This is a genomic window from Nocardia pseudobrasiliensis NBRC 108224 (genome assembly GCF_001613105.1).
Taxonomy (GTDB): domain Bacteria; phylum Actinomycetota; class Actinomycetes; order Mycobacteriales; family Mycobacteriaceae; genus Nocardia; species Nocardia pseudobrasiliensis.
The window spans coordinates 111,662-167,721 of record NZ_BDBS01000031.1; the positions used below are offsets into that span (position 1 = coordinate 111,662).

At 68.0% G+C, this 56,060-nt stretch carries 51 protein-coding genes and 2 pseudogenes (1 of these 53 cut by a window edge); 29 read left to right on the top strand and 24 right to left on the bottom strand.

Features of this window, described 5'->3' with window-relative positions; all coding sequences use genetic code 11:
• Positions 1 to 720, top strand: partial view of an NADP-dependent oxidoreductase gene (locus NP4_RS24090; protein ID WP_068001980.1) — the 3' portion only. The gene continues 303 nt to the left of window position 1, outside the view; the window shows 720 of its 1,023 coding nt (coding positions 304–1,023); its start codon lies off the left edge, out of view; the stop codon is at positions 718 to 720.
• A 206-nt stretch (positions 721 to 926) separates the two neighbouring features.
• Here NP4_RS24090 and NP4_RS24095 read toward each other — a convergent pair whose 3' ends face one another.
• The 4 genes from NP4_RS24095 to NP4_RS24110 all read right to left on the bottom strand — a co-directional run bounded on the left by NP4_RS24095 (position 927) and on the right by NP4_RS24110 (position 3,421).
• Positions 927 to 1,238 (bottom strand): hypothetical protein, encoded by a 312-nt coding sequence (locus NP4_RS24095; protein ID WP_147287797.1) that lies wholly within the window; start codon positions 1,236 to 1,238, stop codon positions 927 to 929.
• Positions 1,239 to 1,415: 177 nt separating this feature from the next.
• Entirely contained in the window at positions 1,416 to 2,081 is a 666-nt protein-coding gene (locus tag NP4_RS24100; protein WP_082876176.1) for a DUF3558 domain-containing protein, read from the bottom strand.
• Between the two features lie 455 nt (positions 2,082 to 2,536).
• On the bottom strand, positions 2,537 to 2,917 hold the full coding sequence (locus NP4_RS24105) for a hypothetical protein (protein ID WP_068001986.1): 381 nt from the start codon (positions 2,915 to 2,917) through the stop codon (positions 2,537 to 2,539).
• A gap of 156 nt (positions 2,918 to 3,073) precedes the next feature.
• Positions 3,074 to 3,421: a VOC family protein gene (locus NP4_RS24110; protein ID WP_068002136.1), complete on the bottom strand. Its 348-nt coding sequence runs from the start codon at positions 3,419 to 3,421 to the stop codon at positions 3,074 to 3,076.
• A gap of 331 nt (positions 3,422 to 3,752) precedes the next feature.
• Between NP4_RS24110 and NP4_RS24115 the strand changes: the two genes are divergently transcribed.
• Positions 3,753 to 3,953, top strand: coding sequence for a hypothetical protein (locus NP4_RS24115; RefSeq protein ID WP_147288131.1), 201 nt, complete (start codon positions 3,753 to 3,755; stop codon positions 3,951 to 3,953).
• Between the two features lie 433 nt (positions 3,954 to 4,386).
• Positions 4,387 to 4,940: pseudogene (locus NP4_RS40180) on the top strand (GNAT family N-acetyltransferase).
• Between the two features lie 145 nt (positions 4,941 to 5,085).
• On the opposite strand, the gene ychF reads toward NP4_RS40180, so the two are convergent.
• The 5 genes from ychF to NP4_RS24145 all read right to left on the bottom strand — a co-directional run bounded on the left by ychF (position 5,086) and on the right by NP4_RS24145 (position 9,966).
• Positions 5,086 to 6,180, bottom strand: a complete 1,095-nt coding sequence (gene ychF / locus NP4_RS24125; RefSeq protein ID WP_068001996.1) for a redox-regulated ATPase YchF — start codon at positions 6,178 to 6,180, stop codon at positions 5,086 to 5,088.
• A 26-nt stretch (positions 6,181 to 6,206) separates the two neighbouring features.
• Positions 6,207 to 6,830, bottom strand: coding sequence for a TIGR03086 family metal-binding protein (locus NP4_RS24130; protein ID WP_068001999.1), 624 nt, complete (start codon positions 6,828 to 6,830; stop codon positions 6,207 to 6,209).
• Between the two features lie 129 nt (positions 6,831 to 6,959).
• Complete coding sequence (locus NP4_RS24135) at positions 6,960 to 7,784, bottom strand: carbohydrate ABC transporter permease (protein WP_068002139.1); 825 nt, start codon at positions 7,782 to 7,784, stop codon at positions 6,960 to 6,962.
• Positions 7,785 to 7,795: 11 nt separating this feature from the next.
• Positions 7,796 to 8,704, bottom strand: a complete 909-nt coding sequence (locus NP4_RS24140) for a carbohydrate ABC transporter permease (RefSeq protein WP_082876177.1) — start codon at positions 8,702 to 8,704, stop codon at positions 7,796 to 7,798.
• Positions 8,701 to 9,966, bottom strand: a complete 1,266-nt coding sequence (locus NP4_RS24145) for an ABC transporter substrate-binding protein (RefSeq protein WP_068002003.1) — start codon at positions 9,964 to 9,966, stop codon at positions 8,701 to 8,703. Before NP4_RS24145 ends, NP4_RS24140 begins: the two co-directional genes overlap by 4 nt.
• A gap of 338 nt (positions 9,967 to 10,304) precedes the next feature.
• Here NP4_RS24145 and NP4_RS24150 point away from each other — a divergent pair, with 338 nt between their 5' ends.
• The 6 genes from NP4_RS24150 to NP4_RS24175 all read left to right on the top strand — a co-directional run bounded on the left by NP4_RS24150 (position 10,305) and on the right by NP4_RS24175 (position 16,252).
• The gene (locus tag NP4_RS24150) at positions 10,305 to 12,599 is read left to right on the top strand and encodes a carbon starvation CstA family protein (protein ID WP_068002006.1); all 2,295 of its coding nucleotides are present in this window, start codon (positions 10,305 to 10,307) and stop codon (positions 12,597 to 12,599) included.
• Positions 12,596 to 12,787, top strand: a complete 192-nt coding sequence (locus NP4_RS24155) for a YbdD/YjiX family protein (RefSeq protein WP_068002009.1) — start codon at positions 12,596 to 12,598, stop codon at positions 12,785 to 12,787. The genes NP4_RS24150 and NP4_RS24155 overlap by 4 nt, the downstream gene beginning before the upstream one ends.
• A gap of 203 nt (positions 12,788 to 12,990) precedes the next feature.
• Complete coding sequence (locus tag NP4_RS24160; protein ID WP_068002014.1) at positions 12,991 to 14,502, top strand: AlkA N-terminal domain-containing protein; 1,512 nt, start codon at positions 12,991 to 12,993, stop codon at positions 14,500 to 14,502.
• Positions 14,499 to 15,008, top strand: coding sequence for a methylated-DNA--[protein]-cysteine S-methyltransferase (locus NP4_RS24165; RefSeq protein ID WP_068002017.1), 510 nt, complete (start codon positions 14,499 to 14,501; stop codon positions 15,006 to 15,008). The genes NP4_RS24160 and NP4_RS24165 overlap by 4 nt, the downstream gene beginning before the upstream one ends.
• An 80-nt stretch (positions 15,009 to 15,088) precedes the next feature.
• A complete protein-coding gene (locus NP4_RS24170; RefSeq protein ID WP_068002142.1) occupies positions 15,089 to 15,790 on the top strand; it encodes a helix-turn-helix transcriptional regulator in 702 nt (233 codons plus the stop codon).
• A gap of 90 nt (positions 15,791 to 15,880) precedes the next feature.
• Positions 15,881 to 16,252, top strand: coding sequence for a VOC family protein (locus tag NP4_RS24175; protein WP_068002020.1), 372 nt, complete (start codon positions 15,881 to 15,883; stop codon positions 16,250 to 16,252).
• Positions 16,253 to 16,261: 9 nt separating this feature from the next.
• Here the strand turns inward: NP4_RS24175 and NP4_RS24180 are convergent, their stop codons facing one another.
• Entirely contained in the window at positions 16,262 to 19,939 is a 3,678-nt protein-coding gene (locus NP4_RS24180) for an AAA family ATPase (protein ID WP_068002026.1), read from the bottom strand.
• Positions 19,936 to 21,102, bottom strand: a complete 1,167-nt coding sequence (locus tag NP4_RS24185; protein ID WP_068002029.1) for an exonuclease SbcCD subunit D — start codon at positions 21,100 to 21,102, stop codon at positions 19,936 to 19,938. Before NP4_RS24185 ends, NP4_RS24180 begins: the two co-directional genes overlap by 4 nt.
• A gap of 114 nt (positions 21,103 to 21,216) precedes the next feature.
• Between NP4_RS24185 and NP4_RS24190 the strand changes: the two genes are divergently transcribed.
• On the top strand, positions 21,217 to 22,353 hold the full coding sequence (locus tag NP4_RS24190; protein ID WP_068002032.1) for a DNA recombination protein RmuC: 1,137 nt from the start codon (positions 21,217 to 21,219) through the stop codon (positions 22,351 to 22,353).
• A 58-nt stretch (positions 22,354 to 22,411) separates the two neighbouring features.
• Positions 22,412 to 23,230 (top strand): DUF6542 domain-containing protein, encoded by an 819-nt coding sequence (locus NP4_RS24195; RefSeq protein WP_211336004.1) that lies wholly within the window; start codon positions 22,412 to 22,414, stop codon positions 23,228 to 23,230.
• A 159-nt stretch (positions 23,231 to 23,389) separates the two neighbouring features.
• Here NP4_RS24195 and NP4_RS24200 read toward each other — a convergent pair whose 3' ends face one another.
• The gene (locus NP4_RS24200; RefSeq protein ID WP_068002036.1) at positions 23,390 to 24,394 is read right to left on the bottom strand and encodes a 4-hydroxy-3-methylbut-2-enyl diphosphate reductase; all 1,005 of its coding nucleotides are present in this window, start codon (positions 24,392 to 24,394) and stop codon (positions 23,390 to 23,392) included.
• Positions 24,395 to 24,632: 238 nt separating this feature from the next.
• Between NP4_RS24200 and NP4_RS24205 the strand changes: the two genes are divergently transcribed.
• Genes NP4_RS24205 through NP4_RS24220 form a run of 4 tightly spaced genes read left to right on the top strand, consistent with a single transcriptional unit; the run spans position 24,633 to position 27,190 of the window.
• Positions 24,633 to 25,316 carry a lipid droplet-associated protein gene (locus NP4_RS24205; RefSeq protein WP_068002037.1) on the top strand — a complete coding sequence of 228 codons (684 nt, stop codon included), beginning with the start codon at positions 24,633 to 24,635 and terminating at the stop codon, positions 25,314 to 25,316.
• The gene (xseA, locus tag NP4_RS24210) at positions 25,313 to 26,635 is read left to right on the top strand and encodes an exodeoxyribonuclease VII large subunit (RefSeq protein ID WP_068002040.1); all 1,323 of its coding nucleotides are present in this window, start codon (positions 25,313 to 25,315) and stop codon (positions 26,633 to 26,635) included. Before NP4_RS24205 ends, xseA begins: the two co-directional genes overlap by 4 nt.
• Positions 26,622 to 26,852: an exodeoxyribonuclease VII small subunit gene (locus NP4_RS24215; protein ID WP_068002043.1), complete on the top strand. Its 231-nt coding sequence runs from the start codon at positions 26,622 to 26,624 to the stop codon at positions 26,850 to 26,852. The genes xseA and NP4_RS24215 overlap by 14 nt, the downstream gene beginning before the upstream one ends.
• Positions 26,849 to 27,190: a VOC family protein gene (locus NP4_RS24220; protein ID WP_068002048.1), complete on the top strand. Its 342-nt coding sequence runs from the start codon at positions 26,849 to 26,851 to the stop codon at positions 27,188 to 27,190. The genes NP4_RS24215 and NP4_RS24220 overlap by 4 nt, the downstream gene beginning before the upstream one ends.
• On the opposite strand, the gene NP4_RS24225 is transcribed toward NP4_RS24220, so the two are convergent.
• The 4 genes from NP4_RS24225 to NP4_RS24240 are packed head-to-tail and all read right to left on the bottom strand — an operon-like array spanning position 27,177 to position 31,164.
• Positions 27,177 to 28,079, bottom strand: coding sequence for an aminoglycoside phosphotransferase family protein (locus NP4_RS24225; protein ID WP_169813799.1), 903 nt, complete (start codon positions 28,077 to 28,079; stop codon positions 27,177 to 27,179). The two genes, NP4_RS24220 and NP4_RS24225, sit on opposite strands and share 14 nt — an antisense overlap.
• A 53-nt stretch (positions 28,080 to 28,132) precedes the next feature.
• Positions 28,133 to 28,699, bottom strand: a complete 567-nt coding sequence (locus NP4_RS24230; protein ID WP_068002054.1) for a DUF4245 domain-containing protein — start codon at positions 28,697 to 28,699, stop codon at positions 28,133 to 28,135.
• A gap of 54 nt (positions 28,700 to 28,753) precedes the next feature.
• A complete protein-coding gene (locus NP4_RS24235) occupies positions 28,754 to 30,289 on the bottom strand; it encodes an AMP-binding protein (protein WP_068002060.1) in 1,536 nt (511 codons plus the stop codon).
• Positions 30,286 to 31,164 (bottom strand): CE1 family esterase, encoded by an 879-nt coding sequence (locus NP4_RS24240; RefSeq protein WP_169813800.1) that lies wholly within the window; start codon positions 31,162 to 31,164, stop codon positions 30,286 to 30,288. Before NP4_RS24240 ends, NP4_RS24235 begins: the two co-directional genes overlap by 4 nt.
• A 174-nt stretch (positions 31,165 to 31,338) precedes the next feature.
• On the opposite strand from NP4_RS24240, the gene glpX reads away from it, so the two are divergent.
• The gene (gene glpX / locus NP4_RS24245) at positions 31,339 to 32,382 is read left to right on the top strand and encodes a class II fructose-bisphosphatase (RefSeq protein ID WP_062512594.1); all 1,044 of its coding nucleotides are present in this window, start codon (positions 31,339 to 31,341) and stop codon (positions 32,380 to 32,382) included.
• 190 nt (positions 32,383 to 32,572) lie between these two features.
• Positions 32,573 to 33,979 carry a class II fumarate hydratase gene (locus tag NP4_RS24250; RefSeq protein WP_068002061.1) on the top strand — a complete coding sequence of 469 codons (1,407 nt, stop codon included), beginning with the start codon at positions 32,573 to 32,575 and terminating at the stop codon, positions 33,977 to 33,979.
• A gap of 260 nt (positions 33,980 to 34,239) precedes the next feature.
• Here NP4_RS24250 and NP4_RS24255 read toward each other — a convergent pair whose 3' ends face one another.
• Entirely contained in the window at positions 34,240 to 35,424 is a 1,185-nt protein-coding gene (locus tag NP4_RS24255; protein WP_068002155.1) for an FAD-dependent monooxygenase, read from the bottom strand.
• Between the two features lie 99 nt (positions 35,425 to 35,523).
• Here NP4_RS24255 and NP4_RS24260 point away from each other — a divergent pair, with 99 nt between their 5' ends.
• Positions 35,524 to 36,240 carry a TetR/AcrR family transcriptional regulator gene (locus tag NP4_RS24260; RefSeq protein ID WP_068002157.1) on the top strand — a complete coding sequence of 239 codons (717 nt, stop codon included), beginning with the start codon at positions 35,524 to 35,526 and terminating at the stop codon, positions 36,238 to 36,240.
• A 49-nt stretch (positions 36,241 to 36,289) separates the two neighbouring features.
• Positions 36,290 to 36,739 (top strand): limonene-1,2-epoxide hydrolase family protein, encoded by a 450-nt coding sequence (locus NP4_RS24265; protein WP_068002064.1) that lies wholly within the window; start codon positions 36,290 to 36,292, stop codon positions 36,737 to 36,739.
• 10 nt (positions 36,740 to 36,749) lie between these two features.
• On the opposite strand, the gene NP4_RS24270 is transcribed toward NP4_RS24265, so the two are convergent.
• The 3 genes from NP4_RS24270 to phoH2 all read right to left on the bottom strand — a co-directional run bounded on the left by NP4_RS24270 (position 36,750) and on the right by phoH2 (position 39,810).
• Positions 36,750 to 37,607 carry an acyl-ACP desaturase gene (locus NP4_RS24270; RefSeq protein ID WP_068002066.1) on the bottom strand — a complete coding sequence of 286 codons (858 nt, stop codon included), beginning with the start codon at positions 37,605 to 37,607 and terminating at the stop codon, positions 36,750 to 36,752.
• Between the two features lie 81 nt (positions 37,608 to 37,688).
• The gene (locus NP4_RS24275) at positions 37,689 to 38,258 is read right to left on the bottom strand and encodes an LGFP repeat-containing protein (RefSeq protein ID WP_068002160.1); all 570 of its coding nucleotides are present in this window, start codon (positions 38,256 to 38,258) and stop codon (positions 37,689 to 37,691) included.
• 184 nt (positions 38,259 to 38,442) lie between these two features.
• Positions 38,443 to 39,810 (bottom strand): RNA 5'-3' helicase PhoH2, encoded by a 1,368-nt coding sequence (phoH2, locus tag NP4_RS24280; RefSeq protein WP_245998765.1) that lies wholly within the window; start codon positions 39,808 to 39,810, stop codon positions 38,443 to 38,445.
• 385 nt (positions 39,811 to 40,195) lie between these two features.
• Between phoH2 and NP4_RS24290 the strand changes: the two genes are divergently transcribed.
• Together NP4_RS24290 and NP4_RS24295 are read left to right on the top strand one after the other, a co-directional pair.
• On the top strand, positions 40,196 to 40,468 hold the full coding sequence (locus NP4_RS24290; protein WP_068002072.1) for a hypothetical protein: 273 nt from the start codon (positions 40,196 to 40,198) through the stop codon (positions 40,466 to 40,468).
• Between the two features lie 46 nt (positions 40,469 to 40,514).
• The gene (locus tag NP4_RS24295) at positions 40,515 to 41,513 is read left to right on the top strand and encodes an LLM class F420-dependent oxidoreductase (RefSeq protein ID WP_068002073.1); all 999 of its coding nucleotides are present in this window, start codon (positions 40,515 to 40,517) and stop codon (positions 41,511 to 41,513) included.
• Here the strand turns inward: NP4_RS24295 and NP4_RS24300 are convergent.
• Together NP4_RS24300 and NP4_RS24305 are read right to left on the bottom strand one after the other, a co-directional pair.
• Positions 41,504 to 41,704 (bottom strand): ferredoxin, encoded by a 201-nt coding sequence (locus tag NP4_RS24300; protein ID WP_068002074.1) that lies wholly within the window; start codon positions 41,702 to 41,704, stop codon positions 41,504 to 41,506. The genes NP4_RS24295 and NP4_RS24300 overlap by 10 nt on opposite strands.
• Before the next feature lie 14 nt (positions 41,705 to 41,718).
• Positions 41,719 to 42,903 carry a cytochrome P450 gene (locus tag NP4_RS24305; RefSeq protein WP_068002076.1) on the bottom strand — a complete coding sequence of 395 codons (1,185 nt, stop codon included), beginning with the start codon at positions 42,901 to 42,903 and terminating at the stop codon, positions 41,719 to 41,721.
• A 227-nt stretch (positions 42,904 to 43,130) separates the two neighbouring features.
• Here NP4_RS24305 and NP4_RS43430 point away from each other — a divergent pair, with 227 nt between their 5' ends.
• The 4 genes from NP4_RS43430 (at position 43,131) to NP4_RS24325 (ending at position 49,673) form a co-directional block, all read left to right on the top strand.
• The gene (locus NP4_RS43430) at positions 43,131 to 43,850 is read left to right on the top strand and encodes a GbsR/MarR family transcriptional regulator (RefSeq protein WP_068002078.1); all 720 of its coding nucleotides are present in this window, start codon (positions 43,131 to 43,133) and stop codon (positions 43,848 to 43,850) included.
• A gap of 239 nt (positions 43,851 to 44,089) precedes the next feature.
• Positions 44,090 to 44,341, top strand: coding sequence for a hypothetical protein (locus tag NP4_RS24315; RefSeq protein ID WP_068002081.1), 252 nt, complete (start codon positions 44,090 to 44,092; stop codon positions 44,339 to 44,341).
• Positions 44,342 to 44,508: 167 nt separating this feature from the next.
• A complete protein-coding gene (locus NP4_RS24320) occupies positions 44,509 to 49,392 on the top strand; it encodes a hypothetical protein (RefSeq protein WP_147288132.1) in 4,884 nt (1,627 codons plus the stop codon).
• A complete protein-coding gene (locus NP4_RS24325; RefSeq protein ID WP_068002087.1) occupies positions 49,389 to 49,673 on the top strand; it encodes a hypothetical protein in 285 nt (94 codons plus the stop codon). The genes NP4_RS24320 and NP4_RS24325 overlap by 4 nt, the downstream gene beginning before the upstream one ends.
• A gap of 238 nt (positions 49,674 to 49,911) precedes the next feature.
• Here NP4_RS24325 and NP4_RS24330 read toward each other — a convergent pair whose 3' ends face one another.
• Entirely contained in the window at positions 49,912 to 50,655 is a 744-nt protein-coding gene (locus NP4_RS24330; protein ID WP_068002089.1) for a DsbA family protein, read from the bottom strand.
• 617 nt (positions 50,656 to 51,272) lie between these two features.
• On the opposite strand from NP4_RS24330, the gene NP4_RS24335 reads away from it, so the two are divergent.
• Genes NP4_RS24335 through NP4_RS24350 form a run of 4 tightly spaced genes read left to right on the top strand, consistent with a single transcriptional unit; the run spans position 51,273 to position 55,897 of the window.
• On the top strand, positions 51,273 to 54,455 hold the full coding sequence (locus NP4_RS24335; RefSeq protein ID WP_068002091.1) for a hypothetical protein: 3,183 nt from the start codon (positions 51,273 to 51,275) through the stop codon (positions 54,453 to 54,455).
• On the top strand, positions 54,449 to 54,730 hold the full coding sequence (locus NP4_RS24340) for a hypothetical protein (RefSeq protein WP_068002095.1): 282 nt from the start codon (positions 54,449 to 54,451) through the stop codon (positions 54,728 to 54,730). Before NP4_RS24335 ends, NP4_RS24340 begins: the two co-directional genes overlap by 7 nt.
• 38 nt (positions 54,731 to 54,768) lie before the next feature.
• The gene (locus tag NP4_RS24345; protein ID WP_068002097.1) at positions 54,769 to 55,308 is read left to right on the top strand and encodes a hypothetical protein; all 540 of its coding nucleotides are present in this window, start codon (positions 54,769 to 54,771) and stop codon (positions 55,306 to 55,308) included.
• Positions 55,309 to 55,327: 19 nt separating this feature from the next.
• Positions 55,328 to 55,897 carry a hypothetical protein gene (locus NP4_RS24350; RefSeq protein WP_068002099.1) on the top strand — a complete coding sequence of 190 codons (570 nt, stop codon included), beginning with the start codon at positions 55,328 to 55,330 and terminating at the stop codon, positions 55,895 to 55,897.
• A gap of 3 nt (positions 55,898 to 55,900) precedes the next feature.
• On the opposite strand, the pseudogene NP4_RS42770 reads toward NP4_RS24350, so the two are convergent.
• Positions 55,901 to 56,060 (bottom strand): annotated as a pseudogene (locus NP4_RS42770) (serine hydroxymethyltransferase); the annotation flags it as partial.

The following is a 56,060-nucleotide window of genomic DNA, read 5'->3' on the forward strand; positions in this document are numbered from 1 at the left end:
GATTATGTCGTCGCTTCCGCGGGGGGATTGTTCGGGCTGAACGTGGTGCCCGACGGTGTACCCCCCACGATGATGTTGACCTTGTTCGGAGCTCCCGGTTTGACCGCGTACTTCGGCATGACCGATATCGGCCGGCCCGAGCCCGGCCGGACAGTGCTGGTGTCGGCTGCGGCCGGTGTGACCGGATCGATCGCGGGACAGATCGCGAAAGTCTTGGGCTGTACCGTTATCGGCATCGCGGGCGGTCCGGACAAGTGCGGGTGGATCACTGATCGTGCGGGCCTGCACGCCGCCATCGACTACAAACACGATGACATCGACGCTTGTTTGACCCGCATGGCCCCGGACGGTATCGACGTCTTCTTCGATGGTGTCGGCGGTCGAATTCTCGAGCACGGCCTGGCGCACCTTGCCCCCGGCGCCCGTGTTGTCCTGGCCGGTGCGATCTCTTCCGGGTACCACGGCTCGGACCCGCAGTACGGGCCGCGGAACTACATGCAGCTGGCCATGCGCCGAGCACGCATGGAGGGGTTCATCTTTCTCGACTACCTCGACCGCTTCCCCGAGGCGTTCACAGCGTTGCGCGAATGGCACGACCAGGGCGAACTCACCATCGCCGAAACCGTGAGCAGCGGATTGGAATTCGCACCGAGCGCACTGCGCGCTGTCTTCGAGGGCGGCAATCTCGGTAAGCAGCTGGTCGACATCGTGAAATCCTGAAACCCGCCGACCATCGAGGGCGGCAGACGCACGCCGTATGGCAAGTCAACCGGATGTCACGGTCCGACTGTCCGCTATTGCCGCTGGTCGCGGGGTGGTCGACTGCTCAGATCGATTGGCCGACAGAGCTTTCCAGCGCGGCTGCATACCGCGCTGATCTCTCCCGCCGGGCGCACAGTTCACCTCGTCTATAGCTGCGTCCCTGATCAAGCCGATGGAAGGGACAGCTCGCGGCCGTCGAGCACTTCGATCCCGGTCACAGCTCTCCCTGCAGGGTCGAAATTCAGCAAGGCGATAGTTTCGCCATCACGTTCCAGCTCAATGACGCCTGGGCTGGGCGAACCGACCGGTGCGGTCAACAGGACCAGACAGGCGGGTGTGCAGGTACACCGACCATAGAACCGCAGAGCCTGGATAGTCCGGGCAAGCCGCGCGTCCTCGTCTGTCAACAACTCGGCGACTTCGATGGCCAGGCCGGGAAAAACCTCGGCCAGGCGCGGGAACCGAACCGCCGTCATGTCCGAAGGGTACTCGCGGGGGTGCATAACGTCGCTGGCCGGGCGTTCGGCACGCGAGATCGATTGCGGGGCAGAACATCCGGTATTGCCGATGAGCGGGTGCTCGACCGGCCCCCGATCAAGCCGAGCAGCGTTTGTGCTGATACGCGAAGAGTTGCGTGCGGCCTGCTTGGCCGGTCAGTTCAGGTAGCTGGTCAGCCCCTCGACCACACGCTGGGTGACACTGCAGGGTTCGAGGGCGTCGGATTTGAGGTTCCTGGTCACGAACACTGTTTGCCCGCCCGCCACCGCGATGCTCACATAGCAGCCGATCTTGTTCGTGTCCTGGGCCGCACGGTATCGGGTGGCGTCGTGCCCGGCCGCGCGCACCGCGGTGAAATCGGCGTAGCGGCCGGACTGCTTGACCTCCTGCAAACTCTGGTGCGTGGAGGAGATGGTCACTTCGAAGGCGTCGGTGGCCGAGTGCCAGCGGCAGCCCGGCTCGCCGTCGGATCCGTCGACGACCTGCTTGCTCTCGGGTCGCAGCCCCTGATGCGCGATGTCGGCGTCGGCGATCCCGCACGGATTCCACATCGCCGGTGTCGAGGTCTGCGGCTGCGCCGTGGTCGGCGCGGTCCAGGGCGCTTGCGGTGCGGGCGCGGACTTTTCGGCGCTCGGGGTCGATTCTTGCTGTCCGCCAACGGAATTCGGGGCGTCGATAGTGGCTGCGGCGGAAACCGTCACCGATCCCGTCGTGGTTTTCGCACCCGCATCCTTGTCCTCGGCGGTGGTGCAGCCGGACAAGACGAGCGCCGCCCCGACGACACCGACCAGAACAGCCTTCGACTTCACGTTACTCGTCACGAGTCAAACCCCTTCTATCACTGCGCGTTTGCGCGCAGCCGACCCGTAGATTTCGCCGGGTCGTACCTCCCGTATTCGATCAGCGGGGACACGGCCTGCGGCCAGGACCCGAACGGTGTATCGCCACGCCGCCCACCACGTTACGTAAGGTAACGAAACTCTCCGGCTCGCTGACCTGACAAGTCACAGTCGATTCCTGCCGTATCGCTGCTCTCAGGCACCATCACGCCGACCGGACGACGACCGCACATCACCTCTGCGTCACCCCCGTCCATGCTGACTTCAGACAGGGCGAGTGAGCGATAATGGCTCCCCCGTGGCGGGCGGTATGCGCGGTGAGATCGACTGCCCCGCAGAATGTCCGCTTCTGCCGATGAGCGAATATTCCATTCACGAGTTCAACGGCAGGTACGGTCCGGCCGCCGCATGGCATGTCCAGCGCGATCGATCACGATCTACCAGATGAGAACCCCGCCACCGACTTCCAGCGCCCGTTCGGCGGCGGCCTGGATAGTCGCCAGCCGCCCCGAAATCTCCTCCACATGCCAGCCGTGGGAGTGCTGTGGGTCGGTGTGCGGCGCGATCTCCGCGAGGTGGGCCTCGACCGTCGCGCACTCGTGCAGGAAGTCGGCGACCTCCTCGGGCAGGACAGTGAGCATGTTCTCGCCGTTCAGGACAGGAAAATAGCGGGCGCCCAACGCGCGCATGGCATCCGAGCCCCACACTGTGGTGCGGAAGCTCTCGAACCCCGCAAAATCCGCACCCGGTGCAAGGTCGTCCAACAACGTCATTTCGCGGTCTTGATCGAAGAGGACCGTATGCACCCTCAGGGTCATACGCCCATGTCAACACGCTAATGCCACACCAGGCAACCGAATACCGCCGCCGACTCAGCGGCAGATATACGAGCGCACCATATTGCCGCTGGGCGCGCGTTGGTCAATGGGCCAAACTGGTTGACCGGCAGCGCATCCCAACGCACCGCATGTCGATTACCGGACTGGCGGTGCTTCGGCGAGCGACAGGCTGTTCCCGTCAGGATCGAGCACTTCGACGTGCCGCACCCCTTTGCTGTAGGTCTCGACCGACCCGTACGCAATGCCGTGTTCAGCGAATCGAGCCAGGAAGGCATCGAGGTCCGTGACGCCCAGTGTGATCATCGCCCCGCCCACCCGGGCGGCGCGAACCTCGCGGTCGTCGACAACGAGCCACGCGTTCGCGCCGGTCTGCCACAGGTATTCCTCGCCGATGACCTCATCCGCCGGACGTCCGAAGAACACCGCGTACCAGCCTATTGCCCGGGCCCGGTCACTCACGCACATCACGCTGTACAGGTCCATTTCAACCACTCCTGTTCGTTGCTACGCAAGGTTGGACTACGACCGCGGCCGGAAATCATCGGACTGAGCGAGGGCGCCCGATATTGCCGCGACCCGCGCGGTTCGAACGGGTCCGCGTGGCGTCCAGAACGTCAATGGGCCGAGATCATCTCGGCCCGCCGGACGCCTGAAGCCGCACCCGCATAACGCGCGTTCTACACGGCGAAATCGACTGCGGCGCTGAACGTCCCGTAAGTATCCGGTTGCCGCATCAGCTTTGGGTGCGCTACGACTTAGGTCCTTGTGACCCGGTGGGGGCGCGCCAGGTCGTGTGCTGCGGGTCGGGATCGCCATGGCCGACAGTCCGGGTAACCAGGACACGGTCCAGGCCGAAACGGAACAGGTGCGCGTCAGCGTCGGGAGCCGCGACATCGAACTTCGATCTTTCAGCGACGAACAGATCCGAGAGGGCTCGGCGGATGCCAGCATCGGCGACATCCTCGGCTCGTCCGGTGCAGTAGAACGCGTCCTCGTTGTCCTCGCACGGGAATGAGTGCAGGGAGTACCGGCCGTCACGATGGAGGTCGTCTTGTTTCGGTCCGGGCACGATGAACGCATACAGCTCTGTCCCGACGGGGTCGTCTGGGAGCAGCAGCGGGCATATCGGATGTACGCGGGGTCCTCCGTCGCGGCGAACGGTGGCCAGGAAGCCCAGTCCGACACCGACCTGGTACAACAACGCCCGGCCTGTGTCGGCAAGATCGGGACTACTTCGATGAAACTCACTCCAATTCGCCACGGATGCCAGTGTTTCAGAGACAACCGACACACCGAGATGCCGCGACCCGCGCGCTCGGGAGAGCGAGATCGGTTGTGCCGTTGTATGTCCGCTCATGCAGCCGCTCCGCGTGCATCAGATTGGGGCGTGACGACGGTGCGATGGAAAACCACTGGATGGTTTGATCTGCTCCATGTGAGCATCGCGTATGGCTGTCTATCTCGAGACCGACCGACTGACTCTGCGTCGCTTCACCGAGAACAATGCTCAGCTGCTCATTGAGCTCGACAGCGACCCCGACGTGATGCGCTATCTGTCCGGCGGAGTGCCGATGCCGCCGGAAAAGATTCACAACGGGATCATGCCCCGGATCGTGGGCCAATACGAAAAGCGGGATGCCTACGGCACGTTCGCCGCGCACGAGAAGAGTAGCGGCTGGTTCATCCTGCGCCCCAAAGCCGAAGGCCCGCTCGACGAGGTCGAGCTCGGTTATCGGTTCCGAAAGGCAGCCTGGGCAGAGGGTACGCGACCGAGGGATCGACGGCGTTGCCGCGTAAAGCGTTCACCGAGCTCGGGGTGCGCATGGTCTGGGCCGAAACGATGTTCGTCAACCGCGGCTCGCGCAACGTCATGGAGAAGCTCGGGATGACCCCTGTGGAGACCTATTGCCCGGACGGTCCCCGATCGAGGGCCCCGAACACGGAGAGCACAAGCTCAGCCCTGGTGATTCCCGAAAGGATGCGCTCAACCAGCAAGCCGTGAGTCCAAGCCGAGACCACGCGCTCACATGCCGCATATCGCGCCAACCGAACCGGCCAACGGGTCGCGCCGCCGGAAAGACAGAGCCCGCCCGGACACCGGACGGGGGGTGAGCAGAGTCTCCAACAGCAGCGATACCCGCGCTGCCTTACTTCTTCCCCGAGGCTAATCCGCTACGGAACTCCACGACATCCCCATCCACCATCACGTAATCCTTCCCTTCCATCCGCACCTTCCCCGCTGCCTTCGCCGCGGCCATCGAGCCCGCCTCGACCAGGTCGGTGAAGGCTACGATTTCCGCCTTGATGAAGCCTCGTTCGAAATCGGTGTGGATTACGCCGGCGGCCTTGGGGGCCGTGTCGCCCTGGTGGATGGTCCAGGCTCGGGATTCCTTCGGGCCCGCGGTGAGGTAGGTCTGGAGGCCGAGGGTGTGGAAACCGGCTCGGGCGAGGGCGTGCAGGCCGGGTTCGGCCTGGCCGATGGACTCGAGGAGTTCGGCGGCGGATTCGGCATCCAGTTCAAGGAGTTCGGCTTCCACCTTGGCGTCGAGGAAGACGGCGTCGGCGGGGGCCACGGCGGCCTTCAGTTCGGCGGTCTTGGACTCGTCGGTCAGGATCGACTCGTCCGCGTTGAAGACGTAGAGGAACGGCTTGATGGTCAGCAGCGACAGCTCGCGCAGGTTGTCGGTGTCGAGGCGGTCGCGAACCGAGAACAGGGTCTTGCCCTCGTCGAGGACGTCCTGGGCGGCCTTGGCGGCGTCGAAGACGGGCTTGCGGTCCTTCTTGACCTTGGCTTCCTTCTCCAGCCGGGGGACGGCCTTCTCCAAAGTCTGCATATCGGCGAGGATCAGCTCGGTCTCGATCACCTCGATATCGGCCAGCGGATCGACGCGGCCGTCGACGTGGATCACATCGTCGTCGGCGAAGACGCGGACCACCTGGCAGATGGCGTCGGCCTCACGAATATTGGCCAGGAATTTGTTGCCCAGCCCAGCGCCCTCGGAGGCGCCCTTGACGATGCCGGCGATATCGACGAACGACACCGTCGCGGGCACGATGCGCTCGGAGCCGAACAGCTCGGCCAGCTTGTCCAACCTCGGATCCGGCAGCGGCACCACGCCGACATTCGGCTCGATGGTGGCGAACGGGTAGTTCGCCGCCAGGACGTCGTTCTTGGTCAGCGCGTTGAACAGCGTCGACTTTCCGACATTGGGTAGGCCGACGATTCCGAGGGTGAGACTCACGAGAGCAAGAGTCTACGCGGCGGATCTCAGCGGCGAGGATTGCGACCCAGGTAGCGCAGCAGCCGGTCGACCGCGGTGTCCTCGGCCGTGCCGTCCACGACCGCGGCGAACGCACCCCACTGCCGCAGCGGCTCGACCAGACCGGTGGCCGCGGCGAGGAACGCCTCGGCCAGTTCCTCGGTGAGCGGGGAGCGCTGACCGGTCGCGACGGCGATATCCCAGGCGTGCACGGCCGCGTCGAGCCCGCACATCACGGCCGCGACGGGCGTGGGGAGTTCACCGTGCGGCAGCGGCGTGGGAACCGTGGCCACATCCTCACCCACGCGGCCCCAGGCGGCGGCCACCTCGTCGACGGCCGTGGCGACCAGAGTGGCGGCCGTGCCCTCGATGGCGCCGGAGGGGGCGAAGGGGTCGTAATCGGGGCCGGTGCCCACGCCCAGCGCCCGGGCGTAGGCGCGCTGATCGCCCGCGGCGTGCTGGATCACCTGGGTGACATTCCATTCCGCGCACGGCGTCGGCAGCTGCCACTGATCGCCGCCGATCCCGGAGACCACATCGACCAGCGCCCGATGCGAGGCGATCAGCACCTCGCGCCAGACGGGGGCCAGGGCGACGGCCGGGTCGGCGTCGGTCTGCGGGATGGTGCTCATGGGGTGGTGCCTTCCATCGTCTTGCGTTGTCCCGCACAGCTTATGCGCGTACACCGACAAAAACGATCATCGCCGTATCGCTGAGTGGATCGCTCACCGCCGTATCGCTGAGTGGATCGCTCACCGTACTCACCGCCCGCCCAGCCCCGACTGAGCGATTCCGCGCACGAAGGCCTGCTGCGCGCAGGCGTAGATCAGCAGCAGCGGAGCCAGCACGATCAGCGCCGCGGCCATCAGCAGCGGCCACTGGGTGTGGTACTGACCTTGCAGTCGAACCAAACCCAAAGTGACGGTGGCGATATCGTTGCGTTGGATCATCACCAGCGGCCACAGGAAATCGTTCCAGACCGAGATCCAGGTGAGTACTGCCAGCACCATGACGGCCGGACGGGCATGCGGCAGCAGCACCCGCCAGTACACCTGCCAGGTACCGCAGCCGTCGAGGATGGCCGCCTCCTCCAATTCGGCGGGCAGCGTGCGGAAGAACTGGCGCATGAGATAGGTCCCGAACGCCGACCCGAACAGGCCCGGCACGATCATCGCCCACGGGGTGTCCACCCAGCCGAAGGCTCGCATGAGCAGGAACTGCGGCAGCACGGTCACCGTCAGCGGCACCATCAGCGTCGCCAGATACGCCACGAACAGCAGTTCGCGGCCCGGGAACCGCAAGCGCGCGAAGGCGTATCCGGCCAGCGAGCAGAAGAACACCTGCCCCGCGGTGACACATGCGGCATACACCGCCGTATTGAGCAGCATCCGCCCCAGCGGCAGCAGTTCGAACACCCGCCCGTAATTGGACCACCGCGGCGCGGCCGGGACCGGAGCCGAATCGAGTACGTCCCCATCGCCTTTCAGCGAGGCGGACAGCGCCCACAGAATCGGACCGATCGCACACCACGCGATCACCACCAGTACGAGATAGATTCCCACCCCGCGCAGCGTCCGCCGCAGCATCGCCCGCTGGATCACCACGCCTCGGTCTCCCGCCGCGACAACCACAGCTGCACCAGCGTCGCCACCAGCAGCAGCGCGAAGATCACCCATGCCAGCGCGGCCGCGTACCCGACCTCGTAGAAGCGGAAGGCGTTCTGGAACAGCATGATTCCCAGCACATAGGTGCCGGTCTCGGGCCCGCCGTTGCCGTCGGTGAGCGCATACGCCTGATCGAAGGCCTGCACCGAATTGATGATGGTGATGACGAAGACGAACGACAGCGCGCCCCGGACCAGCGGTACGGTGATCGACCGGAAGCGTCGCCACGCGCCCGCCCCGTCGATCCGCGCCGCCTCGTACAGTGTCTGCGGAATACCCTGCATGGCGGCGAGCAGTACGACGGTCGCGAACGGCACACTCTTCCACACCGTGACCAGGCTCAGCGACACCAGCGCCCAGCCCGGATCGCTCAGCCAGGGTACGGGTTTCACCCCGAACCAGCCGAGCGCCAGATTCACCGCCCCGTAGTCGGTGGTGAGCAGGAATCGCCACACCACGGCCATGGCGACGGTCGAGGCCACCAGCGGCAGGAACGCCAGCGTACGAAACAGCCCGATCCCCCGTACCCTCCGATTCAACGCCGCCGCCACGCCCAGGCTGATCAAGACTGTCGGCGCCAGTGTCAGGACGGTGAATACCGCCGTATTGCGCAGGGCGATATAGAACAGCGGATCGCCGAGCAACTGCCGATAGTTGCCCAGCCCAGTGAATCGCATGGGCCGGAACAGATCCCAGTGCTGAAAGCTGAGATAGAGCGAAAATCCCAGCGGGAACAGCATGAACACCGCGACGGCCGCCAGATTCGGTGCCACGAAACCCATTCCGGCCCGAGCCCGACGCCGCGCCAGCGCCGAGGGTCGATGTCGGTGCCGCCCCCTCATACCCGCTCCCGCAGCAATGTATCGATGTCAGGGGCCGTATCGGCGAGCGAATCCGCCGTCGCCGCACCGCGGAGCACCCGATTGCAATGCCGCGACAGCAGTGCATCCACCTTCCCCCAGGCCGGGGTGATCGCGAGCGGCCGCGAATGTTCGGGCCCCTCGGTGAACACCGCGAGGTTGCGGATTCGCCGATGGGCCACGGCGAATCCCGGTGAGCGCATGGCCGAACGCAGCACCGGGACGAACAGTCCGGATTCGGCGATGATGGCCTGCCCGACCGGGCCGGTGGCGAATTTGACGAATTCCCAAGCCTGTTCGCGCCGCGGGCTGGCGGCGGCGATGGCCAGGCCGGTGCAGCCGACATCGGTGATCGCGGCGGGCCCGCCGTGCGGGCCGACCGGCAGCACGGTCACATCGAAGTCCAGCTCGTCATGGGCGGCGAACTCCGAATACAGCCAGTGCCCGCCGAGCAGCATCGCCGCGCGCCCGGCGGTGAACAGGTCGTAGGCCGAGACCGATTGCCGGTCACCGACATCCGGGGCCACCCGGTCGCGCACCGCGAGGTCGGCATAGAACTGCACACCGGCCGCGAAGCGCGGATCGCCGATATTGGTGCGCACCGGCGCCACCGGCGGGCTGAACCATTCGGCCCCATTGTTCATCCCGAAACACGCCGCCGAATAGCACGGCACCCAGCCGTCGACGAAACCCCACTGCCGCACCCGCCCGCCCGGTTCACGGCGGGTCAGCGCCTGTGCCGCGGCGCGAAATTCGACGAAGGTCCAGGCCCGCTCCCAACTGTCCGGAGCGCGAATCCCGGCCTGGTCGAACAGTTTCCGGTTGTAGTAGAGGAACACCCCGGACCACTGCTCGGGCAGCGCGTACTGACCGCCGCCGTAACCGAAGGTGTCGTAGAGCGAACCGTAGCTGTCGGCGCGCAGGGCTCCGGCGTACTCGGGCTCTCGGCCCAGCAGCGTGCGCAGATCGAGCAGCACACCCCGTTCGGCCAGGCCCGCGTACAGCAGTTCCCACGCCATCAGCACGTCGGGGCATTTACCTCCGGCGCAATAGGTCAGCATCTGCTGCAGCGGATCGGGTCCGGACAGGACGGTGCGAATCCTGATGTCCGGGTGACGTTTACCGAATTCCGCGATGATGCGCAGCCGGGCGCGCGCTTCCTCGGGCCGAGCCTGGAAGAAGAAGGTGAGCGCCTCGTCATCCGCAGCGCCACAATCGGCGGTCAGCAACGGCGCAGCGAGCATGGCCCCCAACAGGGTGCGGCGACGCACGACGACCTCCCTCCGCGATGATTACCAGGACAGCGGTGGGGCGCGGCGACAATGCCGCGTACCGGCACCGCAGCATACGCAGCGCACAATCGGAAGCGTGGCAATCAACGAGCATCGGCGATCCGTAGCGTCCGACCACCCCTCGGCATGTATCAAAATGTGAGATACAGATGTGCAATATGTGAGACGGGCATGTAACCATGCAGTCCGAATGTTCGGACTTGGTGAAGTCGCACCCGCGCGCGCGTCGGTTCGGCTACGTTGTGTCCGTTTCCGCAAGACCTAGTTAGAAACACGGGAGAGTAGCTCGCATGGCGACCATCGAATACCTCCGAACGGAACCCGACCTACCTCCCGTGGGCGTAGTGGACCGTTCTTCCCTCTCGCCTGCCAAGAAGGGCATCTTCCTGGTCATCGCGTTACTCGGCGCGGCCGCCTGGGTAGTCCTGGCCGTCGCGCGCGGCGAGAGCGTCAACGCCGTCTGGATCGTGATCGCGGCGGTGTGCACCTACATCCTCGCCTACCAGTTCTACGCCCGGCTGATCGAATATCGGATCACCAAGCCGCGTGACGACATCGCCACGCCCGCCGAGGAATTGGAGAACGGCAAGGATTACATGCCGATGGACCGGCGGGTCCTGTTCGGCCATCACTTCGCCGCCATCGCCGGCGCGGGTCCGCTCGTCGGTCCGGTCCTGGCCGCACAGATGGGTTATCTGCCGGGCACGATCTGGATCATCGTCGGCGTCGTGCTCGCCGGTGCGGTGCAGGACTATCTGGTGCTGTGGGCGTCGGTCAAGCGACGCGGACGCAGCCTGGGGCAGATGGCGCGTGAGGAACTCGGCGTGGTCGGCGGCATCGCGGCACTGCTGGCCGTGTTGGTGATCATGGTGATCCTGCTCGCGGTGCTGGGCATCGTCGTGGTCAACGCGCTGGCGGCGACCAAGGGGGCCGACGGCCAACTGCACGGCGGCAGCCCGTGGGGCGTGTTCTCGATTTCGCTGACCATCCCGATCGCGGTGCTGATGGGCCTGTACCTGCGCTATGTGCGGCCGGGCAAGGTCGGCGAGGTGTCGCTGGTCGGTTTCGCACTGCTGCTGCTGGCGATCGTCTCGGGCCGCTGGGTTTCCGAATCCGGTTGGGGCCGCGACCTGTTCACCCTCTCGGGTACGACCATCTCCTGGCTGCTGATCGTCTACGGCTTCATCGCCTCGGTGCTGCCGGTGTGGTTGCTGCTGGCGCCGCGCGACTATCTGTCGACCTTCATGAAGGTCGGCACCATCGTGCTGCTGGCGGTCGGCGTGGTGATCACGATGCCGGTGCTGAAGGCCCCGGCGGTGTCGCAATTCGCGGGCAACTCGAGCGGTCCGTCGTTCGCGGGCAGCCTGTTCCCGTTCCTGTTCATCACCATCGCCTGCGGCGCGCTGTCGGGCTTCCATTCGCTGGTGTCCTCGGGCACCACGCCGAAGCTGCTGCAGAAGCAGGCCCAGGCGCGGATGATCGGCTACGGCGGCATGCTGATGGAGTCGTTCGTCGCGGTCATGGCGATCATCGCCGCGAGCATCCTCGATCAGCACCTGTACTTCGCGATGAACGCGGGCGCGGGCCTGACCGGCGGCACGGCCGAGAAGGCCGCGGCCTACACCAACGGCCTCGGACTGGGCGGCACGCCGATCACCGCGGCCGAACTGAACCAGGCCGCAAGCGATGTCGGTGAGGCCAGCGTCGTCTCGCGCACCGGCGGCGCGCCCACGCTCGCCGTCGGTATGGCCGAGGTGATGCACAAGTTCATCGGCGGCACCGCGCTCAAATCGTTCTGGTACCACTTCGCGATCATGTTCGAGGCGCTGTTCATCCTCACCACGATCGATGCCGGAACCCGCGTCGCGCGGTTCATGCTGTCGGACACCCTGGGCAATCTGGGCGGCCCGGCGCGCAAGTTCAAGGATCCGTCGTGGCTGCCGGGCGCGTGGCTGTGCTCGTTCGTCGTGGTCGCGGCGTGGGGTTCGGTGCTGCTGATGGGCGTGACCGATCCGCTGGGCGGCATCTACACGCTGTATCCGCTGTTCGGCATCGCAAACCAGCTGCTGGCCGCGGTCGCGCTGACCGTGGTGCTGGTGATCGTGGTGAAGAAGGGCTATCTGAAGTGGGCGTGGATTCCCGCGCTACCGCTGGTGTGGGATCTGACCGTCACGATGACCGCGTCCTGGCAGAAGATCTTCTCCGCCGACAAGAACATCGGATACTGGAAGCAGCACAGCCTCTACAGCGACGCCCAGGCCGCCGGGAAGGTGCTGGCTCCGGCGAAGACCATGGCCGATATGGACAAGGTCGTGCGCAACACGTTCATCCAGGGCACGTTGTCGATCATCTTCGCGGCGCTGGTACTGATCGTGGCGCTGGTGGGCCTGATCGTCTGTATCCAGGCCGTGCGCAAGGGCGGCGGGCCGACCACCGAGACCCCGGAGGTCCCGTCGAAGCTGTTCGGCCCCAAGGGCTTCCTCGCCTCCAAGGCCGAGAAGGAGGTGCAGAGCGAATGGGACGAGCTGGCGAGAGCGGGCAGGGTCAAGATTCCGGGAGCCGCGCACGCGGTGGCGGCGGATTGAACACCGTCCTGCGGGCCGGGCGCGGCGTCGTCTGGTACATGAATTCGATACTCGGCGGCCAGGACTACGCGCGTTACGTGGAGCATCTGCGGCGCAACCATCCGGACCGCCCGGTACCGAGCGAGCGGGACTACTGGCGTGAGCGGCATGCGGCCGCGGCGCGCAATCCGGCCAACCGCTGCTGCTGACCGGAAGTATTGCTGATCGGCGGGTTTCCCTCGGGAACCCGCCGATCGTCCTGTGCGGGCGGGCGCGGTTCGGCGCGGGATCGCCCGGGCGGGTGGCAGCACACCGAGAGCAATCGATCAATAGCCGAAATGAATGACTAAGAAACGTTGTCTTGCGGGGGTAGCTGGCTGATTTCCGCTAGCGCGGATCCGCTCGGACTGACATGGTGGACTGCGTGAGTGCGAACGGTCTGGACTTCGAGCGTTGTTACCGTGCTGTGGCGACCCGCGATTCCCGTTTCGACGGGCACTTCTTCACCGCGGTGCGCACCACCGGAATCTATTGCCGCCCATCGTGTCCGGCTATCACTCCGAAACGCTCCAACGTCACCTTCATGCCGACCGCGGCGGCCGCTCAGCAGAGCGGGTTCCGGGCCTGTCGCCGCTGCCTACCCGATGCCGCGCCCGGCTCGCCGCTGTGGAACACGCGCGCGGATCTGGCGTCGCGGGCCATGCGACTGATCGCCGATGGCGTGATCGAGCGCGGCGGCGTACCCGCGCTGGCCGGGGCGCTGGGGTATTCGCAGCGGCAGCTGACCCGGGTGCTGACCTCCGAACTCGGCGCCGGACCGCTGGCGCTGGCCCGCGCCCATCGCGCGCATACCGCGCGGCTGCTGATCCAGACCACGCGAATGCCGATGTCCGACATCGCCTTCGCGGCCGGATTCGCGAGCATCCGGCAGTTCAACGACACCGTGCGCGAGGTGTTCGCGGTGAGCCCGACCGTACTGCGCGAGGAGTCGCGACGGCTGCGCGGTGACACCCTGCCCGCCACCAACGGCATGCTCACCCTGCGGCTGCCCTATCGCGAACCGCTGGACAAGCCGTGGCTGGAATGGTTCCTGTCCGCGCACGCGGTGCCCGGCATCGAACAGTGGGAGGACGGCACCTACACCCGCAGCCTGCACACCCCGCACGGGCATGCGACCGTGCGGCTGAGCGTCCAGCCCGGACATGTGCGGGCCGGGCTCGCGCTGCACGATATGCGCGATCTCGCCCCGACCGTGGCGCGGTTGCGGCATCTGCTGGATCTGGATGCCGATCCCATGGGTATCGACGAGGCGCTCACGGGCGGATTCGGGGCCGGGGCCGGGGTCAGTCCCGGAATCCGGGTGCCCGGCTGCCTGGACGCGTCGGAGTTGTTGCTGCGCACCATGATCGGCCAGCAGATCTCCGTCTCCGCGGCGGCGACCCACACCGCGCGGCTGGTGGAGGCGCTGGGCGAGACCGTCAGCGGGCCGGTGCCGCGGCTGTTCCCGTCCGCGGAGACGATCGCCGAGCGCGGGGCCGAGGTGCTGACCGGGCCGACCCGGCGGACCACCTCGATCCTGTCGGCCGCCCGCGCGCTGGCCTCGGGCGAACTGTCGCTGCACGCCGGGCGTACGGCCGCGGATGTGCGGCGCGATCTGCTGGCCCTCGACGGCGTCGGGCCGTGGACCGCCGACTATGTGACCATGCGGCTGCTGGCCGACCCCGACATCCTGCTGCACACCGATCTGGTGGTACGGCGCGGGGCGACGCTGTTCGGCATCGACCTCGGCGAGACCGCGCGCTGGGCACCGTGGCGGTCGTATCTGTCCATGCACATGTGGAAGCGAGCGCTGGCCGAACGCACCAACGGCGCCGCGAACGGCTCCCCCATCCGAACCCCCGTGAAAGTGAGCGTCCAGCAATGAGTCTCGCCGATTACGCGACGACGAGCACCCCCATCGGCCCCTTCACCACCGTCGTCGACGCCGAGGGCGCCGTACTGGCCGCGGGCTGGACCACCGACGCCGAGGGCCTGCGACTGCTCATCCACCCCACCCTGCGCCCCGCCGAACTGCGCCACCGCGAGGCCCTCGGCCCGATCACCCGAGCCGTCGAGACCTACCACACCGGTGAACTCCACGCGATCGACGACATCACCGTCCGCCAGCTGTCGGGCCCGTTCCTGGTGCACGCCTGGGAAGTCCTGCGCAAGATCCCCGCCGGATCCCCCGTCACCTACACCGCATTCGCCGACCGCTCCGGCCGCCCCGAGGCCGTCCGCGCCGCCGCCAACGCCTGCGCCCGCAACGCGGCGGCCCTGTTCGTCCCTTGCCACAGGGTATTTCGCACCGACGGCTCCCTGGGCGGCTTCCGCTGGGGGTTGGAGGTCAAGAACTGGCTGCTGTCCCACGAGCAGACCCACAGCGCCTGACATCCATCGGCAAGCTCAGCTCTGGTTGTCGGTGGCTGTCGGTATTCTGCGCGCGCGGCTGATGGCGGGAGATGTGGGCGATGAATCGGACGGATCGGTTGTACGCGCTGGTCGAGGATTTGCGGGCGGTGGCGCCGGGGCGGCGGACCGCGCGGGAGTTGGCGGGGCGCTATGAGGTGAGTGTGCGGACCATCGAGCGGGATATCTCGGCATTGCAGCAGTCGGGGGTGCCGATCTACGCGGATGTGGGGCGCACGGGGGGCTATACGTTGGACAAGCGGATGTCGTTGCCGCCGTTGAACTTCTCGCCCGCCGAGGTGGTGGCCATGGGGGTCGCGCTGCGGCGGATGCGGGGCACTCCGTTCGACGCCGCGGGGGCCGCGGCGCTGGCCAAGATCGTGGCCGCGCTGTCGGATGCTTCGGCCGGGGCCGCGCGGGCGCTGGCCGAACGGGTTCGGGTGGTGGAGGCGGTGGCGGAACCGGATTCGGGTGCGTGCGCGGGGGTGGTGAACGAGGCCATTGTCGAGCGGCGGGTGATCCGGATGTCGTATGCCGACCGGTTCGGCGTTGTTACCGAGCGCTGCGTGGAACCCATGGCGTTGATGTGCGGCGGGGAGGGTTGGTATCTGGTCGGCTGGTGTCGGTTGCGCGGCGACGCAAGGGTTTTCCGGCTCGACCGGATCACCGGAGCCGAATTGGGCGAGCGGGCCGTCGTCGCCCGGCGGTGGCGGCAGTTCGACGACCTGCCCGCGGATCGCATCGTCCGGACCGTGGCGCTGTAGAAAACACCGACACAGGGTTGTCGCCACGGTGCTCGAAGCTCGACGAGTGCAGCCGCTCGGGCTGTATCGCGATCCGAGGAGGACCCTTCGATGACCCCAGCCTTCGACACCGTGGCCTGGTTCCAGATCGGCACGCCCGATCCCGCCGCCGCCCAACGGTTCTACGGCGAGCTGTTCGGCTGGAGCTTCCGCGCCGATCCCGGCAGCGGTGACGGTTACCAACTGATCAACTATGCCGATGCGACCGTTCCCTCCGGCGGTATGAACGACGAGCAGCCCGGGGCCGGATACGCGGTGTTCTGTGTCATGGTCCGCGATGTCGCGGCGACATGTGAGCGCGTGACGGAACTGGGCGGCAAGGTGCTCGCACCGCCCGCCACGACGCCCAACGGACTCGTCTCCGCCGATCTGCTCGATACCGACGGCAACCGGTTCATGGTGTTCACCCCCGCGCCTCGATAGGCGCGGGAATCAGGCCACGATCGTGCGCAGGCGCGAACCCGTGGGCTGGCGAATCACGTGCAGGCGGCTGGGGATTCGTTGGCGCATCTCGTCCACATGGGAGACGACGCCGACGACCCGGCCGCCCGAGCGCAGTTCGTCGAGGACGCCCATGACCGCGTCCAGGGTGTCGGCGTCGAGGCTGCCGAAGCCCTCGTCGATGAACAGGGTGTCGAGGACCAGGCCGCCGGATTCGGCGGCCACCACATCGGCCAAGCCCAGGGCCAGGGCCAGCGAGGCCATGAAGGTCTCACCGCCGGAGAGGGTTTTGGCGGGGCGGACGGCGCCGGTGTAGTCGTCGCGGATGTCCAAGCCCAGGCCGCCGCGGCGACCCCGGGGGCCCGCGGCGTCGGAGTGTACGAATTCGTAACGGCCGCCGGACATTCGGCGCAGGCGAACCGAACCGGCCAGGGCCACCTCTTCCAGGCGGGCGGCCAGGACGTAGGAGCGCAGCGACATCTTGCGATTGTTCGCGCCGCGACCGGCGACCACATCGGCCAGTTCGGCCAGTTCCTCGTGGGCGCTCTGGGCGGGGGCGATATGGTCCACCGCGGCCCAGAGCTGGCCGCCCAGTTCCTCCAGCTGCGCGACTCGGCGGGTGGCTTCGGCGTGGGCGGCCACCGCGGCGTCCAGGCGGGTACGGGACTGGGCGACAAGGGATTCCACGGTATCGAGGTCGCCGGGTTCCGAGGTCGCGGCGGTCTGGATATCCGGTTCGGCCAGGACCGCCTCGGCATGGGCGCGAGTGCGGTCGGCGGCGGTTAGTTCGGCGTCGATCTCGGCCTGCTGCTGCGGTGTGCGGGTGGCGGCGTCGACCACCTTCGCGTAGGTGGCCAGGGCGGCGTAGTCCGGTTCCGAAGCGCCCTCGGCCACAACCGTTTCCGCGTCGACGACCAGCCCGGCCGAGCGGGCGGATACCTCGACGCGGCGCGCTGCGGCGGTGAGATGCTCTCGGGCCGAGGCAGTTTCGGTGCGCGCGGCGCGCAGGGCGGTGGCGTCGGCGATGAGGGCGTCCAGGCGGGCGCGGCGGCGCTCCACGGTGCCGTCGGCGCCCGCGGCGATCCGCAGGCGGTCGGTGACCTCGGCGAGGCGACGATCGGCGGCCAGAATGCGTTCGGCGACCGCGCTGGCGTGGCTCTGCGCCTCGCGCAGTTCCTCCTGCAGGCCGGTGTCCTCGGTACGCAGGCGCGCCAATTCGACGGTCAGATCGTCGTGGCGGGTCGCGCTCGTGCTCGCGGATTCGTAACGCGCGGTGACGGTGTTCAGGGCGGCGGTCAATTCGGCCTTGTCGCCGTCGCCGCCGCGCTCGACGAGGATCTCGATCCGGCGTTGCAGGTCGGTGAGCTGGGCCAGCGCGCGATCGCGGGCGGTCTCGGCGAGGCGTTCGGCCGCGACCGCGCGCTCCTCGTCATCCTTCGAGGCCGCCGCGGCGACCGCCCGGGCCGGGGCCGGATGCTCGGTCGATCCGCAGACGCCGCACGGATCACCCTCGACCAGCGCGCCCGCCAATTCCGCTGCCATACCGGCCAATCGGCGCTCGCGAATATCGAGGGTGCGCTCACGGGCGTCGTTGTGCGCCGCGCGGGCGGATTCGTGCGCGGCCTCGGCGCGTGCCGAATCCTGGCGCACCCGCACCAATTCCACCGCGGCCGTGGCGGCGGCGCGCAACCGCTCGCAATCGGCGGCCAGCCCGGGAAGTTCGGCGACCGCATCGGCGGCCTCCCGCAGGCGAACCTCAGCGGATCGAATGGCATCGGGCAACTGCGCCCGCCGAGCGGAAACCTTGGCGATCCGCTCGGTAAGACGCCCCTGCTCCTTACGCATCTCCGCCAGTTCGGCGGCCAGACGACGGGAGGAGTCGGCGTCGATTCGCACCTCGTCCAACGCGCCCACCTGGGCGGTCCAACGTTGGATCGCGGTATCGATGCCGTTCGTCGCGTCGGACGGCCCGGCCGGCTGCGCACCCCCGCCGACAGAAAAAATACCCTGCGGTTCAGCGGCATTCGTCGTAGGCGCGAGACCCGGCCGCGATTGGGCCGTTGCGCCGGTATCGGCCACCGTGCGAAGCGGACGATTGTCGGCCACGGGACGCGTCGCGCGGCCGTCCTCGGCCGGCCGCTCAGGGGCATTCGACGTGGATGTGATACCCGGCTGCGGCTGGGCGGTTGTGTTGGCATCGGCCACCGCGCGAAGCGGGCGGTTGTCGGCCGGCCGGTCCAGCGGGACGAGAGCGAACAGGCCAGGCTCGGCATCGTCGCTGCAAGGTTCGGCGAGTTCGATGGTGAAGAGTCCGGGCTCGGCATTGGCATCGGCCGCGCCCTGCGAGTTGCCGGGTATCGAAAGCTCCTCGGGGGCGGCGGCTTCGGGCCGCTCACTCGTCTCGTCTGGCTCGACTACTTCGAAAGGCGCTGCCGTATCTCCCGATTCGCCTCGATCAGCCGCGTCGGCATGCCCGTAACCAGCCGCCGAACCGTCCTGCCGCGCGGTGTCGGCCGCGAGTGGCGGGATGGCTCGCAGTTCCTCGGCTCGGTTCGTATCGGACAGCTCGGTGTTGGCCAGATCCGTTGCGGCCCAGTATGTTCCCGACAGTTCGGCACTCGCCGGTTCGAGTAGACGGTCGGCGAGGCGTTCGGCCAGGCCGTGGGTTTCGTCGGCTCGGCGGCGAACCGTGACGGCCGCGTTGCGTGCCTCGGCCAGGCTGTCCGCGACCGGTTCGGCGCGACGCGCCCGGTCGAGTTCGGTGCGGCGGCGGGCGCGCTGGTCGGCGGTGGCGGTGAATTCGGCGAGCTGCGCGCGGGCCGTGGCCAATCGCCGATGCAGGTCGTGCAATCGGCGCTGGTGTTCGGCGGTGGTGTGCGCCTGGGCCGAATCCCGCTGGCAGCGTTGGAGTTCCGCGGTGGTCTCGGTGAGGTGCGTGCGCGCGTCGGCGAGCAGTCGCTGCGACCATTCCACGGCCTCCAGCGGACCGACGGCCTCGGTCGGGCCGACCCCGCCCGCCAGGCCGACCTGCGCGGTCAGGCGGTCGATATTCTGACGCTGGATCTCCAATTCCGCGGCGCTGTCGCGGCGGCGCTGGGCCAGCCACTGCTCGGCGACGCCGAAACGCTCGGTGTCGAAAAGCTTTTCCAGCAGTCTCTCGCGATCCTCGTTGTCCGCCCGCAGAAATCGCGCGAAATCGCCCTGCGGCAGCAGCACCACCTGGAAGAACTGATCGGCGCTCATGCCGAGCAGTCGAACCACCTCATCGCCGATATCCGGTATGCGAGAGAGGTTCTGGCCCCGTCCGTCCAGCCACTCGAGGGTGGCCGCGGCCTGTTCGGTCCGATATCCGGTCCCCCGCTTCTTGGGCCGCTCGAACTCCGGCGACCGGATCAACCGCAGGCGCCGCCCGCCCAGCGTCGCCTCCAGCAGCACCCGCGGCGGCGTCTGCGGATCGGCGTGATCGGAGTGCAGCCGCTTACTCTCCCCGCGCGCCCCGGGCACCCGCCCGTAGAGCGCGAAGGCGATGGCGTCGAGCACCGTCGTCTTACCGGCCCCGGTCTGCCCGTGCAGCAGAAACAGCCCGTCGGCCCCCAATTCGTCGAAATCGACCACCGCGGTTTCGGCGAACGGGCCGAAGGCGGTGACCTCCAGGCGATGCAGCCTCATGCGGTGAGCTCGTCCGGCCGGAGGACGGCTTCGGTGTGGGCGGTCGACGCCGCGAGCGCACGTTCGACCCATTGCATCTCACTCGCCGACGGCTCTCCGCGAACATCGGTCAGGAAGCTGTGGGCGACCTCGGTGTCGCGGCGACCGTGCACGCGCTCACGGTAGCGCAATTCCGGATTGCCTTCGGGGCGTGACCATTCCACGTGGACCGCATGCGGAAAGCGGGTCCGCAGACGGCGCAGGGCGTCGACGGGACGGGCGTGGTCGGTGAGGGTGGCCGAGACGTAGTGGTCCTCGCAGTCGGCATGGGCCGGGTCGGCGAGCAACTCGTCCAGGGGGCCGGTGAGTTGGGCCAGGCCGCGCACCCGGGGCAGATCGCGCCGCTCGACCGCGGTGAGACCGTCGGCCCCGAGGTCGAGCAGCCAGACCGCCTTGCTGTGCGAACGTTCGGCGAAGGAGTACGGCAGCGGGGAGCCGGAGTAGCGGATGGACTCGGTCAGGGTCTGGGGCGAATGCAGATGCCCGAGCGCCACATAGTCGATGCCGTCGAAGGCGCCCGCGGGGACCGTCTCCACCCCGCCGACCGAGATCGAGCGCTCCGAGCCGGTGGCCTCGCCGCCCACCACGAAGGCATGCGCCAGCACGACCGAGCGCGGATTGCCGCGTCGGGCGAGGTCGGCGCGGATCCGGGCCATCGCGGCATCGAGGATTTCGGCGTGCGAGCGGGCCTGCGGCACATCGAGTTCGACGCGGGTGATCTCCGGTTCCAGATACGGGATGCCGTAGCAGGCGATCTCGCCGTATGCGTCGGACAGCATTACCGGCCGGTCGGTATCGGCGACGGTGGTGCGCAGATGCAGGCCACCGGCCGCGGCGAAACTGCCCAGCGCACCGAGCCTGGTCGGCGAGTCGTGATTACCCGACGTGGCGACGATCACCGCGCCCGCGGCGCGAATCGCCTCGAAACCCCTGTTGCACACCGCGATCGCGTCGGCGCTCGGAATCGACCGGTCGTACACATCACCCGGCAGCAGTACGACCTCGACCCCCTCGGCCGCAACGACCTCGGCGATCAGCTCCAGCGAACGCGCCTGGTCGGCAAGCAGATCGACACCGTGGAAGGTGCGGCCGATATGCCAGTCCGAGGTGTGCAGCATCCGCATGCCGCGAAACCGTAGGCCATCGCACCGACAGAATCGAAACCGCCTGGCCGCGCGTGGCGCAGAAACGCCACGGTTGCGCCGACTTGTCGGTGGTATCGGGCACTATCTGCTTCCATGACCGCACCGATGCTGTTCGCGCTGCTGTTGGTGTTCTGTGCCGGATTCGGACTCGGCTGGCTGGGCCATACCGCGCGGGCGGGGCAACGCGCGATCACGGCCGAGGCCCGGCTGGCGGCACTGCACGACAACGAGCGGCTGCTGCGCCAATCGCTGAGCGCGGCGAGTGAGGATGCGGCACGGCGCAATTCCCATGCGATCGGGACGCTGGTGGAGCCGCTGCGTGATGCCGTCGGCGCGTTGGAGCAGCACATCCGCCAGGTCGAGCACAGTCGCATCAACGCCTATTCCGGCCTGCGCGAACAGGTCGCGGGCATGCAGCGGGTATCGCATCAGCTGTCCACCCAGACCGGACAGCTGGTATCGGCGCTGCGGGCGCCGCAGGTCCGCGGGCGGTGGGGTGAGATCCAATTGGAGCGCGTGGTGGAACTGGCCGGGATGTCGCGGCACTGCGATTTCGACACCCAGGTCAGCGCCGCCGGACGCGATGGCGGGGTGCGCCCGGATCTGGTGGTGCGCCTGGCCGGTGGACGCCAGATCGTGGTCGACGCCAAGGTGCCGCTCACCGCGTATCTGGACGCCGGTGGCGAGAGCGATCCGCGGCTGCGCACCGAACATCTGACCCGCCACGCCAAACATCTACGCGCCCACGTGGATCAGCTGGCGGACAAGGCCTACTGGGTGGCCTTCGATCCGTCGCCGGAATTCGTGGTGCTGTTCGTCCCCGGTGATCCGTTCCTGGACGCCGCGCTCACCGCCGATGCGGGTTTGCTGGAATATGCCTTCGGCCGGAACGTGATCTTGGCGACGCCGACCACCCTGATCGCATTGCTGCGCACCGTCGCATACGGCTGGCGGCAGGAGGCGCTGTCCCGCGATGTCGCAACCATTCAGCAATTGGGCCGCGAACTGTATACGCGGCTGAGCACGACCGGCACGCATCTGGATCGGCTGGGCGCTCAGCTGGGTAAATCGGTCGAGGCGTTCAATCAGACGGTCGCCACGGTGGAGTCGAGGGTCATGGTCACCGCGCGGCGGCTGCACGAGTTGGAGATCGGCGATCGCGATGTGCCCGAGATCCGCCGGGTGGACGCGTGGCCGCGGGCCGTGGGAGGCGCCGACACCAGCGACTGACCTGCCCATCCGCCCGGCCTCGGTACACGGTTCGGTCGCTACAGATAGTGTGCTTTACGTGGCAGCTATCCAACGCGACCGATCCGAGGTGCTCGCATCGCACCGATCGATCATCCCGTCGGTGCCCGGCGTCCCGGCCGGTGCGGCGGTTTTGATCGCGGTGGCGTGCACGTTCATCGGATTCTTCATCGATGCCGGAGGCAGCGGCCAGCAGCTGACGCATGTATTCGCTGCCTGTTACATCATCGGATGTGTGCTGGCGGCGCTCGTGGTGCGCTATCGCGGCCTGTTCACCGCGATGGTGACGCCGCCCTTATTGCTGTTCGTCGCGGTGCCCCTGGCCTATCAGCAGCTGACGGGCCACAGTTCGACCTCGCTCAAGGACATCCTGTTCAATCTGGCCATCCCGCTGGTGAATCGGTTCCCCCTGATGGCCATCGCGACGGTGCTGGTGCTGGCGATCGGCGGCGCGCGGGTGTTCCTGCAGCGGCAGGATCCCGGACCGCGCAAGGGCGGTGATCGTTCCCGCAAGGGCGATTCGCGCGGCCCGCGGCCGTCCGCCGGTAATCGTGCGCGTCGCGGCCTGTCCTCGTCGGCCTCCGAAACCACTCGTCGCCGTGGCCGTTCCGAGTCGCCGGCCGCGGGCAAGGCCGATCCCGAGGGCGGATCGCGGACCGCGCGTAGAACCACCGGAAAGGTCGCCGAACGCCCGCCGCGGGTCTCCCCCGGCTCCGGCTATCCCCGCGGCTCCGAGCGCGCCGCCGCGGGCGATTCCGCGCCGCGCCGCAATCGCGCGGCCTACGGCGGCGATGTGCCCCCGCATCCGCGTCCCAATGTCCGCTACCGCGAACGGGATTCGGGTCGTATCGATCGCTGACGCACCGCACCGGCACTGCCCGCCGGGCGGTACGCCGCGCCGGGTGCGCCCCTCTTCCCACACCCGGTCAACGGTGCCGTTCGGCCCACCGACGCGCGACACCGTCCCCACACGTGGTTACATCGTGGTAAACCGAAAGCCGTTACAGAACGCCCGGTTTCAGTGGCGGGCGGCGCGCAGTTCGCGGGGCAGGGAGAAGACGAGGGTTTCGTTGGCCGTGGTGACCGGCTGGACGTCGGCGTAGCCGTATTCGGCCAGCAGGTCCAGTACGCCGCGAACCAGGATCTCGGGAACCGAGGCGCCGGAGGTGACGCCGACCGTCCGAACGTCCTCGAACCACGCGGGCTCGATCTCACGGGCGAAGTCGACCAGATACGACGCCTTGGCGCCCGCGCCCAGGGCCACCTCGACGAGTCGCTTCGAATTGGAGGAGTTGCGGGAGCCGACCACGATGACCAGATCACAGGCCGGGGCCATCGCCTTGACCGCGGTCTGGCGGTTGGAGGTGGCGTAGCAGATGTCGTCGCTCGGCGGATCCTGCAGCTTCGGGAAGCGTTCGCGCAGCCGCTGCACGGTTTCCATGGTCTCGTCGACCGACAGGGTGGTCTGGGAGAGCCAGATCACCTTGTTCTCGTCGCGAACGGTGACGGCCTCGACCGACTCCGGACCGTCGACCAGCTGCACGTGATCGGGGGCCTCGCCCGCGGTGCCCTCGACCTCCTCGTGGCCCTCGTGGCCGATGAGCAGGATGTCGTAATCGTCGCGGGCGAAGCGCTTGGCCTCCTGATGCACCTTGGTCACCAGGGGGCAGGTGGCATCGATGGTGTGCAGATTGCGGGCGGCGGCGGCCTCATGCACCGCGGGCGAGACCCCGTGCGCGGAGAACACCACGACCGCGCCCGCGGGCACCTCGTCGGTTTCGTCGACGAATACCACCCCGCGCTCGCGCAGCGTCTCCACGACGTGGCGGTTGTGCACGATCTCCTTGCGCACGTAGACCGGGGCCCCGTGCTTTTCCAGCGTGCGCTCCACGGTCTCCACCGCGCGGTCCACGCCGGCACAGTAACCGCGGGGCTCGGCGAGCAGCACGCGCTTCGTGGCACCGGTCACAGCGGACTCGGCCGACCGCGCGATTCCGACGTTCAAGGGGATAGCCGACGACATGGCCCCCAGCTTACGTGCACCTGCGCGCTCGGCCATGTCGAGCGTGACGAGCCCCGCAGGACACGCCGGGCACCGGCACACTGCCCGAGCCGGTCCATATATCCTCGACAAACCGAACAACGGATTTCCCGAACGACCTGAGGGGCGCCTGACTCGTATGGCCGGAAACGCGACGCGGCGAGCCGGGAACGCATATCTTCCTCTTTGCATCGCACCGGCTTTCGGGCAGGCTGACAGCATGTTCCGCCCTCCGTTCATTGCCCGGGTCGCCGCCGGAGCCGCTGTTTACGCGATTGAGGAAACTCGTCGGCTACCCACCGCCGCAATCAATTTCCCGATCACCGCCATCAGCCAGCTGCTGCAGACGACCATGCATGCGCAACAGTTCGTGACCAGCCTCGCCCTCAAGGGCGACGAGGTATTCGACCGACTGGCCAATCGCCCCGTCGAACAGCCGGAATGGGCCACATTCGACGAAGACGACGCCGACGAGCAAACCTTCAGCTCCGCCCCGACGTCGACCCGGGTGAGCCGTTTCGATCTGTACGACGAGCCCGAACCCGGGTCGGTGGAAAGCACCTTCACCGCCCCGCAGCCGCCGGTCGTGGAAAACGAATCCCCCGCCCCGCGACCACTCGCGCCGGAAAGCGACTTCACCGCCCCGCAGCCGGTGGAGGAGCCCGAGGAAACCGCCGCTCCCGCAAAATCTTCGGGTAACGGCAAGTCCGAGCGCGTCGTCGAGCCCGAGGTCGCGGTGCGCTACGACTACGCCACCATGACCCTGGCCCAGCTGCGCGCGCGACTGCGCGTGCTCAGCCTCGACGACCTCGCCGCCCTGCTCGATTACGAGCTGAAGACCCGGGACCGGGCCCCGTTCGTGACCATGCTGACGAATCGGATCGCCACAGTGCAGGCCAAGTGACCGATCCCAGCACCCCGCCGCCGACCGGCCGGGCCGATGCGCCCGGCCGACCCGCGAATTCTCCCGAGAATCCGTGGCCGGTCCGCAGCATCGCGGTCAAGGTCGCGCAGTGGATCGATCGGCTGGGCAGCGTCTGGGTCGAGGGGCAGATCACCCAGATCAATCTGCGCCCGGGCGCGCGCACGGCGTTTCTGGTGTTGCGCGATCCGGCCGCCGATATGTCGCTGTCGCTGACGTGTGAGTCGGATCTGCTGCGCGCGTCGGCGGCGCCGCTGCAGGAGGGCAGCCGGGTCGTGGTGTACGGCAAGCTGTCCTATTTCACCGGGCGCGGCACGATCTCGCTGCGGGTCACCGAGATTCGGCCCGTCGGCATCGGTGAGCTGCTGGCCCGCATCGAGCGGTTGAAGGCGCTGCTGGCCGCCGAGGGTCTGTTCGATCCGCGGCTCAAGCGCCCGATTCCGTTCCTGCCCAAGGCGATCGGCCTGATCACCGGCCGGGCGAGCGCGGCCGAACGCGATGTGCTGACCGTGGCGCAGGGGCGCTGGCCCGCGGTGCGATTCGAGGTCCGCAATACCGCGGTACAGGGTCCGACAGCGGTACCCCAGATTCTCGAGGCGCTCGCCGAACTCGACCGCGACCCCGAGGTCGAGGTGATCGTGCTGGCCCGCGGCGGCGGCAGCGTGGAGGATCTGCTGCCGTTCTCCGATGAGACGCTGTGCCGCGCGATCGTGGCCGCGACCACTCCGATCGTGAGCGCGATCGGGCACGAGCCGGACAATCCGATCGCCGATTACGTCGCGGATCTGCGCGCGGCGACGCCGACCGACGCGGCCAAGCGCATCGTCCCCGACGCGGCGGCCGAACTGGCCCTGGTGCGCGAATTGCGGGACCGCTCGGCCGCGGCGCTGCGCGGGTGGGTCGATCGCGAGGCGCGCGCGCTGACCCAGGTCCGGTCGCGACCGGTGCTGGCCGAACCGCTGCGGTTACTGGATCAGCGCTACGACGAGGCCGAGCGGCTGCGCACGGCGGCCAGGCGCGCGGTCGACCAGATCGTCACCACCCAGTCCACCGCCACCCGGCATCTACGCGAGAAGCTCACCGCGGTCGGACCGGCCGCCACGCTGGCGCGCGGATACGCTGTCGTACAGCGGGTTTCGGGTAAGGAGCGGCATGTGATCCGCACGGTGGCCGATTCGCCGCCCGGTACGCAGCTGCGGATCCGGGTCGCCGACGGCGCGGTCAGCGCGGCCGCCCTCGGCAGCCAATCCCTGACCACCGACCGACCCCCGCAGAAGGAGTCCCCCGATGAGCGACGGTGACCTTGCCGAAATCGCGACCTTCGGTTACGAACGCGCCCGCGACGAGCTGGTCAATGTCGTGAAGATGCTCGAGCAGGGCGGTATGGATCTCGACGACTCGCTGGCGCTGTGGGAGCGTGGCGAGGCGCTGGCCACGCGGTGTGAGGAACATCTGGCGGGCGCGCGCAAGCGGGTCGAGGACGCGCTGTCGCGGCGCGATCGGGAAGCCGAGGGATGATCCGGCGCGTTGTTCCGGATCTGAGCAGTGCGGATCTGGAGCGGAGCCGGAACTTCTACCGGCAACTGGGTTTCGAGGAGGTCATGGATCTGGGCTGGGTGGTCACGATGGCCTCGCCCTCGAATCCGACCGCGCAGGTGATACTGGTGGGCCCGAATGCCGAAGGGCCGCAACCGGATATCAGCGTCGAAGTGGGCGACGTCGACGCGGTGCACGCGAATATGACCGAGGCCGGGGCGGAGATCGTCTACGCGCTGCGCGACGAGCCGTGGGGTGTGCGGCGATTCTTCGTGCGCGATCCCGACGGCACGATCGTCAACGTGGTCAGTCATCGTTGAAGTCGTGGCCGAGCGCCGTGAGGACGCGGGCGAGGCGCGCGTGTACGGTGCGCCATGCGTCGGGGGCCAGGTCGTGGTCGGCGAGCAGTTCGAGCATGCGGATCAGTTGCAGGTAGCGGACGCGTTCGGCCTGGGTGGGATCGTCGAAATCCATACCCGCGCCGAGTAGGAAGGCGGGCCAGGATTCGGCCAGCAGTTCGGGGTCGGCCGAACTCACCGTCCAGGCCCACCAGGCCGCATCGTAGAGCGGATCGGCCAGGCGCAGGGCGTCCGGATCCAGCAGACCCGTGATCTTCGTGCCCTCGACGAGGATATTGCCGGGGACGAAATTTCCGTGCGCGAGCACCGCGGGACGGCCCTCGAACAGTTCGGGCAGGTCGTCGAGGACGTCCTCGATCGTCGCGATCTGGGCCGGGGTCAGCGCGGGGGCCAGGCATTCGGCCCAGGCGTCGGCGCGGGCGGCCAGATAGCGGGGTCGGGCCCAGGCGTCGTCGAGTTCCAGGTCCGGGCAATGGATTCCGGCGAATGCGGCAAGTAGTTCGCCCATATCGTGGGCCAGGGCGGGAAATTGCGTACTGGTCGGTGTGACTTCCGCCGGGGCGCCGGGTAATTCGTCGAAGGCGATCCAGGGCGTCTGTGCGACGAGATCGCTGGCGCGCACGATCGGGAGCGGAATCCCCTTGGCGGCGGCAGGTTCTCGCAGGGCCTCCAGAATGCGCACCTGGCGTTCGACATCGGCGCGGCGGCGGTATCGCTGCACGATCGCGTGTGTGCCGTCGGCGAAGGTCACCAGCTCGGCGCGGTTTCGAGGCCCCCAGTCGGTGGCGGTCGCCTCGATGATCGGCTGCCCCAAAGCTTCCGCAAGCCAGCCGAAGTCCGAGCTATCCACCAGCTCACCCTAGCCGAATGGAGGGTGGTGGAGGTTTCGCTTGGTCAGTCCCGTCAGCGCGGGATGGGTTGGGCCTCGGCGGCCGCGGTGGCGAGGGTTGTGTAGGCGGGTTGGTTGCCCGCGCCCTTGATGAGTAGGCGTACCTGTCCGAGGTCGGTGATCCAGGCGGGTTCACTGCCCTGGACGTGGAAGACGGTCCAGATGTGGTCGCCGATCTTCTGGGTGCCGTTGGGGGTGCGGGTTTTCTCGATGTGGTTGGCGAGGGCGTCGACGGTCGCGTTGGATTGGGACAGCTGCATGTAGGTGCCCTGCGGGGTGATGAAGCCGACCGTGCTGATCGCCCCGCCCCCGGTGCCGGTGACCGTATCGCGGCTGCCCGAATTCGGATGCCAATCCGGTGGGAGGGCGGGCTCGCGGATCGGGAACGGCAGCGTGCGGGCGTCGTCGCGCAGGGCGTCGTGCAGTTGGAAGTTCGGGACATTGCCCGGCGTCGGCCCGTTCGTGGCGACGCTGCACTGCTGCGCGACCGCGGCGAGGACGACGCAGATCAATATCAGCGGAATCAGCGACCAGATCAGATCCCGATAGTCATTGAGGATCCGCGGCTTTGATGACGACACGATCCCAGTATCCAGACCACCGCGCTGTGGCCCGCCACACCCCCGCCGGTATCCCTATCCGAGATATCCCTCCCGGAGGCGGCGCTTGTAGATCTTGCCGGACTCGTCGCGCGGCAGTTCGGTGACCAGGCGCAGCTCGGTCGGAATCTTGTAGGCGGCCAGTTCACCGCTCAACGCGGCCCGAATATCGTCCGCGCTCAGGGTCGAATCGGGACGCGGCAGCACATGCGCGGCGACGGCCTCGCCGAGGTCGCCCGGATGCGGGATTCCAAACACCGCGACGTCCTCGACGCCGGGGAGGGCCATGAGGGCGTTCTCGATCTCGGCCGGATAGATGTTCACCCCGCCGGAGATGATCAGCTCCGAAGTACGTCCGGTGAGATAGAGGAAGCCGTCGGCATCGAGGTAGCCGGTGTCGCCGACGGAGATCAGGCCGGGTACGGGACTGCTCTGCGCCGCCCGATTGAGATAGGCGAATTGCGGCCAGTAGTCGGCCCCGCGCACATAGACCTGTCCGATCTCGCCCGGCGCGAGCGAATTGCCGTCGGCATCGGCAACGACCACCCGGGACCCGTCGACTGGACGGCCGACGCTGCCGGGATGCGCGAGCCATTCCGCGGCGCCGATCCAGGTGATGGTCCCGGCCTCGCTGCAGCCGTAGTACTCCCACAGCGCGTCGCCGAACCAGTCGACCGCCGCGCGCTTCACCGCGGGCGGGCAGGGCGCGGCGGAGTGGACGATATGGGTCAGGCTCGACACGTCGTAGCGGGCGCGCACCTGTTCCGGCAGCGACAGCAGCCGCGACAGCATGGTCGGCACCACCTTGGCCTGGGTGATGCGGCGCTCGTGCACGTGCCGCAGGAATCGTTCGCTGTGCCACCTCGGCATGATCGTGATGTCGACGCCGATGCGCAGGGCCAGGACGGCGATCGTATTGGGACTGGAGTGATACAGCGGTCCGGCGACGAGAGCGTGCCCGCCCGGGGCCAGGCCCATGCGCTGCGCGGCCCCACCGGCGATGGTCAGCAGCTGCTCGGGCGTCATGCGTTCGCGCAGTACGCCTTTCGGCGCGCCCGTGGTGCCGGAGGTGTAGATCAGACCCATCGCATCGGTGATCGCGCCCTCGAGGTGGCCCAGTGGTTCGGGGTGTTCGTCGATCCAGTCCTCGAGTAAGGGGTGCCGTCCGGTCGGCTCGGTGAGGGCGGCGTCGAGGCCCGCCTCGGTGATCAGCTCGCCCGGCATAGCCACCTCCACCACCCGCACCTCGACCCCGGCCCGCACTGCGGCGCGTTCGACGATCGGGACGAATTCGGTGTACGCGAACACGATTCGAATCCCGGCATCGGCCAGAATGTGCGCGACCTCCGGCGCCTGCCAGTGCGTATTGACCGGAACCGAATTCGCGCCGCAGGCCGCGATCGCGAGTGAGACCTCGAGGAATTCGATGTCGTTGCGCAGCATGAGCGCGATCCGGTCGCGCCGCGCGACCCCGGCCGCGACCAGTGCGGCGGCCAATCGCCCCGCGCGCCGATGCGCCTGTGCCTGTTCGCGAACTCGGGTGCCGCAGAGGATGGTTGGGCCGATACTCATGACTCGGAGTCTGGCACGCCGAAGAACTCGCCGACCGCCGCAGCCGCCGACAGCGGACTCGGTGAGGGGCCGAGCAGCCGCGGTGTCACGGCCGGTGCGCCGGGTATCTGATGTCCGCCGCCGATCACGCTGTACAGCCGCACCGGCGGACGGCCCGCCTGCCGATACTCCGTGCGGCGGACGCTGCCGATACTCGCCGGTGCGCCGTGCACCCACTCGACCTCCGGCTCATCGGTGATGCCATTGCCCGTCGCGAAATAGGCGGCGGTCGCCTCGGCAGACAGATGCTCGCCCTTGGGAAACAGTCCCAGCGGTCCGGTCATCGGGCCACCGGTATAGGACGCGACCGGGTCGGCGGTTCCGTGGATGAGCAGCACCGGCACGGCGGCCGGGGCATCGCCGTGGCAGGTCCGGTTGTCCGGCGCGGGGAGACATGCCCCGATGATCGCGGCTCCGGCCATGAGTTCCGGCGCGTCGTGCAGCAGTCGCATCGTCATCTGCCCGCCCAGACTGAAACCCGCCACGTACACCCGCTGCTGATCGAGGCCGAACTCGCCGACCAGTTCCGCGACCAGGGCGCGCAGAAAGCCGACGTCGTCGATATCCTTCGCACCCCGCCAGAACATCACCGCCTTGCGCGCGCCGTTCCACTCCCGCCGCACCGCGTCGGGATAGGCGATGACCGCCCGCCCGGTGGCGGCCAGTTCGTCGAACGATTTCGCGCTCGTGCGGGTGCGGACGGCCTCGCCGTTCTGCAAAGTGCCGTGCAGTATCAGGACCAGCGCGGCTCCCGCGGCGACGCCGGACGACGATCGGACCACGGTGTAGCCGCGACGACGATTCTGATACTCGAGCCTGCGCCTCTGGATGTCCACGCGGTCCAAGTGTGGTCCATCACAACACCTTCCGGTGGTCCCGCGCCCGAACCGTGCCGAGCTGTGACCAGCCGCACCCCCTCCATACGGAAATGGAACGGTGGTACCTGATTGGACGAGGCGGGCATTCTGCGACAATTTACCCAGCAGTAAACCGACCTAGGAGGGACCGTAATGACGGCATCCACGCCCGCATCCAGCCGCCGCGAGGCTCCCGATCGCAACCTCGCGATGGAGCTGGTCCGGGTGACCGAGGCGGGGGCGATGGCTGCCGGACGCTGGGTCGGCCGGGGCGACAAGGAGGGCGGCGACGGCGCGGCCGTGGACGCCATGCGCCAGCTGGTGGCGTCGGTGTCCATGCGCGGCGTCGTCGTGATCGGCGAGGGCGAGAAGGACGAGGCGCCGATGCTCTACAACGGCGAACTCGTCGGCGATGGCACCGGACCCGAGGTCGACTTCGCGGTCGATCCGATCGACGGCACCACGCTGATGTCGAAGGGCTCCCCCGGCGCCATCGCGGTGCTCGCGGTCGCCGAGCGCGGCGCGATGTTCGATCCGTCGGCGGTGTTCTACATGGAGAAGATCGCGGTCGGCCCGGAGGCCGCCGATGTGATCGATCTGTCCGCGCCGATCGCGGAGAATCTGCGCCGGGTCGCCAAGGCCAAGAACTCCTCGGTCTCCGATCTGACCGTCTGCATCCTGGACCGGCCCCGGCACGGCCGTCACATCCAGGAGGTCCGCGACGCGGGCGCGCGCATCCGGCTGATCTCCGACGGCGACGTGGCGGGTGCCATCGCCTGCGCCCGGCCCGAATCCGGCACCGATGTGCTGATCGGCGTCGGCGGCACGCCCGAGGGCATCATCGCCGCGGCGGCCATGCGCTGCCTGGGCGGTGCGCTGCAGGGCAAGCTGGCCCCCAAGGACGACGCCGAGCGGCAGAAGGCCATCGACGCCGGGCACGACCTGGATCGCATCCTGTCGACCGAGGATCTGGTCTCGGGCGACAACGTCTTCTTCAGCGCCACCGGCGTCACCGACGGTGAGCTGCTCAAGGGCGTGCGCTACTACGGCGGCGGCGCGTACACGCAGTCGATCGTCATGCGCTCCAAGTCCGGCACGGTCCGGATGATCGACTCCTACCACCGGCTGACCAAGCTGCGCGAATACTCATCGGTCGACTTCGTCGGCGACGAGCACGCGGTTCCGCCGCTGCCGTAATTTTGGCCTCCGCTTCGCTCCGGCGGATTTGCGGCCTCGTGACCCCGTCGTTCAGCGCTCGCTGAACGACGGGGCGGCCGCAAATCTCGAAGGTGCGGTCGCCACGCGGACGTTATTCCGTCGGCTCCTGTGCGAAAACCCTCAGAGGTAGCAGCCCATTTCGAACGCAGACGGGCATAGGGTCGAGGCCATGACCGAGGAACAACAATTCCGCGTCGAACGCGACACGATGGGTGAGGTCAAGGTGCCGGTGGATGCGCTGTGGCGGGCGCAGACCCAGCGGGCGGTGGAGAACTTCCCGATCAGCGGGCGGGGCCTGGAACGGGCGCAGATCCGCGCGCTGGGTCTGCTCAAGGCGGCCTGCGCGGTGGTGAACCGGGATCTGGGCCTGCTCGACGCCACCAAGGCCGATGCCATCGTCGCCGCGGCGACCGAGATCGCCGAAGGCCGCCACGACGACCAGTTCCCGATCGATGTGTTCCAGACCGGCTCGGGCACCAGCTCCAATATGAACGCCAACGAGGTGATCGCGAGCATCGCCGCGAACAACGGCGTCACCGTGCACCCCAACGACGACGTGAACATGTCCCAGTCGTCCAACGACACCTTCCCCACCGCGACCCATGTGGCCGCCACCGAGGCCGTGGTGCGCGAGCTGATCCCGGCCCTGGATCATCTGCGACTTCGCCTGCTGGACAAGTCGACCGAGTGGCGCACGGTCGTGAAGTCGGGCCGCACCCATCTGATGGACGCCGTGCCGGTGACCCTCGGCCAGGAGTTCGGCGGTTACACCCGGCAGGTATCGGCGGGTATCGAGCGGCTGATCGCGACGCTGCCCCGGCTGGGCGAACTGGCCATCGGCGGCACCGCCGTCGGCACCGGCCTCAACGCGCCCGAGGGATTCGGCGCGAAAGTGGTTGCCGAACTGCGCAGTTCGACCGGTTTGGACGAATTGTCCGAGGCCAAGGATCATTTCGAGGCCCAGGCCGCCCGCGACGGACTGGTCGAGGTGTCCGGCGCGCTGCGCACGGTCGCGATCTCGCTGACGAAGATCGCCAACGATATTCGCTGGATGGGTTCGGGTCCGCTGACCGGCCTGGCCGAAATTCAGCTTCCCGATCTGCAGCCGGGCTCGTCGATCATGCCGGGCAAGGTGAATCCGGTACTGCCGGAAGCGGTTACCCAGGTCGCCGCGCAGGTTATCGGCAATGACGCGGCCATCGCCTGGGGCGGCGGCAACGGCGCATTCGAATTGAATGTCTACATTCCGATGATGGCACGCAATGTCCTGGAATCGATCCGCCTGCTGGCCAACGTTTCCCGCCTGTTCGCCGATAAGTGCGTAACCGGTCTGGTCGCGAATGTCGATCATCTGCGACAGCTGGCCGAATCCTCGCCCTCGATCGTGACCCCGTTGAATTCGGCAATCGGTTACGAGGAGGCCGCGGCGGTGGCCAAGCAGGCCCTGAAGGATAAGAAGACGATCCGCCAGACCGTGATCGATCGGGGCCTGATCAGCGACAAGCTGTCCGAGAAGGAGCTGGATCGTCGACTCGACGTGCTTTCCATGGCGAAGGTCGAGGATCCGCAGAAGTAGCCTCCGAACCATTCCCCGGTCAGCCATCGATTTTCCTTTCTCGAAGCAGGATGTGAAACAGATCACCCATAGCCTGCGATTAGCTGAATGTCCGCAACACGCGGATGTTCCAAGAAAGGAAAGAACAATGTTGGTTGCACTCGCTTCTGGTTTCCTGGCCCTTCTCGGCGTGGGCCTCGGCGCCCTGGCAGCGGTCTTCGGAATCATTCTTTGACTCACGCGCTCGGTGGGTATGGCGGCGCGAGCCGCCATACCCACGTTCACTGCCCGACAACCAGTTCCGGATAATCCTTCAGCTCGATATTGTTGGCCGCGTCATCGCTGAACTTCAGCATGAGCCCGAAGGCCCGCGAGCCGACGAACCAGTTGCGGAACCGGATGCCCAGCTTGGTCTTCGGGGCCAGGAACCGTCCGGCATTGGTATTGCCCGCGATCTTGGCGTAGCGCCGCATGATCTCGTCATAGCGCTCGTAGGCGACGGTGTGATCACCGTTCGCGGCGGCCAGTTCCCCGGCCAGCACATAGGCCCCGACCACCGCCATGCCGGTACCGAAACCACCGAGTGTGTTGCCGTAAGCCGAATCTCCGACCAGCGCGACGCGTCCGCTGGTGTAGTTGCCGTCCAACCGCGCCTGACTGATCGAGTCGAGATAGAAATCGTCGAGACCCGGCAGTTCGGTGAGCATCTGCTCGACACCGCCGCCCATTCCGGCGAACCGGTCCAGCACGATCCGCCGCTGCGACTCGACATCGTGGCGGTCGTAATCCAATTCGGGCGCGGCGAACATGAACATCTGCGCCGCCTTCGAACCACCGGTTACGGCCAACCGGCCCGGAGCGTGGAAGGCCAGGCCGACATTGCGCTCCTTGCGCGACGGATCGTTCCCCCAGCCCGGCGCACCGGCCACGCAGTAGTAGTAGCCGAGATGCCTCACGTAGTTCTCCTCCGGCCCGAAGGCGAGCCGCCGCACCCGCGAGTGGATGCCGTCGCAGCCGATGACCAGATCGAAGGTGCGGGCGGGAGCGTGCTCGAATTCGACGTACACCCCTGAGGCGCTGTCCACGAGCGCGGTGATCGAATCACCGAACAGGTACTCGCATTTGCCCTCGGTCTGCCGGTAGAGGATCTGGGCGAGGTCACCGCGCAGGATCTCCACATCGCCGCCGAGGAATTCACCGGTCAACCGCGCCCGCTCGCGGCCCTGCCCGTCGATATAGGCCAGATCGGTCCGGCCGGTCTCGTGCTCGCGGATCTCGTCGAGGACGCCCATGCGTTCGAGGACGGTCAGATGGGTCTGCCCCTTGAAGTCGACGGCCTGTCCACCCGGCCGGACCGATTCCGCGCGCTCGACGACGGTGACGGTGAAGCCGTAGCGGGTGAGCCAGGAGGCCAGGGCGGGTCCGGCAATGCTGGCGCCGGAGATGAGAACGGTCTGGTTACGCATGGGATGCTCCATCGGATTTTAACTGCGTCTGTCGGACGCTTATTAGCGTATGTTGGACGCAGTTTGAACGTCAAGAGTTTCTTCGGAAGGATGGACACCATGTCGGGACCAACCGCACTCGAACTGCTCTGGGGCGACGGACAGCGCCCGCGCCGCGGCCCGAAACCGTCGCTGTCGCTGGAGCGCATCGTGGCCGCCGCCATCGACCTCGCCGATGCCGAAGGGCTGGCGAATCTGTCGATGCAGCGGCTGGCCGAGAAGCTGGGCTGCGCCAAGATGGCGCTGTACCGCTATGTGCCGGGCAAGGCGGAACTCATCGCGCTGATGATCGATACCGCGATGGGCCCGCCCCCCGAACTCGACAAGGTCGCGGCCGATCCGGGGGAACAGCCCTGGCGGACTCGGCTGCGGCTGTGGACGATCGGGTTGTACCGCAGCATGGCGCGGCACCCCTGGACCCTCGAGGTCGCCATCGGCGCCCGCCCGTTCGGACCGAACGAGATCGGCTGGAGCGAGGTCGCCGTGGGCGCGCTCATCGATACGGGCCTGATCGGCCCGGAACGGCTCGACGCCGTGGTGTTGCTGACCGGCCACGCGCGCAACCTCGCCCAGCAGGCCGCGCACGCGATCAGCGGAAATCTGGAATCGGAGCTGGCCGAGCAGATGTACGCGGCCCTGGCCGATCGGACCGAGCGATACCCGCACATGATCGCGGCCTTCGCCGAACCCGGCCCCCCGGGCAGTCAGAACAACGCCCTGCACTGGGGAATCGACCGCATTCTCGACGGCCTGGCCGCCCACGCCGCCGGGCGCTGATCCCGCCGCGACACTGTCCCGCGGGCCCGCGCCGGCCTAGAGTCAGCACATGTCCGAGACTCCGGAACTACAACAGAGCGCGATCACCACGGTGCGGGAATTCTTCGCCGCGCTCGAGATGGATGCGGCGGACGAGGCCATCGAGCTGCTCGATCCGGACATCGTCTGGAAGAACACCTCGCTGCCCGATGTGCGCGGCGTCAAGCGAGTCGGATCGCTACTGCGCGGGCTGAATCGCGACTCGCTGGGATTCCGCGTCGATATGCATCACATCGCCGCGGAATCCGAGGGGCATCCGCCCACCGAGGGCCAGACCATCCTCACCGAGCGCACCGACTACCTGCGCTTCGGCCCGATCGAATTCGGCTTCTGGGTGTGCGGCACCTTCGAACTCGTCGACGGCCGCATCACCCTCTGGCACGACCACTTCAGCTGGGAGAACCTGCTGCGCGGTCTGGGCGTGGGCGTGGTGCGCAGCCTGCGCCGCCCACGCCGGTAGGCCCGCCGATTCAGCGGCGATACCGCGCGAGCTCGGCGCGGGCGAGTTCGCCGTCCTCGCCGAAATCGGTGCGAGAGAAGATATTCCAGCGCTCCAGCAGCGGTGCGAAGACGAGTTCGCCCTCGCGCTCGGGATCGTAGATCCCTGCCGCGGCGAGGACGTCGGTGCTGTTGCGGCCGTCGGTCAGGGCGACGTCGGGGACGCGGAAATCGGCGATCCGATCGGCGATGGCGCGCACGCCCTGATCCGGCGCCAGATCCAGTCCGGCCGCGACGAGATTGGCGAAGAACTCCAGCTGCAGTTCGTCATCGGCGGCCAGCCGCTCGCCGATCGTGGTGACGATCGGATTCTCCCCGAGCGCCGCGGTATTGCGATGCCGAATCGCGGCGGCCGCTTCTTCGAAGGCACAGGTGGCCAGCACATCCAGCAGATGCAGTGCGGGACGGCGGAATCCGGTGGTCATATGGGCCATCCGCATCCGCTCCAGTTCCACCGGGTCGACCGCCCGGGTGACCATGAGGTAGTTGCGGATCATGATCTCGTGCCGATTCTCCTCGGCCGTCCACCGACCGACCCAGCGCCACCACGGACCGGTGCGCAGATATTTGCCGATCTCGCGGTGATACGAGGGCAGGTTGTCGGCGATCAGCACGCTCACGGTCAGCGCCAGCTTCGCGACCTCGCCGAGTTCGGATTGCCCCGGCTCCCAGTCGGTTCCGCCGAGGAAGCCGAAATTGCGGCCGTCGTCCCAGGGCACGTAGTCGTGCGGCTGCCAGCCGTCGGCCGCGGCGATGTGTCGCCGCAAATTTGTTTCCACCTCGTCCGCAAGCTTTTCCAGCAGCTCACGGTCGGTCAAGACACTCTGCACTCAGCCAACCTACCGATCGCGACGCAAAAATGTGGCAGCAACGGCCCGGACACGCCCCTCGTCTCCGGGCCGACGCCGGGATTATTTGGTGGTGATCGAGGTCTGGTTGTTCACCCAGCTGATGCTGCCGCCGGTGAAATCGCTCTGTTTACCACCGGCGATATCCTTCTCGTCGCTGGTGGGGTAGCCCAGCTTGCCGTTGACGCCCCCGTCGCCCTCCCAGGCCTTGCGGATCTCGCCCCACACCACATGCGGTCCGGTCTTGTCGCTGAAGCAGATCGCACCACCCACGAACTCCTGACACGAGCCGCCGTCGGGACCGCTGACCGAGGATCCGGTGGGCTGATTGAGCGCGCCCTCGGGGCCGCCCATTTCGGTGTATTTGGCCAGGATTCGGCCGGAGACCGTGATATCGCCGTTCTGCGTGGCGATCTTGGTTTCGGTGGCCGCCTCGGCCGCGCTGCTCATCGCCGAGCCCGCGCTCGCCATGGCCGAGCCCGCACTGCTCATCGCGGCCGAGGCGCTGTTCACGGCGTCGGAAGCCTTGGCGCCGGAATCCTTGTTGTCGTCGTTGCTGCAGCCGGTGAACAGCAGTGTTCCGGCGGCGAGGGTCATGGTGAAAACAGCCGAACGTCGAGCGAAGTGGTGCATGTCCATCCTCTCGAAGGTGACGAGCCGGTGGCATCGCCCGAGCGACACCACCGGCTGTGCAGGCCGTAGTCCGGCTAAGGTCCGGCGAACCTCAGAGCTTCATCGGAAACCGCGCCGAACACCCAACACGGCGGAATATACCCGCCACCTGTGAGGTGAAACACACTTTCAGCATTTGCTGGACTCAGGAATTCGGCCCGTATTCCTCCAGCATCTCGGTGACCAGGGCGGCGATCGGCGAGCGCTCGCTGCGGGTCAGGGTGATGTGCGCGAAAAGCGGGTGCCCCTTGAGCTTTTCGATCACCGCCGCGACGCCGTCGTGGCGACCGACGCGCAGATTGTCGCGCTGGGCGACATCGTGGGTGAGCACCACCCGCGAGCCGCTGCCCAGGCGGCTCAGCACCGTGAGCAGCACATTGCGCTCGAGCGACTGCGCCTCGTCGACGATCACGAACGAATCGTGCAGGGAGCGACCGCGGATGTGGGTCAGCGGCAGCACCTCGAGCATGCCGCGGCTGAGCACCTCCTCGAGCACCTCGGTGCTGGCCAACCCCTCGAGGGTGTCGAACACCGCCTGCGCCCACGGTCCCATCTTCTCGGCCTCGGTGCCCGGCAGGTAGCCCAGTTCCTGCCCGCCGACCGCGTACAGCGGCCGGAACACCACGACCTTGCGATGGGATCGCCGCTCCAACACCGCTTCCAGGCCGGCCATCAGCGCCAGCGCCGATTTACCGGTACCGGCCTTACCGCCCAGCGACACGATGCCCACACTCTCGTCGAGCAGCAGATCGAGTGCGATCCGCTGTTCGGCCGAGCGGCCGTGCAGCCCGAAGGCCTCCCGGTCGCCGCGCACCAGTTGCACCCGCTTGTCCGGTGTGACCCGCGCCAGGGCGCCACCGTTCGCGCCGAGCAGTCGAATCCCGGTATGGCAGGGCAGATCCCGCGCCTGGTCGAGATCGATATTCGATTCGGCGTAGAGCCGGTCGACAGTTTCGGCGCTGACATCGAGTTCGGTCATACCGGTCCAGCCGGAGGTGATGACGTCCTGCGCGTGGTACTCGTCGGCGTGCAGGCCCACCGCACTGGCTTTGACTCGCAGCGGAATGTCCTTGGAGACCAGCACCACCTCATTGCCCTCCGCCGCCAGGTTGAGGGCGCAGGCCAGGATGCGGGAATCGTTGGTGTCGGTGCGGAATCCGACCGGCAGCACATTCGGATCGGTGTGGTTGAGCTCGACCTGCAGGGTGCCGCCGACCGTGCCGATCGGGATCTGCTGGTCGAGTCGGCCGTGGGCGACGCGCAGGTCGTCCAGCATGCGCAGGGCCTCCCGCGCGAACCAGCCGAGCTCGTGGTGATGACGTTTGGCTTCGAGTTCGCTGATCACCACGAGGGGCAACACCACATGGTTCTCTCCGAAGCGCGTGACGGCCCACGGGTCCGACAGCAGTACGGAGGTATCGATCACGAAGGTTTTGGGAGCAGAACCAGTCTGCGAGGCGCGGGCTCCCTTTCCGGAGCCTCCGCTCTTGGTAGAGCGGGCGTTGGGAGCGATGACGGAGCGTGCATCAGTCACGGTGGGCTCCTTTGTTGCCCGTGCTACACCCGCACGGACGTTCTCGCTGGGCCGGTCCGCCCTGGGGTCAAGCGACCCAGGGGCCGGGTGCCGGCCCCCTCGCACTGAATCTCTCAGTCACGATCAGGACCTCCCGTACGGGCCACACCGACGCGGCCCGCACTCACGACGTTACTGCCGATTCGTGATTCCGGCCTCCGAGATAACGGGCGTGTCGGTGAAGATCCCGTTAACGCCCTGTTCGGCAGGGTCGTACCCGGAAATCCGTGATGTGACACAGATCTCGTTCACAGCGGCGCACCGGCCCGCTGCGCCGCCCGGCGTTTGCTGAGCCCACTCGCCCCGACCCGCTAGGGTCGATCCCATGGCCGATGTCGATCAACTCGAAAAGCTCTCGTCGAAGGAACTGCACGACCGCGCGGTGGATCACGCGGTCCGGCACGCCGACGTGAAATTCCTGTGGGGACTCCTGGAGCAGATCCCGGCCGCCGAGGCGGCCGCGGGTGATCTGGGCGAGAGCGAGGTCGACATCAAGAACGTGCTCTCGCTGCTGCACGACTACGCGCACGCGGGCGAGGGACCGGTCGCCGAGGCGCTGCGTCCGCTCTACATCGAATACCTGGCCGAGCACACCTGATCGCGACGGTTGACTTGGAGTGCGCTCCAGATCATACCGTTGCGATATGAGCGAATCTAAGACAGAGACCGGCGACTTCACCCGGCGCAACGGTATTCGCCTGGGCTACCAGATGCCGAGCTTCAGTCACGCCGCCTCGCCGCGCGAATTGTTCGGCTCGGTGATCGCGCAGGCGCGCGCGGCCGAGGCCGCCGGATTCGACGCCGCGTTCGTGATGGATCACTTCTATCAGCTGCCGGGGCTGGGCAGGCCGACCGATCCGATGCTGGAGGCCTACACCGCCCTCGGCGCGCTGGCCACCGCGACCGAGCGAATTCAGCTGTCCACCTTGGTAACCGGTAACACCTACCGCAATCCGGCCATGCTGGCCAAGACCGTCACCACCCTCGATGTGGTCAGCGGCGGCCGGGCGGTGCTCGGAATCGGCGCGGGCTGGTTCGAGCTCGAGCACGAGGGCTACGGCTACGAATTCGGTACCTTCACCGACCGCTTCGAGCGGTTGGAGGAGGCGCTGCAGATCATCCGCCCGATGCTGCACGGCGAACATCCGACCTACGCGGGCAAGTGGTATCACACCTCGAATGCGCTGAACGAGCCGCGCATTCGCGACGATCTGCCGATCATGCTCGGCGGCGGCGGGGAGAAGAAGACCTTCGGGCTGGCCGCCCGCTTCGCCGACCACATCAACATCATCTGCGACGCCTCGGAGCTGCCACGCAAACTCGATGCGCTGCACCAGCGTTGCGATGAGGTAGGCCGCGATCCGAAGACCCTGGAGACCAGCTTCCTGGCCTTCGCGTTCCTGGACGAGAGCGGCGATCGGGCCCGCGCATTGCAGCGCGCCTATCAGGAGCGCACCGATCTGAGCCCGACCTCGACCGACCGCCAATTCGTCGGCGACGCGGATGAGGTCGCCGAGCAGATCCAACGCCGCGTCCTCGAGCACGGTGTCGACGGCGTCATCGTCAATATGGTCGGCAACGGCCACGAGCCCGGTGTGCTGGAACTGGCCGGAAAGACATTGGGGCCCTTGGTTCAGGGCTGAGCCCGCAGCCGCAGAGCGCCCGACGGACACGCGTCCACCGCGCGGATCAGATCTTCCCGCTGCCGCGCGGTGACCGCCTCCGTCCGGCGAATCACCTTGGCGTCGTCGGGATCCTGATCGAACAGCTCCGGGGCCACCAGCGCGCAGACGCCCGCGCCGATGCAGATATCGCGATTCACCGTGAGTTCCATGATCTTTCCCTCTCCTACCAGGTCACCGACAGCCGGTGCACGCCGAACACGCTCGAATCCGTACGCAACGGCACCTCGGCGGCGGGCGTAGCGAGACGCAGATTCGGGAAGCGGGACAGCAAGGCCGGGAACGCGACTCGCAGTTCGACCCGGGCCAGCTGCTGACCCAGACACTGATGGATGCCGTGGCCGAAGGACAGATGTCCGGTCGCGGTGCGGCGGATGTCCAGGGCGTCGGGATCGTCGAAGCGCAGCGGGTCGCGATTGGCGGCCTGGACCGAAAGCGCCACGGTCGCACCGGCTTCGATCACTTGGCCCGCCAGTTCCACATCCTCGAGCGCGCAGCGGGAGCCGGTGTGCGCGATGCTCAGGTAGCGCATCAGTTCCTCGACGGCGCGATCGGTCAGATCCGGATCGGCGCGCAGGGCCTCGAGTTGATCCGGATGGGTCAGCAGCGCGAACGTGCCCAGCGCCAGGACATTGGCGGTGGTGTCGAATCCCGCGCCGAGCAGCAGCGCGCCCACCCCGGCCAGTTCGGCGTCGGTCAGATCGGAGTCGGTCAGATCGCTGAGCAGATCGTCGGTGGGCGCGGCGCGTTTGTCGGCCACGAGTGCGCGAATGTAGTCGCCGATCGCGTCGAAGGCCGCGAAGGCCTGCTCGGCGTCGACATTCGAATCGTTCATCCGATCCACATGCCGGTGGAAGGTCTCGCGATCGGCGAAGGGGACGCCGAGCAGTTCGCAGATCACCCGCGCGGGGATCGGGCGGGCGAAGGTCTCCACCAGATCCACCGGACCGCCCTGACGCCGCATGGCATCGAGCCGCTCGGCGGTGATCTCCTCGATGTGCTCGGTGAGTTGGCGCATGCGACGCACGGTGAACTTGCCCGCCAGCAACTTTCGATAGCGAGTGTGGTCCGGGGCGTCCATGCTCAACATGTCACCCGGACGCGCGGGGGGCATCGGGCCGAGATCGGCCAGCGGATAGTGCATGAGTTCGGGGCGGGCGCTGAACCGCGGATCGGACAGCACCGCACGGACGACGGCGTGCCCGGTGGCCAGCCAGCCGAGATGGCCGTCGGGGAAGCGGAATCGGATCAGGGGCGATTGCTCGCGCAGCGCGCTCAATCCCGCGGGCGGGTCGAACGGGCGATCGGCGGAGCGCTCGGTGGGGATTCGGGCGAGAACGGTATCGGTCATGGCGGCAACCCTCGGATCAGTTGTTCACGATGTACCGAACGCTACGTTGCATTCGAACTTCCGACAACGACGAACGATGCCGAAAAATGGCTAACTCCAGGCAGATTACGAATCATCGATGCAACGACAATGGGACTCAATGCAACGATTTCGTGCGCGCGTTGCAATGACGATGGTACTGAACGCATACTGTCCCAACCCGCACGTCCGACCCCACGGGAGCACCGATGCCCGGAGACCGGCTGACCGCCGACGACCGTCGATTCATCGCCGAGAATCTGTCGAGCGGAATCGGTTACGCCGAGATCGCCCGCAGACTGGGCCGCCCCACCTCCACGATCAGCCGCGAGGTGGGTCGCAACGGCGGCCCCGGCCGCTATCGGCCCGAACGAGCCCAGCGCGCCGCCGCCGCACGGGCCCGCCGCGTGCGTCCGCGATCGGATCGGAAGCCCTCCGCCGCAATGACATCCGCCGAGGCGACCGCCGTCGTCGAGGAGCTGACGACACTGCTCGAGCGAACCGGCATTCCCCGCATGCCCGCCCGGGTCCTCGCCCGCATCTACCTCAGCGAGACCGGCAGCAGCACGGCCGCCGAACTCGCGGACGCGCTGCGGGTGAGCCCTGCGTCGGTGTCGGCCGCGGTCGGCCTGCTCGAGGACTACGAGCTGATCCGGCGCGAACGCGAACCCGGAACCCGCCGGGACCGTTACGTTTTCGACGACGAGGCCTGGTACCGCTCGACCATGGCCGGGGTCCATTCCACCAATCTCCTGGCCGAGGCCGCCCTGCGCGGCGCGGATCTGCTCGACGGCGCGCCCGCGGATCGGCTGCGGGCGATGGGGGCGTTCATGGCCAATATCGGCCGGGATATGGAACATTCGGTCGAACGCTGGCGCCCGCTGCTGCGAACGAGCGACGCCACACCGCCCACAGGGCCGAATTCTTGATTACTAGATATTTGCCAGATCGGTAATCAGGAATCACAACTCCGATGTTGTGGCATCGTATACGCGCGCATTCACAATACAAGTCCGTGAATGTGAAACATCAGTATTCATGCAGGTTATAGCGTCGAATCCGCTGGTGTGATCTACGTCTAATTGACCACTGGCCAACGACGCCCGACCATCGGCACATGTCGCAAATTTATCGATGCTCTGCAGTTGCTGCAGTTCTGTCGGTAGCGGTGTTCGGTCCGGCGATCCTGTCCGGTCCCGCCCTGGCCGAACCGTTGCCGAGCGGCTGTAATGCCGACTACTCGGTCCCCGATCAGATCACCCTCGAGTGCGCACCGGGCGCGGGCGCCGGAACCCACGCCTACATCCGCTGTCGCGATCTGGGCGGCCTGCAACATGTCCGAATCGGAACTCCGATCGGACCAGATGGCGGCAGTTCCCGCGCCATCTGCGCGACCGGAGAAACAGCTATACCCGCCTGACCAGAAGAAAGGCTTTTCCGATGACTGCAACAAGCAATCGTTCTAAAAAAAGAGCTCTTTCTGAAAATGTCGAACCCGCAGGTAAGGGGAGACACCGCAAGGAAATCAAGCGCAACCGTCGCGGGCTGTACGCCGCGGCGGCCTTCGCGAGTCTGAGCAGCGCGATGATGGCCGTACCGCAGGCGAACGCGCAGGCTCCGATCCATCCGGTCTCCCCGATGCAACCGATCGAGCCCAATGACCCGGTCCTGCCCGGCTTCGGCATCAATCTGCCGGGCCGGACCGCGGCGGTCGGCGCGACCGGAACACCGGTGCAGACCACCACCGCCGAGGCCGAAACCGATTCGACGCCGATCTTCACCCCGAACAACGACGGCGCGGGCAATGGCGTCGGCGTCGATGTCACCAGCCTCGCGCAGACCGCCGTGACCGCGGCACTCTCGCCGAATTCGCCCGCGCCCGTGCGCGATACGGTGCAGAGCACCCTGCAGGCGCTGTCGCGGGCCATGAACACCACCGAACCCGCCGAAACCGCGAATCCGGATGCACCCGCGCCGCTGCGCGCGCAGTCCGCGACGCCGGGACTGCCCGTCCAACCGGCCGTCGGCTCGGTGACCGGAACCCGCACCGAGGCCGCCGCCAGTCCGGTCGAGGAGCTGGCCGCGGTCGCCGCGCAGGTCGTGGGGGCCAATCTCGATCTGGGCAAGCTGGCCAGCTGGGCCGATCAGACCTTCCCGACCGGGCCGCTGCGCCAGCCCGTCGAGGATCTGCTCGCCTTCGTCAGCCAGGCCACCGAGCTCGCCGGTGGGCGTCGCCGCGAGACGGCCTCGCCGTTCGACGATCTGATCGGCCATCTGCGCGACACCTTCGGCTCCGCGCAGGGCGGTGACGACGTCACCAAGGCATTGCGCGATCTGGTGAGCTCGTTCACCGGACCCGGCGACCCGCTGCACGACATCACCGAGAATCTCCACAAGTTCACCGCCGCACCGGAACTCGCCCCGCTGGCGGCGGCGGTCCTCGGCTTCGCCGCACCGGCGCTGTCGGAGATCGCCCCGCTGCTGGGCTATGTCACGCCGGTGCTCGGCCTGCTCGAGAATCCGACCTCGGCGCTGACGCCGCTGCTGCACGGCATTCGCGGCCTACTCGGCGAGGACAGCATCATCGGCACCCGGCACGCCTCGCTGGCGCTACTGGCCCTGCCGGTCATCGCCGGAATCGCCATCGTGCCACTGCTGTTCGCCGGTGCGCTGGCCATCGGCGCGCTCGGCATAGGCGCGCTGGTCGTGATCGGTGCGGTCATCGCCGCGCCGCTGATCATCGGGGCTCTGGTGATCGGTGGCCTGGTGCTGGCCGCACTTGCCATTCCGGTGCTGATCGTGGCGGCCATCATCGCGATTCCGGTGCTGCTCGTGGTGGCGCCCATCGCCTTCGTGGCCTTCCAGGTACTGGCTCCGGTCATTCTCGCGGGCGGAATCGTGACGCTGGCCGCGGTGGTCGTGGCGGGTATCGCGGCCGCGGCGGTCACGCTGGCCCTCGGCGTGGCCACCACGCTGGCCACCCTGGCCGTCACACTCGTGGTCGGGCTGCTGCTCACGATCCTGTTCCCGCCACTGGGTCTGATCACCGCGACGCTGGCCTTCACCGTCGGCGCGCTCGGCATCCTGGTGATCGGCACGCTGCTCACGGCCGTGGCGACCTTCGGCGTACTCGGCATCTCCTTCGCCGTCGCGGCCGCGCTGACCGTGGCGCTCGGGCTGGCCTCGCTGCTCACGCCGTGGGGTCTGATCTTCCTGCCGGTGCTGGCCGTGGTCGCGCTCGCGGGCCTGATCCTGTTCGGCGCCATGGCCGTTGCGTCCGGCATCGTCATCGCCGCGATGTTCCTGGTCGGCGGGCTCGCACTGGCGATCGTCGCACCCGTCGCGGTGGGCGTGCTGCTGGTGTTGGCGCTGGCGGCCGAGGCCATCCGGCTGGCCGCGATCGTCGGCGGCTGGTTCCTCGCGGCCGCGGCGACGCTGATCGTCACGGCGGCGGGGGTGATCGCCTCGGTCGTGGGTGTGGTGGCCGGTATCGCGGCCACGCTGCTGCTGGTATTCGCGCTGCCGATCATCGGACCGCTGCTCGCGCCGGTGTTGTTCGTGGCGCTGGTCGCGGTTCCGGCCGCGCTGGGTCTGCTGTTCCTGTTCGGCGGGCTGGGCATCTTCGCGACGCTGGTCGCGGTGTGCACCAGCGCGTTCATCGTCGAGGCCGGTATGTGGGCCTTGGCCGCGGCCGCGGTGGCCGTGATCGCGATGATCACGATGCCGTACGCGATTCCGTTGCTGCTGCCGCTGATCGCCGCGTTCCTGGCCATCTCGTCGGCGGCCATCATGGCCATCGCGGCGGCCGATTTCGTCTTCACCTTCGCGCCGTTCGTGGTGCTGATCGCCGGTGCGTTCGCGGTGGCCGCCGCGGTGGTCGCGGCGGCGTTCGTCGGCGGACTCGGCATCACCGTGGTCAGCTTCGCCATGCTCACGCTGACGCTGCTGGCGCTCATCGTGATCAATCCGCCGCTGGCTTTGATCGCGCTGCCGCTACTGCTGGCGGGTCAGCTGTTCATCGTGCTGGGTGGCCTGGCCGGAATGGCGCTGGTGAGTACGCTTTTGGCCGGATTCGTGGCGGTGCTGATGCCGCTGCTTGCCGGGGGCGGCTTCATCGCGCTCGGGGCCATCGTGGCGACCTTCGTCTTCGGGTCGCTGCTGTTCCCGCCGTTCGCCCTGATCGGAATCCCGGTCGGCGCCGCGGCATTCGTGGTGGGCGCGGCCGCGCTGCTACTGGTGCTGTTCGCCGGATACGCGGTGCTCGGCACGGTGACCGCGGCGGGCTGGATCCTCACCGCGGCGCTGGGCATCATCGCGACCGTGGCCATGCTTCCGGTCGGCATCGCCGCACTGGCCATCGCGGCCGTGCTGACGATTCCGTTCCTGATCGTGGGTCCGTTCGCGCCGGTGCTGTCCACCGCGCTGTCGCCGGTCATCGCGCTGGCGATCCTGTCGCTGTTCGCGCCGTTCGCGGTCGCCGGACTGCTGGGCGCTTTCGTCGCCGTCGCGGTGCAGGCATTGGGCCTGATCGGAATTCCGATCATCGGTCTGGTGCTGGGCGTGGGCCTGTTCCTCGGGTTCAAGGCGCTGGTGGCGCTGCTGTGGCTGGTCAGCCTGCCGTTCGATTTCGCGGCCGGATTCATCGTCGTCGGGGCGGCCATCACCGCGCTGCTGGCGGCGCTGACCGTCGGCGCTCTGGTCGGTGGCGCGGTCGTGGCCGCGGTGCTGGTTCCGCTGCTGGGTGTGGCGGCGCTGGCCGGATTGGCCGTGGGTGCGATCGGTGTCGGCGCGCTGGCTCTGGGCGGGGCCGTGCTGCTGGGTCTGCTGGCCCTGCCGGTGCTGGCCATCGGTGTGCCGCTGGCCCTGATCGGCCTGCTCACGCTGGCCGCGATCGCGGCGGCCGTGGTGTTCGGCGTGCCCGCGGCCGCGATCGGGCTCGCGGTGCTCGGCGCGGGTGCGGCGCTGCTGGCCGTATTCGCGATTCCGGTGCTGGGCTTCGGAATTCCGCTGGCAATCATCGGCCTCATCGCCCTGGCGGCGCTGGCCGGACTGCTGGTGATCGGACTCCCCGTCGGTGCGGCCGGTCTGGCCGTACTCGGCGCGGGTGCGGCGCTGCTGGCGGCCCTGGCCGTCCCGGCGCTGTTGATCGGCGTGCCCTTGGCCGTTGCGGGTCTCCTCGCGTTGGGTGCATTCCTGGTCGGTGCCCCCCTCGCGTTGCTCGGCCTGGGCGCCGCCGTCGTGATCGGTGGACCGATTCTCCTGGCGCTGGGAGCAATCGCCGCCACCGTGATCGGCGGGCCCATCGCTGCCGCGTTGGGCGCTTTGGCCACGGCGGTCGTCGGCATTCCGATTGCGCTGGCGCTCGGCGCAATCGGCGCGGTGGTCGTGGGCGGTGCGATCGCCCTCGCCCTCGCGGCCGCGACCGCCGTGGTCGTCGGCGGTGCGATCGCCTTGGCGGCCAGCGCAATCGGCGCGGTAGTGGTGGCGGGCGCGATCGCGGTGGCCCTCGCGGCCGTGGCGGCCCTGCTAGTCGGTGGCGTGATCGCCGCGGTGGTCGGGGTGGCCGGTGCGGTGGCAGTGGCCGGTGCGATCGCCACAGCCCTCGCGGCCGTGACCGCCCTGTTCGTCGGCGGCGCGATCGCCGCGGCAGTGACGGCCGGTGCGATCGCCACGGCGATCGCCGCCGTGGCGGCACTGGTGGTCGGCATTCCGATTGCCCTGGCGGTCGGCGCGGTCGGCGCGCTCGCACTGGGCGCGCTGGCCCTGGCGGCCATTGGGATCCCGATCGTGTTGGCGCTCGGGGCTATTGCCGCGGTTGTCACGCTCGGCGCAGTTGCCGCGGCGGTCATCGGCATTCCGGTCGCGCTGGCGGTTGGGGCGGTCGGTGGCTTTGCGCTGGCCACTCTGGCGGCGCTGGTCATCGGTGGTCCGATCGTGGCGGTGCTCGGCACGATCGCGGCGCTGGCGGTGGCCGGACTGGTCGCGCTCGGGTTGGGTGCGCTGATCACGGCGGTCGTCGCGACGCCGGTGATCTTCGCGTTGGGCGCGCTCGCGGTCGGCGGGCCGGTGGCCGCGCTGGCGCTGGCGATCTCGACGCTGCTCGGGGTGCCCGCGTTGGCGATCATTGTGGCCGCGTTGGTCATCGGCGGTCTGATCGCCGCGTTCCTGCTCAGCCCGGAGTTCCGGTCGTATGTGATCTCCGCGCTGCGGGCCCAGTTCAGCGGACCGTCGGGCAACGGCGGTGCGGCTCCCGACGGATCGCAGTTGCTGGACAACCTGATTCCGGACAATGCCCCGCTCGACCAGTTCATCGCCGCGCTGGTGGCGCGACTGGCACCGGCGCAACAGCAACAGCAGCACCAGTCCGAAGCTCCGTGCACCTGTGCGGATCTGCCGCTGGTCGCCCACGACGCGGCCGACGGTTCGACCCATGATTCGAATGCCCGTCAATTGGTGGAGGTGTCGCTGTGAACGGACTGATCGACGGATCCGGCAGCAGTCCTTCGATCGTCGACCCCCGCGCGGGTCTGCTGGACCTGCGCAGTGCGCCCATCAGCTTCGGCTACTACGCCGAAAACGCCTCGGACGCACAGACGATCACCGAATTCCACAACCGCGGCCGACACCGCCGCATCGGCTGGTGGAACCAGCACCGACGCCTACGCGCCATGGTGGGCCTCGGCCTGGCGGCCAATATCGGTTTCCTCCCGGCCGTACAGGACGCGCTACTGACAGCGCTGCAACACCTTTGAGATGAAAGAAATGGGGCCCGGCATCCGCCGGGCTCCATTTCTTGTGTGTGCGAAGCCGATACCGATCGATACGGCGGCCGCACCGACACCCGCGAGGCGGCGGGACCCACGCTGCAGGCCGCGGCGGAATATGCGGATGCGGCCCGATCCGTGAGTCGTACCGACATCGCGAGGAGACGCCCATACGAAAGGAGCCCGGCGGTTGCCGGGCTCCAATTCCGTTTCCTACCTTGCAGATCTACCGCACGGCGGTGCGATCGACCGCGGCGCGCAAACCGTCCGGGGTGATGTTCTCCACCACCTGCTCACCGGCGTGCACCGTGGGCGTATGGGTGAGACCGGCCGCGATGGTCCGCTTGGTGTGGACCGTGACGAATTCGCGGTAGCGGCCGGAGTGGATGCAGGAGCCCACCTCCGGGGATGTGGCGCCGGATCGGTTGGCGATATCGACCAGCTGATCGTCGGTCAGGGCGGCGTCCTTGGCGGGCTGGCGCTGGAACATCAGGCCGTACCAGGCGGGCCAGACGGCCTTGTCCGAAGCCGCCACGCAGGCCGCGGCATTCGCGGCGCGGGCGGAATAGTCGTCCTTGCCGCCGACGATCGCGACCGGATCATATTCGACCGCGACCTGCTTGCCCTTGATGTAATCCGCGAGCGCGGGATCGCTGGTCTCAGCGAAGGTTCGACACGACGCGCAGGCGAAATCCGTGGTCACGGTCAGGACGGTCGCGACGGCCGGATCACCGAAGCGCAGCGTGCCGCGGTCGGTGTAGACCGACGGCGGGGCCTCGGCAGCCGCCCGGGCCTGTGCGGCGTGGTCCCGGTCGCGCTTGGTATCGGTGACGAAGACGCCGACCGCGGCGACCAGCACGATCAGCGCGATCGCGGTGAGTGCCACACCCAGGGTCAGGCCGCGAGCGGAATAGGTCGCACGGGCGACATATCTTCCGCTGCGCCGCGATTTCACCGCGTTTGCCTTCATGACGCTCACCCCACATTCACAGTCGGTCTCAGCCGCCTTCTGGCGCAATGCTAACGATTTGCTGACGCGTTCCGTCGGTTGTACGAAATATTCAGCGAGATTGCCCGGTAGAGGAGCTGTTCCTATCGTAGTCGGACATAGGAAACAAACAATCTCAACATTGTGAAACACTATTGTTTAAGCGTTTCCACCTGGCAGTACTATCACTGTGATCTACGTCCGATTGACGATTTGACCAATACGGCTCGACCATCGAGCTCATGACCCGTAAAGCAATTTGCTCAATGATTGCTGGCTTGGTGGCGACCAGCACCGCGAGCGTCGGCCTGATCGCACCGGCCGCGTCCGCAGAGCCGCCACCGGCTGGCTGTACCGCTGATAACTCTGTACCGAACCAGGTCACTGTGAGTTGCGAACCGGGTGCCGGCGCCGGCACTCACGCCTTCATTCGCTGTCGCGATCTCGGTGGTGTACCGCATACCCGCATCGGCGAGCCTATCGGTCCGGAGGGCGGCAGCTCCCGGGCGGTATGCGCCGTCGACGAAACAGGTCCGGCCTGACCCTGGCCCGCCGCACCCCGAGTGTGTTTCGTGGTTACAAATTGGAAAGGTTCACTCATGTCGACCAGGCAGCAGCTTTTCTCGAACCCGCGTTTCACCGACAACCAGGTAGCTAGGCACCGTAAGAACATCAAGCGCAATCGACGCGGCCTGTACGCCGCGGCGGCCTTCGCCTCATTGAGCACGGTCATGATGACCGGCGGCCGAGCGAGCGCCGACATCCCGGGACTGCCCATCCCGATCCCGACCGATCCGGTCGGCGACGCCATCAACGGCGCCCAGAACCAGATGCCCCAGATCGGCGCCGCGATCGACTCCGTCGCACCCGGAGTCGACGTCCAGGGCATGGCCCAGGGCGCGATCGATGCCGCGGTCCCCGATCAGACCAGTCCGGTCCGCAATACCCTGGAGTCCCTGGCGGATTCGCTGCGTCCCGCGCCCGACGGGTGGCAGGGCGGCGGGCTGCCGATCCAGCAGGTCTCCGCGCCGATCGGCGGGGCGGCCGCGCGCAGCGCGAATCCGGTCGGCGATCTGGCCGCCGTGGCGGCACAGATCGGCAATTCCCGCATGGACCTGGGTGGCCTGGCCCACTGGGCCGACCAGGCCTTCCCCAGCGGTCCGCTGCGCGGTCCCGTCGACGATCTGCTCGAATTCGTCGGCGCGGCAACCGAACAGGCGGGCACCCGCCGTCGTGACCAGCCCTCCCCGATCGACGATCTGATCGAACAGGCCCGCGTGGCCTTCGGATTCCCGAAGGACGGCAACGGCATTCCCGGCGCGCTGCGCGATCTGGTCCGCGATCTGGCCAGCCCGACGGCCGCCCCCGCCGACCGGCTGCAACTGCTCGGCGATGACGCACGCCGCTTCGCCGCCCTCACCGCGCCCGGACTCGCCCCCGTGGCCGCCGCCGTGATCGGCTATGCGGCACCGGCCTTTTCGGCCTTCGCACCGCTGCTCGGCTTCGTCACCCCGGTGCTGGGTCTGCTCGAGCCCACCGGCGGCGGACTGGCCGGACTACTGCACGGCATTCGCGGCCTGCTGTCCGGCAACAGCCTGATCGGCACCCGCGACGTATTTCTGCTCATCGGCGGGTTCGGCTTCGTCGGTGTCGGAATCGGTATCGTGCCACTGCTTTTCGCGGGCGCGCTGGCGATCGGCGCGATCGGATTACTCGCGCTGCCGGTGCTGATCATCGGAGCGATCATCGCCGCGCCCTTCATCCTCGGCGCGCTGGTGCTGGGCGGTCTGGTACTGGCCGCGCTGGCCCTGCCCGCATTGATCATCGGCGGCATCGTGCTGGGCGTGATCGGCCTGCCGCTGCTGCTCGGCGGACTGGCGCTGTTGGCGCTGGCCCTGTGCCCGCTGTGCTGGGCACTGCTCGCCGGGGGTCCGGTGGTCCTGGCGCTGCTCGCGCTGTGCCCGCTGGCTTGGCCGCTGGTAGCCGTCGGCGCGGCGGCGCTGGGCGCGCTGTTCGTGGTGAAGCTGATCGAGGGCGCGCTCGCCCTGGGCGCCATCGCTGTGGGCGCGGTGTTGCTCACACCGATTGTGTTGGCAGCGTTGGTCATCGGCGGCCTGGTGCTCGCCGCGCTCGCGCTGCCGCTGCTGATCATCGGCGGCCTGATCCTGGGCGCGCTCGTGCTGGGTGCACTCGTGGTGGGCGCGCTGGTCATCGGCGCACTCGTGGTGGGAGCGCTGGCGCTGGGGGCTCTGGCCCTCGTGGCGTTGCCGCTGCTGGTGCTGGGCGGTCTGGCCCTAGTGGTGCTGGCCTTGCCGCTGCTGGCGCTCGGCGCGCTGGCCCTGATCGGGGTGGGTCTGCCACTGATGGCTCTCGGCGCGGCGATTCTGGTGGCCTTCCTGCTGTGCCCGCTGACCTGGATCGCGGCCGCGCTCGCGGTGCCGGTGCTCGTCATCGGCGCGCTATTGCTGCTGTGCCCGCTCACCTGGCCGCTGTTCGCGATCGGCGCGGTGATCGTCGGCGCGGTGGTGCTGTTCAAGCTGGCCGTGATCGGCGCGGGTCTCGGTGCGCTGGTACTGGGCGGCCTGCTGGTCGCTGCCGGGATCGCGGGGCTGATTCTGCTTGCGCTGCCGGTACTTTCGGTGCTCGCGGGCCTGGCGCTGATCGGGATCGGCGGCGCGATCGCGCTTGCCGGACTGGCCTGGATCCTGCTGTGCCCGCTGAACTGGTTCCTCGCGGGTGCGGTCGCGCTCGGGTTGTTCCTGGCCCTGTGCCCGCTCACCTGGCCGCTGCTGGCGGTCGGCGCGGTGCTGCTGGCACCGCTGTTCGCCCTCGCCGCGGTGCTGGACCTCGGCAAGCTGCTGCTGGTCGGCCTGGGCCTGGGCATCCTCGCCCTCGGCGTGGCACTGGTCGCGGCCCCGTTCGTGATCGCGGCGCTGGCGCTCGCCGCGATCATCGGCGTCCCGCTGCTGCTGGGCGCGCTCGCCCTGGCCGCGCTGGTGGGCATCCCACTGCTGCTGGGCGCGTTGGCCATCGCCGCGATCATCGGCATTCCGCTGCTGCTGGGCGGCCTCGCGCTGGCCGCGCTCATCGGCATCCCGCTGCTGCTGGGCGCGTTGGCGATCGGCGCGAAGCTGGCCTTCGACGCACTCGTCATCGGCGGTCTGATCATCGCCGCGCTGGCCCTCGCGATCCCGGTCGCGTTCGGTCTGGGCGCACTGCTGTCGGCGCTGGTGGTCGGACCGCTCGCCTTCCTGGCGGGCGTGCTGACCACCGCCCTCATCGGCGGACCGATCCTGGCCGCGCTGACCATCGCGGGCACCACCGCGGTCGTCGCGCCGCTCGGCTTCCTGGCGGGTCTGGCCACCGGTCTCGGATTGGCGGGCCTGATCGCGGCCGTCGCCGGGGCGATCGGGTTCGAGGAGGCGCTGCGGCAGAGCCGTCAGTTCCGGTCGTATCTGATCTCGATCGCGCGCGCGGTCTTCGACTTCTTCGGCCCGCGGGCGGGTGAGGGCAGCGGCGTGGCGCCGAGCGGCTCGCAGTTCCTCGACGATCTGCCCGCCGACGACGCCGACCTGGACACGGTCATCGCCTCGCTCACGAAACTGCTTGCGCCCCAGCCGAAGTCGTCCGTCGCACCGGCGGCGCCCGCCGCCCACGCCGAGGTCCCGTTCATCGGCACCGCGGCGGCCGACGGCTCGATCCACGGCACGAACACCCGCCGGGTGCTCGAACTCGCGTTGGTCGGCGCCGACGGCGCCGAGGAGAGGAGGAATACATGGTGACGATCGGCGCTCCGGCCACCGGGCGGGATGTCGTCGACCCCGTCGCCGGACTACTCGATCCCGCTACCGCCCCCGTCAGCTACGGCTACTACGCCGAGAACGCCGACGACGCCGCATCGATCGAACGGCATCGCCGAGTCGACCCCGACAAGACGATCGGCTGGTGGAACCGGCACCGACCCCTGCAGTGGGCCATCGGTGCGACGTTGGCCCTGAATCTCGGCCTGATGCCGAGCATCCAGGACGCCCTGCTCACGATCCTGCAACACCTGTAATGCCTCGCAATCCCTTTCGAGTCACACAAGGAGCCGACATGGATACCTCGAACGACCTCAACAACGCGGGCACCGACCAGACGGCCGAGACCTTCCACCTCGAATACCTCTACGGGCCGCAGTGGCGCTCGGTGATGATGCTGATCGAGCGCGCGGCGCAGCTGACCGCCGAGGAGCGCGAACGGCTCAATGCCGCGGCCGCCAAGAAGATGGAGGCCGGTCTGGGGGCCTTCGCGGGCGCCTCGGGCGAGAACGGTCTGGCCGGACTGCTGTCCAGCCTGGGCGGCGGCGCCAACGCCAATCCGCAGCCCATGCAGATCGCGGCCGAGACGGCCAAGGAATTCGGCCGCTCCCGCAACCTGCAGACCGCGGGACTCGTTGTGGGCCAGGCGGTTTCACCCGGCGCCGGGGCGGGCGACCTGACCGCCGTGCTGCAGTCGCTGGGTTCTATCGGCACCCTCACCGCGGTCAGCCAAGCCGTCACCGCCACGGTGCTGCAGGATCTGGTCGGCCGCGGCCGGTTCGACGAGAGCGTGTACTACGAACTGATGGATCCCTGGCGCAGCGTGCTCGGCTGAATCGAAGGAGTGTCGAATCATGGCCCGTAACACCGTGATTCGAGCACGCCGGGCGGCGGCGCTCGCGGTACTCACCACCGCGAGCGTCGCCGCACTCGCCGGCTGCTCGAGCCAGCATCAGGCCGCGCCCGCCGCGGCGCCCGATCCGGATACCGCCGACTGCCGCTCCGGCGCGCAGGTGATCGGCAACCTGCAGAACACCTTTCAGCAGCTGTCGGATCAGCTCGGCGGCATCGGCCCGGCCTCGGAACGCGGCGATATCGGCGATCTGCGCAATCGGGTCGGCACCGGCGCGGCCCTCGCCGCGCACATCAAATCGAGTCTGGACGCCGCCACCGCCCCGATGAGCTCGGCGGCGACCAAACGCGCCTACTCCGGCGTCGCGGACGCGGGCGACCGCCTGCACGGCGCACTGCAGCGCCTCGACCAGGCCGTGCAGGGCGCGGCGCCGGGCGAGGGTGCGGTCAACGCCGTTCAGCAGTCGCTCAACGATCTGAACAACGCGGTGACGACCATGCGACTGTCGTGCTCGACGGTCTACGCCGAGTCGACGGTCAGCCCGGCCGCACAGCGCGACGCCAAGGGCTGACGCTCAGCCCAGCAGACGCCAGTCCTCCAGGCCCTCATACAGCGGGAAGTCCTGGGCCAGCTTGCTGACCCGGGCCTTCAGCGCGCTCAGGTCGGCGTCACCCTTCAACGCCGTCGCGATGATATCGGCGACCTCGGTGAACTCACCATCACCGAACCCCCGC

Coding starts and splice junctions, on each gene's coding strand:
- NP4_RS24335 (WP_068002091.1), top strand. CDS start 51,273: ATGTCGACCAGGCAGCAGCTTTTCTCGAACCCGCGTTTCACCGACAAC.
- NP4_RS24260 (WP_068002157.1), top strand. CDS start 35,524: ATGTCGGGACCAACCGCACTCGAACTGCTCTGGGGCGACGGACAGCGC.
- NP4_RS24135 (WP_068002139.1), bottom strand. CDS start 7,784: ATGCTGCGGCGGACGCTGCGCGGGGTGGGAATCTATCTCGTACTGGTG.
- NP4_RS24345 (WP_068002097.1), top strand. CDS start 54,769: ATGGATACCTCGAACGACCTCAACAACGCGGGCACCGACCAGACGGCC.
- NP4_RS24300 (WP_068002074.1), bottom strand. CDS start 41,704: ATGGAACTCACGGTGAATCGCGATATCTGCATCGGCGCGGGCGTCTGC.
- NP4_RS24160 (WP_068002014.1), top strand. CDS start 12,991: ATGGTGGACTGCGTGAGTGCGAACGGTCTGGACTTCGAGCGTTGTTAC.
- NP4_RS24275 (WP_068002160.1), bottom strand. CDS start 38,258: ATGCACCACTTCGCTCGACGTTCGGCTGTTTTCACCATGACCCTCGCC.
- NP4_RS24165 (WP_068002017.1), top strand. CDS start 14,499: ATGAGTCTCGCCGATTACGCGACGACGAGCACCCCCATCGGCCCCTTC.
- NP4_RS24170 (WP_068002142.1), top strand. CDS start 15,089: ATGAATCGGACGGATCGGTTGTACGCGCTGGTCGAGGATTTGCGGGCG.
- NP4_RS24350 (WP_068002099.1), top strand. CDS start 55,328: ATGGCCCGTAACACCGTGATTCGAGCACGCCGGGCGGCGGCGCTCGCG.
- NP4_RS24205 (WP_068002037.1), top strand. CDS start 24,633: ATGTTCCGCCCTCCGTTCATTGCCCGGGTCGCCGCCGGAGCCGCTGTT.
- glpX (WP_062512594.1), top strand. CDS start 31,339: ATGACGGCATCCACGCCCGCATCCAGCCGCCGCGAGGCTCCCGATCGC.
- NP4_RS24290 (WP_068002072.1), top strand. CDS start 40,196: ATGGCCGATGTCGATCAACTCGAAAAGCTCTCGTCGAAGGAACTGCAC.
- NP4_RS24215 (WP_068002043.1), top strand. CDS start 26,622: ATGAGCGACGGTGACCTTGCCGAAATCGCGACCTTCGGTTACGAACGC.
- NP4_RS24140 (WP_082876177.1), bottom strand. CDS start 8,704: ATGAGGGGGCGGCACCGACATCGACCCTCGGCGCTGGCGCGGCGTCGG.
- NP4_RS24255 (WP_068002155.1), bottom strand. CDS start 35,424: ATGCGTAACCAGACCGTTCTCATCTCCGGCGCCAGCATTGCCGGACCC.
- NP4_RS24175 (WP_068002020.1), top strand. CDS start 15,881: ATGACCCCAGCCTTCGACACCGTGGCCTGGTTCCAGATCGGCACGCCC.
- NP4_RS24220 (WP_068002048.1), top strand. CDS start 26,849: ATGATCCGGCGCGTTGTTCCGGATCTGAGCAGTGCGGATCTGGAGCGG.
- NP4_RS43430 (WP_068002078.1), top strand. CDS start 43,131: ATGCCCGGAGACCGGCTGACCGCCGACGACCGTCGATTCATCGCCGAG.
- NP4_RS24265 (WP_068002064.1), top strand. CDS start 36,290: ATGTCCGAGACTCCGGAACTACAACAGAGCGCGATCACCACGGTGCGG.
- NP4_RS24180 (WP_068002026.1), bottom strand. CDS start 19,939: ATGAGGCTGCATCGCCTGGAGGTCACCGCCTTCGGCCCGTTCGCCGAA.
- NP4_RS24095 (WP_147287797.1), bottom strand. CDS start 1,238: ATGACGGCGGTTCGGTTCCCGCGCCTGGCCGAGGTTTTTCCCGGCCTG.
- NP4_RS24330 (WP_068002089.1), bottom strand. CDS start 50,655: ATGAAGGCAAACGCGGTGAAATCGCGGCGCAGCGGAAGATATGTCGCC.
- NP4_RS24110 (WP_068002136.1), bottom strand. CDS start 3,421: ATGGACCTGTACAGCGTGATGTGCGTGAGTGACCGGGCCCGGGCAATA.
- NP4_RS24305 (WP_068002076.1), bottom strand. CDS start 42,903: ATGACCGATACCGTTCTCGCCCGAATCCCCACCGAGCGCTCCGCCGAT.
- NP4_RS24150 (WP_068002006.1), top strand. CDS start 10,305: ATGGCGACCATCGAATACCTCCGAACGGAACCCGACCTACCTCCCGTG.
- NP4_RS24190 (WP_068002032.1), top strand. CDS start 21,217: ATGACCGCACCGATGCTGTTCGCGCTGCTGTTGGTGTTCTGTGCCGGA.
- NP4_RS24235 (WP_068002060.1), bottom strand. CDS start 30,289: ATGAGTATCGGCCCAACCATCCTCTGCGGCACCCGAGTTCGCGAACAG.
- NP4_RS24145 (WP_068002003.1), bottom strand. CDS start 9,966: ATGCTCGCTGCGCCGTTGCTGACCGCCGATTGTGGCGCTGCGGATGAC.
- NP4_RS24185 (WP_068002029.1), bottom strand. CDS start 21,102: ATGCGGATGCTGCACACCTCGGACTGGCATATCGGCCGCACCTTCCAC.
- NP4_RS24105 (WP_068001986.1), bottom strand. CDS start 2,917: ATGACCCTGAGGGTGCATACGGTCCTCTTCGATCAAGACCGCGAAATG.
- NP4_RS24320 (WP_147288132.1), top strand. CDS start 44,509: ATGGCCGTACCGCAGGCGAACGCGCAGGCTCCGATCCATCCGGTCTCC.
- NP4_RS24115 (WP_147288131.1), top strand. CDS start 3,753: ATGGCCGACAGTCCGGGTAACCAGGACACGGTCCAGGCCGAAACGGAA.
- NP4_RS24200 (WP_068002036.1), bottom strand. CDS start 24,394: ATGTCGTCGGCTATCCCCTTGAACGTCGGAATCGCGCGGTCGGCCGAG.
- NP4_RS24340 (WP_068002095.1), top strand. CDS start 54,449: ATGGTGACGATCGGCGCTCCGGCCACCGGGCGGGATGTCGTCGACCCC.
- NP4_RS24295 (WP_068002073.1), top strand. CDS start 40,515: ATGAGCGAATCTAAGACAGAGACCGGCGACTTCACCCGGCGCAACGGT.
- NP4_RS24130 (WP_068001999.1), bottom strand. CDS start 6,830: ATGAGCACCATCCCGCAGACCGACGCCGACCCGGCCGTCGCCCTGGCC.
- NP4_RS24250 (WP_068002061.1), top strand. CDS start 32,573: ATGACCGAGGAACAACAATTCCGCGTCGAACGCGACACGATGGGTGAG.